Genomic DNA, 54,973 nt, shown 5'->3' on the forward strand with positions numbered 1-54,973 from the left:
CGAGGAACGCGAACACCGACCCGGCCGGCAGCAGATGCCCCGCCCACGACTCGACATCCAGAAGTTGGCGATTCCCAGCATCACGACCCTGCATGCACCAAGTCTTAACCCGCGACCAGACTTCTGCAGCAGGCGCGCCTTAACCCGCTGGATTGTTCAGCGGTCTCCTAGGCGTCGTTGATCGCGAGGAGCAGATGGCCGCTCGAGACGGTGGAGCCGGTCTCGGCGTTCACCAGTCCGATGACGCCGTCTTTGTGGGCGAGGATGGGCTGCTCCATCTTCATGGCCTCGAGCACGAGCACGAGGTCGCCCTTGACGACCTTGTCGCCCTCTGCGACGGCGACCTTCACGATCGTGGCCTGCATCGGCGCCTTCACGGCGTCGCCGGTGGCCGTGTCGACGGAGTGACCGGCGGTGCGACGGCGCGGTGCGGGCCCGGCGTTGGCGGCGCCGGCGGATGCCCCGCCCGCGAGCCGCTTCGGAAGGCTCACCTCGATGCGCCGGCCTGCGACCTCGACCACGACGTCGGTACGTGCGGCCGGACCGGTGGTCTCGGCGATCTCACCCGACCACGGCTCGAGCCGGTTGTCGTACTCGGTCTCGATCCACCGCGTATAGACCGAGAACGGCTCGTCGCCATCGGGCGCGAACGCCGGGTTGTTCACGATGTCGCGGTGGAAGGGCAGCACGGTGGGGAGCCCTGCGATCTCGAACTCGTCGAGCGCGCGGCGGGCGCGCTCGAGGGCGTCGCGTCGGCTCGAACCGGTGACGATGAGCTTCGCGAGCAGCGAGTCGAAGGCCCCCGAGATCTCGTCGCCGCTGGTGACGCCCGAGTCGATGCGCACGCCGGGGCCTCCGGGGAACCGCAGCTGGTGCACCGGCCCGGGAGCGGGCAGGAAGCCCCGGCCAGGGTCCTCGCCGTTGATGCGGAACTCGATGGAGTGCCCGGTGGTGACGGGATCGGGATAGTCGAGCGCGCCGCCCTCGGCGAGGCGGAACTGCTCGCGCACCAGGTCGATGCCGGTGACCTCCTCGGAGACCGGGTGCTCGACCTGGAGGCGGGTGTTCACCTCGAGGAACGAGACGGTGCCGTCCTGGCCGATGAGGAACTCGCACGTGCCGGCGCCGACGTAGCCGACCTCGCGCAGGATCGCCTTCGACGACTCGTAGAGCGCCTCGAGCTGCTGCTCGGTGAGGAAGGGCGCGGGCGCCTCCTCGACGAGCTTCTGGTGGCGGCGCTGCAGCGAGCAGTCGCGGGTCGAGATGACGACGACGTTGCCGTGCGCGTCGGCGAGGCACTGCGTCTCGACGTGGCGGGGCTTGTCGAGGTACTTCTCGACGAAGCACTCGCCGCGCCCGAAGGCGGCGACGGCCTCGCGGGTGGCCGAGTCGAAGAGCTCGGGCACCTCCTCGCGGGTGCGGGCGACCTTGAGGCCGCGTCCGCCGCCGCCGAACGCGGCCTTGATGGCCACGGGCAGGCCGTGCACGTCGACGAATTCGAGCACCTCCGAGGCATCCGCCACCGGGTTGAGGGTGCCGGGCGCGAGCGGGGCGCCGACCTTCTCGGCGACGTGCCTGGCCGAGACCTTGTCGCCGAGGCGCTCGATGGCCTCGGGGGAGGGGCCGATCCAGATGAGCCCGGCATCGATGACGGCGCGCGCGAAGTCGGGGTTCTCGGCGAGGAAGCCGTAGCCGGGGTGCACGGCGTCGGCGCCCGAGCGGCGGGCGACCGAGATCAGCTTGTCGATCACGAGGTAGGTCTCGGCGCTCGTGGAGCCGTCGAGCGCATAGGCCTCGTCGGCCAGCTTGGCGTGCCGGGCGTCGCGGTCCTGGTCGGCGTACACGGCGACCGAGCCGATTCCGGCGTCGCGGGCGGCGCGGATCACGCGTACGGCGATCTCTCCACGGTTGGCGATGAGGACCTTCGTGATGCGCGGCATAGTTCCCAAGCCTATTGGCGCAGCCCGCCGCGCCTTTGGGTTGCATCCACAAAATGAACGGATGTCTCTTGCGGGAGACGACAATCGCGCACGCTTCGATGGGCTCGTTCGCTTCGACGGGCGCAGCGAGCGACCGTTCCCTGAGCTCGTCGAAGGGAGCCGTCGCTTCGACGGGGCTCAGTGAGCGACGCGATTCCACAGCGACGGCCAGTCCACCCCCAGTTCCCGCACGAGATCGCGAAGCGTCGAGAGCGAGAGTCCCACCACCGTCGACGGATCGCCCTCCACGCGCCGGATGAACGGCCCGCCGAGGCTGTCGATCGTGAACGCGCCGGCGACCAGCAAGGGCTCGCCCGTGGCGATGTACGCGTCGATCTCGGGTTCGTCGAGCGCCGCGAACCGCACGGTCGCGACATCCGCTCTCCCGACCGCACCGCGCACCCTGCCGCCGCGATGGTCGATCAGCCAGTGACCCGACCACAGCTCGCCGTGGCCGCCGTTCTGGGCGAGCCAGCGCGTCTTCGCGACGTCGGGCCGATGCGGCTTGCCGTGGATCTCGCCACCGGTCAGGAACGCCGAGTCGCCCCCGAGCACGAGCCCGTCGATCGGCGCGCCGTCGGGCGCGCGGGCGACGACCGCCTCGGCCTTCGCCCGCGCGAGCAGCTGCACCATGTCGGCCGGCGCGAGTGGGCCGGATGCCGCTTCCGTCGCCGTGACGAGTCCCTCCTCGTCGACGCCGGGCGCGATCGCGACCGGTTCGATCCCGGCCGCGCGGAGCGTCTGGAGCCGGGCGGGGGACGTCGAGGCGAGGTACAGGCGCATGCACCCATCCTGCCCCCGGTCCCTGAGCACGTCGAAGGGCCGTCGCGCTGTGGAATGCTCGAAGCATGGCCGAGCCCCGCCGATCCCGCCGATCCCGTCGACCCGCAGGTGCGGACCGCGCGCGCACGCCCCGGCCGCCCGACGTCGACGGACCGGTGATCGAGCTGGAGGTCGAGCGCGTCGCCCACGGCGGCGTCTTCGTCGCCCACCACGAGGGCCGGGTCGTCTTCGTCGCCGACGCCGTCCCGGGGGAGCTGGTCGCCGCGCGCGTCACCGACCGGCACCGCGACCGGTTCTGGCGTGCCGAGACCGTCGAGGTGCTGCGCGCCTCGGCGGATCGCCGTGCGCACGTGTGGGCAGAGGCATCCGTCGACCGGGCGCCCTCGCTGCGGGCGGGCGGCGCCGAATTCGGGCACATCGCCCTCGCGCGCCAGCGCGAGCTCAAGGCCGAAGTGCTCCGCGACGCCCTTGCCCGCATGGGCGGCGTCGACCGCGACATCCGGGTGCTGCCGATCGATCCTGCGCTCGCGCCCGGCGTGTCGACGGAGGACGGCACGGGGTGGCGCACCCGGGTGCGGCTGCAGGTCGCCGGCGACGGCTCGGTCGGGCCGTACGCGGCCCGGAGCCACGCGGTCGTGCCCGTGGCATCCGTGCCGCTCGCGGTGGCCGAGCTCGCCCGGCTCGCACCGCTGGGCGAACGATTCCCCGGTGCGCGCGCAGTCGACCTGGTCGCGCCCAGCGTCGGCGACGCGGCCCTCGTGGTCGTCGGCTGGGAACGCGAGCGGATGCCGCGGGGCGCGCGCCCGACGATCGAGGAGCAGGTCGGCGATCGCAGATTCCGCCTCGACCGCGACGGGTTCTGGCAGGTGCACCGGGGCGCGGCGGCCACGCTCACCCGGGCGGTGCAGGAACTCGTCGACCCCGGGCTCTTCGACCCGCGCGCCGCGAACCTCGACCTCTACGGCGGCGTGGGGCTGCTCGCGGCGGCCGTCGGCGACCGGTTCGGCGACACGCTGCGCATCACGACGGTCGAGGCCGACGCGCGCGCGACCGAGCACGCCGGGGCCAACCTCGCCGACTGGGTCGGTGCGCGGGCGGTGACCGGCCGGGTCGATCGCTTCCTCGGCGAGCTCGCGGCGAGCGCGGGACCCGGCGAGCGCGCACGACTCCGCGATGCCACCGTCGTGCTCGACCCGCCGCGCTCGGGCGCGGGCCGTGCCGTCGTCGAGCGCCTCGTCGAGTTGCGCCCCCGGCAGCTCGTCTACGTGGCCTGCGACCCCGTCGCCCTCGCGCGCGACGTCGGGCTGCTCCGCGAGCGCGGCTACGAGCTCGCCGACCTCGCCGCGTTCGACCTCTTCCCGAACACCCATCACTTCGAGGCCGTGGCCAGGCTGACCGCTATCGTGTGACTGTGGGGGAAGGGGGGCGCGTGGCGCGTTCGAGCCGAGCGGGTGCCGCGGCGACGGTGGCGATCGTCGACGACCACGAGGCGGTGCGGCTCGGGCTGCGCGCCGCGTGCCGTGACGCCGGGTACGACGTGGTCGCCGAGACGGCGAACGTGCCCGAGCTGCTCGCCGCGCTCGGCGGCTCGTCGTGCGACGTCGTCGTGCTCGACCTGTCGCTCGGCGACGGCTCCTCGGTGACCGAGAACGTACGCACCGTGCTCGCGACGGGCAGTGCGGTGCTCGTGCACAGCATCGCCGACCGCGTCGCCGCCGTGCGCGAGGCGCTCGCCGCGGGTGCGGCGGGCGTCATCCCCAAGGCCTCCCCGATGGCGGTCGTGATCGGCGCGATCGCGACGGTCGCGAACGGCGAGGTGCTGAACAACGTCGAGTGGGCGAGCGCGATCGAAGCCGATCGCGACTTCGCGAAGGCGCAACTCGGCCGCCGCGAGCGCGACGTGCTGAACCTGTACGCCTCGGGCCTGCCCCTGAAACTCGTCGCCCTCCAACTCGGCATCGCCCATTCCACGGCTCGGGAGTACCTCGACCGGATCCGCGCGAAGTACGTCGAGGTCGGGCGGCCTGCGCCGACGAAGGTCGACCTCCTCCGGCGTGCGGTCGAGGACGGCATCCTGCCGGGACTCGACGGCGAAGGCGGGGATGCCCGCCGCTGAGTGGCGTGTCGCGCGACTCGCGACGCGCCGCCGAGCCGCCGTCACCAGGGCACAGGTCGAGACCGTCTCGGGGCGCGCGCTCGGGATCTTCGGACTCGTGTTCGGTGCGCAGACGCTTCCCATCGCGCTCATGCAGTCGCCGGCCCTCGTCGGGGGAGCCGGTGCCGCGCTCATGGCGCTGCTCTACGGAGGGCTGGTCGCCCTCGCCGTCGCGAGCCTCGCGAAGGTCGCCGTCCGCGGCGCCGCACTCGCGTTCGCGGTGCTCTACGCGGCGGCGCTCGTCGCCTGGCCCCTCCTCGTCGACGACCCCGCCGCACTCGACGGCGAGGCGCCATGGCTCTACTACCTCTGCACCGTCGCCACGACGGCCGCCGTCGTCGCCGTCCCTGCTCCCGTCGCGACGGGATACACGACCGTCGTGCCCGCGGTGTACGGCGTCATCCGGCTGCTGCCCGCGGGCGGCGCCGCGGTCCCCCTTCTGGCGGTGCTCGACGCGATGTACGCCGTCATCCTCGGAGTCGTCGTGCTCATCATCGTCACGATGCTGCGGCAGGCCGCCGAGTCGGTCGACTCCGCGCAGGAGGCGGCGCTGCAACGCTACGACGTCGCCGCCCGCCAGCACGCGACGGAGAGCGAGCGGGTCAAGGTGGACGCACTCGTGCACGACAGCGTGCTCACGACGCTGCTCTCGGCGGCCGCCGCGGAATCCGCCGATGAGCAGTCCCTCGCCGCGCGCATGGCGCGAGATGCCGTGAAGCGGCTCGACGAGGCGGGGGCGTCCGGACCGAGGGCGCTCGACCGCGTGGGACTCCCAGTGCTCGTGCGGCGACTCCGCGCGGCACTCACGACCTTCTCGGCCCCGGTCACCGTGCGCGTCGTGAACGCCAGCGGCGTGGAGTTGCCCGTCGACGCGATCGACTCCCTCTACTCGGCCGCGGTGCAGGCGATGGTGAACAGCATGCAGCACGCCGACGAGCCGGGCCGCAGCACGCGGCGGGAGCTTCGCATCCGCGGTGTTCGCTCGGGCGGATGCGTCATCGAGGTCGCCGACAACGGGTGCGGGTTCGAGCGCAGCGAGGTGCCGGTCGAGCGACTCGGGCTCAGGGTGTCGATCGAGGAGCGGATGGACAATGCAGGCGGGAGCGCCGAGATCGTCTCGAGCCCGGGGCACGGCACCACCGTCACGGTCGCCTGGCCGGCCGGGGCTGAAGGGGGCGACGCATGATCACCGTGCCCCGCTGGCTCCTCCTCGCGCTGGGCGCCATGTTCTCGGCGTACCACGTCGTGCTCGGCGTGTATTCGCTCGACGTGCCGCGGTCGCCGTGGCCGACGGTCGTCGCGCTGGCGCTCTACTCGATCGCCACGGTCGCGAGTCTCTGGCCGGTTCCACGGTTGCGGATGCCCGGCTGGCTCGCCGCCTTCGACCTCGCGGTGTGCGTCGTGCTTCCACTGCTCGTCACGAGCCAGCTCGATGCGGCGGCCGACAACGGCTACGCCACGTGGTACGTCGCCGCCGTCGGAACCCTCATGACGATCGCCGCCGCGAGGCGCCAGCTCGCCGTGGCCTGGATCGGCGTCGTGGCCCTCGCGGTGCAGACGCTGGTGTGGGCGGGGCCGCTCTCGCTGGGCACGCTCGGCGTCGTCGGCAGCATCGTGTGGGTCGCGATCGCGCACATGCTGACGATCGCGCTCGCGACGGCCGCGCGGGAGACCCGGCGCTACGCGCAGGCGGAGCGCGAGGCGGCGGCGTGGCAGGCCGCTCAGGACGCGCACCTCTTCGAGGGACGCGTTCGCCTCGCACACACGAACCACATCGCCGCCCCGATGCTCCGCCGCATCGCCGATCGCGGCGGCGAGCTCACCATCGCGCAGCGCCAGGAGTGCCGTCAGCTCGAGGCGGCGATCCGCGACGAGATCCGGGGTCGGATGCTCCTGACCGATGTCGTGCGCACCGAGGTGCAGCGCGCCCGCGAGCGGGGCACGATCGTCACGCTGCTCGACGAGGGCGGCATCGACGACCTCGACGAGGCGACGCGCGATCGTGTGCTGTCGCGGCTCGCGGAGGCGGTGGCCGTGTCGAGGGCCGACCGCATCATCGCGCGCACGGCCGCGGAGGGCTCCCCGGTGGCGGTCACCGTGGTGGGCCTGCGCGAGCCCGAGGGCGGGGCCGAGACCGACAGCACCGACGATCTCGAGGTGGAGTTCTGGATGGAGATCCCCCGGACATGAAGGTGGGGGCCGATCCGAGATCGGCCCCCAACCAAGCCCGAGCCACGGCGACAACCCGAATATCGCCCTGACTCGCCCCCAACGGTCACCGGTTACCCGACCGGTGACGATGGCGGCTCCCGATGGAGCCTGCAGGAACAATACTGATGCACGGGCCGGGAGTCGCATAGTCAGCATTTCGGGGGACACGGCGCGTCCCCCACGCGGGAATCAGCGCACCGAGCGCGTCCAGGCCCCCGGCCCCACGGCGATCGATGAGCGCAGCGCGTGACCGCTCTGCACCCAGGGGTCGCGCGCGGGTTCGGAGACGGATGCCGCGCCGGCGTCGTCCTCGAGCGCGGCGAGCACCACGGCGGTGACCGCGGCGGCCTCCTCGTGGGTGACCGAGCGGGTGAGGAAGCGGAGGTCGGCGGCGCGCGCGTCGGAGACGGCGTCCGCGTCGGCGTGGATCGGCGTGTCGCCGGATCGGGTGTCGGTCATGCTGCCCCCTTAGAGCGGGATGTTCCCGTGCTTCTTCGGCGGCAGGCTCGCACGCTTCGTGCGGAGCGTGCGCAGCGCCTTCACGACCGCGACGCGGGTCGCCGCGGGCTCGATGACGCCGTCGAGCTCACCGCGCTCGGCGGCGAGGAACGGCGAGGCCACGTTGTAGGTGTACTCGTTCGCGAGCTTCGTGCGCACGGCCGCGACATCCTCACCCGCCTCCTCGGCACGCTTGATCTCGCCGCGGTAGAGGATGTTCACCGCACCCTGGCCGCCCATCACCGCGATCTCGGCCGTCGGCCACGCGAGGTTGATGTCGGCGCCCAGCTGCTTCGAGCCCATGACGATGTACGCGCCGCCGTACGCCTTCCGGGTGATGACCGTGACGAGCGGCACGGTCGCCTCGGCATATGCGTAGAGGAGCTTGGCGCCGCGTCGGATGACGCCGGTCCACTCCTGGTCGGTGCCGGGGAGGTAGCCGGGCACGTCGACGAGGGTGAGGATCGGGATCCCGAACGCGTCGCAGAACCGCACGAAGCGCGAGGCCTTCTCGCCCGCTGCGATGTTGAGCGTGCCCGCCATCTGGCTGGGCTGGTTGGCGATGATGCCCACCGAGCGCCCCTCGATGCGCGCGAAGCCCACGACGATGTTCGGCGCGAACAGCGGCTGCACCTCGAGGAAGTCGCCGTGGTCGACGACGCCCTCGATGACCGAGTGCATGTCGTACGGCTGGTTCGGCGAGTCGGGGACGACGGTGTTCAGCCGGCGGTCGTCGTCGGTGATCTCGAGCTCGGCGTCGGCGTCGTAGACGGGGGCATCCGTCATGTTGTTGTCGGGCAGGAACGAGACGAGTGTGCGTGCGTAGTCGAGCGCATCGGACTCGTCGCTCGCGAGGTAGTGCGCGACGCCCGAGATCGTGTTGTGCGTGAGCGCGCCGCCGAGCTCTTCCATCCCCACGTCTTCGCCGGTGACGGTCTTGATCACGTCGGGGCCGGTGACGAACATCTGGCTGGTCTTGTCGACCATGATCACGAAGTCGGTGAGCGCGGGCGAGTAGACGGCGCCGCCGGCCGCCGGGCCGCAGACGATCGAGATCTGCGGGATGACCCCGGATGCCGCGGTGTTGCGGCGGAAGATCTCGCCGTACTTGCCGAGCGCGACCACGCCCTCCTGGATGCGTGCGCCGCCCGAGTCGAGGATGCCGATGATCGGCACGCCGATCTTCAGCGCGAGCTCCATGACCTTGATGATCTTCTCGCCGGCGACCTCGCCGAGTGAGCCGCCGAAGATCGTGAAGTCCTGCGAGTACACCGCAACCTGGCGGCCGTGGATCGTGCCGGTGCCGGTGACGACCGCGTCGCCGTAGGGGCGCTTCGCGTCCATGCCGAACGCGTTCGTGCGATGCCGCACGAACTCGTCGAGCTCGACGAACGAGCCCGGGTCGAGCAGCTCGGTGATGCGCTCGCGCGCCGTCATCTTGCCCTTGGCGTGCTGCTTCTCGACGGCCGCCTCACCCGATGCGGTCACCGCCTCGTGATAGCGCAGCTTGAGGTCGGCGAGCTTGCCGGCGGTCGTGGAGAGGTCGGGGCCGCCAGTCGAATCGGTCGCAGTCGCTTCGGTCACGCCGTTCACTCTACCGGCGGGTATTCGGCCGTCTTCGTTGAGGGATTCCCACAAATCCGCCCGTCGACGTGGTGCCTTCCGTGACTGCAACTGGGAAACTGGCTGCATGGATCTTCCGAAGAGCCGCGCGGTCGTGCCGCGCCTCGAGTTCCTCGCCTCGACCGGTTCGACCAACGACGACCTGCGCGCGGCTGCCGGCGGGGCGGATGCCGCGGCCTGGCCGCACGGCTCGGTCATCGTGACCGACGACCAGACGCATGGCCGCGGGCGCATGGGTCGCACCTGGCTCGCGCCCACAGGCAAGACGCTCGCGATCTCGGTGCTGCTGCGCCCCGAGCTCCCGGGCGGTCGTGCGTTCCCGCCCGAGGCGTACGGGTGGCTTCCGCTGATCGCCGGCGCGGCCATGACGGAGGCGGTGCGTCGCGCGGTCGACGCCGCGGCATCCGTTCCCGATGGCGAGGCCGAGGACGACGGCACCGGCGGCGTCGAGGTCGTGCTGAAGTGGCCGAACGACGTGCTCGTCTCCGGCTACAAGATCTGCGGCATCCTCTCGGAACTGCTGCCCCCTTCGACAGGCTCAGGGACCGCGACAGGCTCAGGGACCGCGACAGGCTCAGGGACCGCGACAGGCTCAGGGACCGCGACAGGCTCAGGGACCGCGACAGGCTCAGGGACCGCGGCAGGCTCAGGGACCGCAGCGGGTTCAGGGACGACGGGCGGCGTCGTGATCGGCGCCGGCCTCAATCTCACCCTCGACGAGCACGACCTGCCGACCCTCGCGTCGACCTCCCTCCTGCTCGCCACGGGCGTGCAGCCCGACGCCGACGCCGTGCTCGCCGACTACCTCTCTGGACTCCTGGCGCTCATACGGGCCTTCACGGAACACGGCGCGGATGCCACGGCCAGCGGGATCGCGGGCCGGGTGAGCGACCTGTGCGGCACCCTCGGGTCCGACGTGCAGGTGCAGCTCCCCGGCGATCGGGAGCTCCTCGGCGTCGCCGAGCGCCTCGACGGCGACGGTCGCCTCATCGTGCGCGACGGGAATGGCGAGGCGCAGGCCGTCGCCGCCGGGGACGTCACCCACGTGCGGTGATAATGGGCGTATGAGCCCAGCCGCGAGCCAGGCCGCCGCGCAGCCCGCGACACCCGCCGAGCGGGTCGTCGCCCGAGTGCGGCGCCACGCCCGGATGCTCATCCTTCCGGCCCTGCTCCTCATCGCCGTCGCGGGCGGTGTCGCCTACGGCCTGGCGGTGCTGCCCGAGCCCTGGCAGAGCCTCGCCGTCGCGGGCGTCGCCCTGCTCGTCGTGTTCCTCGGCTCGTTCCTGCCTTTCCTCGCGTGGCTCACGCGCCGGGCGACGATCACGACCCGACGCATCATCCTGCGCAGCGGCGTCTTCACGCGCGTCAGGCAGGAGCTGTTGCACAGCCGCGGCTACGACGTCACCGTGCGCCGCACGTGGTGGCAGGGCGCGTTCGGCTCCGGCGACGTGCGCATCACCACGGGTCACGACCGCCCCGTGGTGCTCCGGGACGTGCCGAGGCCGAGGCTCGTCCAGGCTGCGCTGGAGGAGCTCATGGAGGACACGCGAACCCACGGCGGCGACCCGAGGCGGGTCGAACCGTCGGTGGCCGACGGCGACACCGTCGCCTGGGGCGGGCGCTGACCCGACGAGATCCCGGCGGGTGGCGCGGCATCCGCTCGGAGCGCGTAACGTAGACAGGTGGTCTCGCGCGCCCCCGAGCGCGAGCCGCGCGATGAAGGGTTCCCGTTGGCCGACGAATGCATCCACGGTTTCGACGACGGCCTCTGCGCCATCTGCTTCCCGCCGAAGGAGCCCGAGCCGAGGCCCGCCGCCGCCGCGTCGCGAGCAGCCCGCGCGGGCGGGAGCCGCAGGCCGGCACCTTCACCCAGGGTGGCGGGCGCTGCCGGCGCGCGAACGCTCGTCGACGCCCCGATCGACACGAAGACGCTCCGCATCTACCACGTGACGCATGTCGACAACGTCGGGTCCATCCTCGGTGAGGGTGCGATCCTCGCCGACGCGGCAGGCGCGAAGCCCGCGGTCGACGTGTCCGCGTCCGACGCCCGCGAGTTCCGGCGGTCGGCGAGCGTCGAGGGCACCGATGCCGTCGTCGCCGACTACGTGCCGTTCCTCCTCTCGACCGACGCGCACGTGTGGAACGCCGTGCGCACGGGCACGCCCGACCCGCGCCTCGCCGTGGGGGCGGTGGAGCGCCAGCCCGCCGACCACGTCATCCTCGTGAGCAGCGTCGCCGGCGCCGTCGGCGCGCGCACCGACACCGTCGGCTCGGTCGTCGTCACCGACGCGGATGCCGCGGCCGGCGGTGTCGACGCGGCATCCGCGTGGCCCGACGTGCTCCGCATGCTGCAGCGGCTGCACCGCGAGGACGAGGGGTCGCGACTGCTCTCGGCCGAGTTCCTCGTGCGCGAGTGCCTGCCGCTCGAGCGGGTGCTGCTCATCGCCGTCGGCAACGACCGCGTGCGCGACCGCGTGCGCGCCGCGCTCGACGCCGTGGGCCTCCGCACGCGCGTCGCGGTGTACCCGCCGTGGTTCCAGCCCACGCCCGAGCCGGACGCCGAGTAGGCCGCTACTCGACCGGCTGAGGCGGAGGCTCCTCGAAGAGCGCGCGTTGCGCCTCCTCGACCCGTTCGAGGTTCGACAGGCCGTCGGCGCGGTGGTGCCCGAAGACCCAGTACCGGTACAGCAGGAACCGGAACGCAGTGCCGAGCGCGAGCCCGACGACGTTCGTCGAGATGTTGTCGGCCACCAGGCTGGTGTACCCGAGCAGGTGGTGGCTCACCCAGAGGCAGAGCAGGGCGATCGCCATGCCGCCGAGCGAGACGACAACGTACTCGGCGAACTCGCGCAGGTAGTTGCGCCTGCGGTGCCGGCGGAACGTCCAGTACCGGTTGCCGAGCCAGTTGAAGATGATGGCGACCGACGTGGAGATCGTCTTCGCGCCGATCGCCGACTGCGCCCAGTGGCCGTCGCCGAAGACGCCGAGCCGCAGGAGGTTGAAGAGCGTCACGTCGATGACGAGCCCGATGAGGCCGACGATCCCGAACTTCACCGCGTAGGCGAGGAAGCCGTGCCAGAGCCGGGCGAGGGCGCTGCCGGCTCCGGTGGTCACCGGCACATCCTATGCCGCGAGGCGCGGCCTAGACTGTACGGGGCGTTGCCGCAGGCGGCGCCGACGGATGTCGCGGATGGGAGCACGGGTGCGGGTCGGAGTGATCGGCGGCGGGCAGCTGGCACGGATGATGATCCCCGCGGCGGTCGAGCTCGGGGTCGACCTCCGCGTGCTCGCCGAGGCCGAGGGCATGTCGGCGGCCCTCGCCGCCGACCGCGTCGGCGACTACACCGACGCCGACACGGTGCTCGCCTTCGCGCGCGAGGTCGACGTGATCACGTTCGACCACGAGCACGTGCCCCAGGACGTGCTGCACGCGCTCGTCGACGCGGGCGTGCCGGTGCATCCGGGGCCCGACGCCCTGCGGTTCGCGCAGGACAAGCTGCTCATGCGCGAGCGCCTCTCGCAGCTCGGCCTGCCGGTGCCCGACTGGGCCCGCGTCGAATCGACCGACGACCTCGACGACTTCATCGCCGACCACGGCGGCGCCGCGGTCGTGAAGACGCCGCGCGGCGGGTACGACGGCAAGGGCGTGCGCGTGGTGCGGTCTGCCGCCGAGGTCGCCGAGTGGTTCGCGACGATCGCCGAGGACGGCCGGGGCGGAGGCCTGCTCGTCGAGGAGCTCGTCGACTTCCGCCGTGAGCTCGCGCAGCTCGTCGCGCGCCGGCCCTCGGGCGAGGTGGCGGCGTGGCCGGTCGTCGAGACGGTGCAGGTCGGCGGCGTCTGCAGCGAGGTCATCGCGCCGGCACCGCGCTCGGCCGGCCGGATCGCGGATGTCGCGGCCGATGTCGCGATCACGATCGCCGAGGGGCTCGGCGTCACGGGTGTGCTCGCCGTCGAGCTGTTCGAGACGACCGACGACCGCGTCCTCGTGAACGAGCTCGCCATGCGACCGCACAACAGCGGCCACTGGTCGATGGACGGCTCGACCACCGGCCAGTTCGAGCAGCACCTCCGCGCCGTGCTCGACCTCCCGCTCGGCGGCACCGGATGCCACGAGAACTGGTCGGTCATGGTGAACGTGCTCGGCGGGCCGGTCGAGGGTGCGCTCACCGACCGCTACGTGGAGGCCCTCGCGGGGCATCCGACCGTGAAGCTGCACAACTACGGCAAGGAGCCGCGGCCGGGGCGCAAGGTGGGCCATGTCACCGCGATCGGCGGCAACCTCGACGACGTCGTGTACGAGGCGCGCGCGGCCGCCGCGGTGTTCCAGGACTGACGCCGGTTCGCTCGCTGAGCTGGTCGAAGCGAGCCCCGTCCGGCGGGGCCTGCGGGCATCTCCCAGCACCCGGCTCTAGGATCGTCGGGTGACTGAGACGAACACCGCTCCGCTCGTCGGCGTCGTGATGGGTTCCGACTCCGACTGGAACGTGATGCGCGAGGCATCCGCTCTGCTCGACGAGTTCGGCGTCCCGCACGAAGTGGAGGTCGTCTCGGCCCACCGCACGCCCGAGAAGATGATCGCCTACGGCAAGGCGGCGGCTGCGCGCGGCCTGAAGGTCATCATCGCCGGGGCCGGGGGCGCGGCGCACCTGCCCGGAATGCTCGCCTCGGTCACGACGCTTCCCGTCGTCGGCGTGCCCGTGCCGCTCTCGCGGCTCGACGGGCTCGACTCGCTGCTCTCGATCGTGCAGATGCCCGCCGGCGTGCCGGTCGCCACCGTCTCGATCGGCGGCGCGAAGAACGCGGGGCTCATCGCGGTGAAGATCCTCGCGACGTCGGATGCCGCGTTGAGCTCCGCGCTCGCCGACTACGCCACATCCCTCGCCGACCTGGTCGAGGAGAAGAACGAACGGCTCAAGTCCAGCCGATGAGTCTCGCCGCAAGCCCCATCCGTTTTCCCGACCTGGCCTCGCGCACGGTCATGACCCGTCGCGCGTGGTGGCTCGTCGCGCTGAACTTCCTCATCCCGGGCTCCGCGCAGGTGCTCGCGGGCGACCGCAAGCTGGGCCGGTTCGGACTCGGTGCGACGCTCGCGCTCTGGCTGCTGGCCGTCTCCGCCCTTGTCATGTGGATCTTCTGGCCGGCGGTGCTCTACACCGTGTTCTCCACCACGATCACGCTCTGGATCGTGGCGGCCGTGCTCGCGTTCTACGCAGTGCTCTGGGTGGTGCTGACCCTCGACACGCTGCGCCTCGTGCGCCTCGTGAAGACGGCGCCCTCGGCGCGCGCCGGGGTGGCGCTGCTCACCGTCGTCGTGATGGCCGTGGTGTCGGGCACCGCCGCCTACGGGGCGTACGTGGCGACCACTGCGAGCGGGTTCCTCTCGTCGGTGTTCATCGCAGGGCCCAGTGAGCCGCCCATCGACGGCAAGTACAACTTCCTCCTCCTCGGCGGCGACGCAGGCCCCGACCGCGACGGGCTCCGGCCAGACAGCATCACGGTCGTGAGCGTCGACGCCGAGACCGGGCAGGCCGTCACGATCGGCCTGCCGCGCAACATGGCCGACGTGCCGTTCGACGAGGGCTCGCCGCTTCAGGAGCTCTACCCCGAGGGCTACGGGTCCATCGACGGCTGCGAGGTCGACGTGTGCATGCTGAACTCGATCTACACCGAGGTCGAGCTCGTGAGCCCCGAGATGTACCCCGCCGCCGTCTCGGAGGGCAGCGAGCCCGGCATCGAGGCCATGCGGGATGCCGCGGAGGCGATCACCGGGCTGCCCATCCAGTACTACGTGCTCATCGACATGCAGGGCTTCCTCGAACTCATCGACGCGCTCGGCGGCGTGACGGTGACGGTGCCCGAAGACGTCCCGATCCACGCAGACGAGACGTTCACCACGGTCGCCGAATGGATCCCCGCCGGCGAGCAGCACCTCGACGGCTATCATGCGCTCTGGTACGCACGCTCCCGCTACGGCACGAGCGACTACGACCGGATGGAACGCCAGCGTCAGATCCAGCAGGCCGTGCTCGCGCAGTTCAATCCCGCGAACGTGCTCTCGAAGTTCCAGGAGATCGCGGCGGCGGGCTCGCAGGTCGTGAAGACCGACATCCCGCAGGGCTCGCTCGGGTACTTCGTCGACCTCGCCTCGAAGACCAAGGCCCTGCCGATCACCGACATCGAGCTCACCCCCGTGAACGACATCGACCCCGAAGAGCCCGACTACGAGTACATCCGGCAGCTCGTGTCGTCGGCCGTGTTCCCGCCCGAGGAGGAGTGACACCGTTCCCTGAGCCTGTCGAAGGGAACGAGCCTGTCGAAGGGAACGAGCCTGTCGAAGGGAACGAGCCTGTCGAAGGGAACGAGCCTGTCGAAGGGAACGAGCCTGTCGAAGGCAACTCGTCCTCGCTTCGACGAGCTCAGCGAACTTCGGCGCACTACAGGTCGGCGTGCAGCTGCCAGACGCGCTCGCCGGCGTCGCGCCAGCTGAACGCCCGGCTGCGATCGCTGCCGACGAGGGAGAGCCGTTCGGCGAGCGAGCGGTCGCTCACGACCGAGGTGATGGCCGCCGCGAGCCGATCCGCGTAGCCGTCGTCGCCCATCACCGGCACGGCGATGCCCGATCCGGCCGAGACCTCGAGGAAGGCCGGGGCATCCGAGTGGATGACGGGCGTTCCGAGGCTGAAGGCCTCGATCAGCGCGGTGCCCGCCCCCTCGTCATGGCTCGGCGCCACGAAGGCGAGCGCGCGCGAGATCACGATGGCCAGGTCGGGTGCGTCGAGGTCGTCGAGGTGGCGGATGCGCGAGGCATCCACCCCGCTCTCATCGGCGACCGTGGCCACGTGCTGGTCGCCCCACTTCTCGGGCCCGAGGATCACGACGGGCAACTCGGGCACCCCGCGCCGACCGAGCGCGGTGAAGACGTCGACGAGACCCTTGCGCGGCTCGAGCGTGCCGGGGACGACGATGTACTCGCGGGGAAGGCCGAGCCGGGCGGCCCGCTCGTCGGCGTCCGCGCCGACGACCAGACCCGACCGAGGTGCGGTGCCGATGACGCGGACGCGATCGCCGAGGTCGGCGACCTGCGCGAGCCGCTCGGCGAGGGCGTGAGTGGGCACCACCACGGCGTCGGCGTGCCGGCGTGCGCGCTTCATCATGCCCTTCTGCCAGGCGACGGAGGCCGCGGTGAGCGCCTCGGGGTGCGTCCACGCGAGCAGGTCGTGCACCGTCACGACCACCTGGTCGCCACCGCCGCGCGGGTGCTTTCGCAGTGGGGCGAACAGGCTCGTGCCGTGGATCATGCCCCCGCCGGGCGATGTGGTGACGCCGAGCTGCCACGCGGCGGCGAGTTCACGGCGGGCGAGCGAGGTCTTGTAGAGACCCGACAAGCCGGGAACCTCCGAGAGCACCCGGTCGTAGTCGTCGGGAAGCGACGACGAGACGATCGCCTCGACATCGCAGTTCGCCGGCGAGGCGGCGACGATGGCGCGTCCGAGGTCGCGGGTGTACTGGCCGAGGGCGCCCGGCACCGGTGCGACGATCTGATCGAGGATGACGCGAAGGGTCGTCGTCACACTGCTTCCTTTCGCGCTCGGACCTGTGTGTGGGATGCCCCGCCCACCCTAGCCGGGTTCATCCGCGTGAGACCGGCGAGCGGGACGGCTGGGGACAACTCACAGGCGTGCGCGAAGCGGACGTGCGACTCCGCTAGAATCCGACGAGAAGACCTGCCGCCGGCCGGTGACATCGTTGGGGGAATCGTGGACCAGCCGGCACAGACGATCCCCTTCTCGCGCCCGTTCCTCGCACCCGAGTCGCTGGAACGGCTCGCGGCGGTGCTCGGCTCCGATCACGCGCACGGCGACGGCCCCTTCACGCGCGCGGCGAGCGAACGACTGCGGGGCATCCTCGGCGGCGGCTCGGTGCTCCTCACGACGTCGGGCACCCACGCGCTCGAGATGGCGAGTCGGCTGCTCGACCTCGAGCCGGGCGACGAGGTCGTGCTTCCGAGCTTCACGTTCTCGTCGGCGGCGACGGCCGTCGCCATGACCGGGGCGCGCATCGTGTTCGTCGACATCGACCCGGCAACCGGCAACATCGACCCCGAGCAGGTGGCCGAAGCCGTCACCGAGCGCACGCGGGCGATCTCGGTGATGCACTACGGGGGGACCCCCGTCGACCTGGCCGCCATCGCGGCCATCACCGCCGATCACGACCTCGCCGTGATCGAGGACAACGCGCACGGGCTCGGCGTGCGAACCGACCTCGGGGTGCTCGGCCGCATCGGCGACCTCGGCGTGCAGAGCTTCCACGACACGAAGAACGTGCACGCCGGTGAGGGCGGCGCGCTGGTCATCAACGACGAACGTCATCTCCATCGTGCCGAGATCATGCGGGAGAAGGGCACCAACCGGTCGCAGTTCCTGCGGGGCGCGGTCGACAAGTACAGCTGGGTCGACTGGGGCTCGAGCTACCTGCCGAGCGAGCTGAACGCGGCCGTGCTCGACGCCCAGCTCGCGGTGTTCGACGACATCCAGGCGTCACGGCACCACGTCTGGGACCGGTACGCGACCGAGCTCGCCGAGTGGGCGCACGCGGCCGGCGTGACGCTGATGGATCCACCCCGGGGCATCCACGCCGCCCATCTCTTCTTTCTGCTGCTGCCGGCCTGGCGCGACCAGGCCGACCTCATCGACTTCCTGCGCTCGCGCGGCATCGTCGCCGCGTTCCACTACGTGCCGCTCGATTCGAGCGCTGCCGGCCGACGGTACGGGCGGGTTCTGCGCCCGCTGGTGCGCAGTGAGGACTTCTCACGGCGACTTGTGCGGCTGCCGCTCTGGAGCGGCATGACCGACGCGCAGATCGATCGCGTGATCGAAACGGTGCGCGAGTGGCGACCGACGACGGAGGATGCGTGACCGGAAGACTCTCGACTGCGGTGCAGAGCCTGCGCCACGGCGGCATCCGCTCGACCGCATGGCGGGGGGCGAAATGGCTCGCCGGCCGCGTGAACCCGTTCCGGGTCGCGCCGCTCGCGAGCGTGTATGCCGACGATCTCGTCGCGGTCGACTGGTCGCAGCCGCACGCGTTCAACGCGCACGAGGTCCCGCGCCCGGCATCCGGCTACCGGGTGGCGTGGCTGATCTCTCCGCCGGGGCGCACGAGCGGCGGGCATCAGAATGCGTTCCGGTTCATGAGTTTTCTCGAACGGGCCGGCAACCCCACGACCGTGTTCCTCTACTCGCCGGCGAAGAACCCGGTCGTCAGCATCGACGGCGTCAAGGCCATGATGGCCGAGTCGAGCGCGTACCCCGAGATCCGGGGCGACTTCCGGATCTATGACCCGGAGGCGGGACTGCCGGGAGAGTTCGACGCGATCGTCGCGTGCGATTGGGAGACCACGTACGCCTCGCACCGCCATGGCGGCAGCGCGAAGCGGTTCTACTTCACGCAGGACTTCGAGCCCGCGTTCTTCGCGTGGGGCAGCGACTACGCGGCCGCGGAGAACAGCTACCGGCTCGGCTTCCACGGATTCTCGGCGGGGCGCTGGCTGGCCGAGAAGCTCACCGCCGACTACGGCATGTCGGCCGATCACTACGACTACGCGGTCGACACCTCGCGTTACCACCATCTGAACACGTCGCCGCGAAACGAAGTGCTCTTCTATGCGCGTCCGCCGACGCCGCGCCGTGCCACCGAGTTCGGGCTCCTCGCGCTGCGTGAGCTGCATCGCCGGCGACCGGATGTCACGATCAACCTCGTGGGCTGGGACATGTCGGGCTACGACGTGCCGTTCCCGTACGTCAACCACTCGGCCGTCGACATCGCCGAGCTCAACGCGATCTACAACCGCTGCGCGGCCGGACTCATCCTCTCGCTCACGAACATGTCGCTGCTTCCGATCGAGGTGATGGGCGCCGGCGTCGTGCCGATCGTGAACGACGCGCCGAACACGAGAGGCGTGCTCGACAGCCCGCACATCGAGTTCGCCCCGATGGCCCCGCGGGCGCTCGCCGACCGTATGATCGCGGTGCTCGACCGCCCCGACCAGGCCGGCCACGCGGCGATGATCGCGAGGTCGGTCGCCGAGACCGACTGGTCGGACCCGGGAGCGGAGTTCGTGGCGTCCTTCGATCGGGCGATGCAGTCGGCGCTGTGAGCGGGCGCGTGGTCGAGCCCGAACCGGATGGCGCGGCATCCGTCGCCGTCACCGTCGTGATCCCCACGTTCAACGGCGAGCGCTACCTCGCCGAGGTGCTCGACGCGATCGCCGACCAGGCCTACCCGGGCACGGTCGAGACGCTCGTGATCGATTCGGGATCGACGGATGCCACGCTCGAGATCGTGCGGTCACGGCCCGGGGTGCGCCTCCACGAGATCCCGAACGCGGAGTTCGGTCACGGCCGCACCCGCAACCTCGGGGCGCGGCTCGCACGCGGACGCATCGTCGCCTTCCTCACCCAGGACGCGACGCCCGCGACATCCGACTGGCTCGCGAGGCTCACCGAGCCGCTCGACGAACCCGGCGTCGAGGCGGTGTTCGGGCGGCAGCTCCCGCGGCCGCACGCGTTCCCGCTGCAGAAGTACGACATCGCCGACGTGTTCGCCGCGCAGGGGCCCGCCGATCGCCCCACCATCGTCGCCGCCGCCGACGGCCGCTCGGGAGCCGAGCTCGACGCGGCGGCGTTCTACTCCGATGTGAACTCCGCGGCGCGGCGCTCCTTCCTCGTCGACGTGATCCCGCTTCGGGATCTCACGTACTCGGAGGACCTCGCGTTCGCGCGCGACGTGCTCGAGGCCGGCTACCGCAAGGCGTACGCGCCCGGCGGCGCCGTGTGGCACTCGAACGACATGGGCGTGCGCGAGTACGCCGCGCGGATGTTCGACGAGACGCTCGGCCTGCGCCGCGTCGGGCACGCGCCTCCGCGGTACTCGTTCGCCGGGGCGATGCTCCGCGCCGTGAAGGGGGCGCTCGCCGACTCCGCACGGATCCTCCGCGACCCCGACTTCGGCGTGGGCGAGCGGCTGCGGTGGCTCGGCGTCAACCCGGCGTACCACGTGGCGCGGTGGCGCGGACTCTTCCACGGCGGGCGTGTCGACCTCGACGATGAGACGGCCATCGCGCGCCGTTCGTGGGAGCGGCGCAAGCAGCACGCCGTCAGGTGATGGCGCGCCTGAGCCAATCGGGGATCATGCCCCGCCGGCGGACGAGCCCGTGCACCGTTCCCGTCGTGATGGCGAGCACCTGCGCGACACGCTGCGGCCCGCTCACCATCGAGACGATCATGCCGCTCATCTCGCGCTTGAGCACCGTGAGCACCCAGCGGGGTCGCTTGCGCACGTTTCGCAGCATCAGGTCGATGTTGTTGCGCGCGATGTAGTAGCGGCGGAACGGCGAATGGTACTGGTACGTGGCGACGCGCCCGCTCGGGTGTCGCAGCGGCACCCCGACCGGGCGCAGTTCGGCGCGCCGGCCGATCGAATGGCGGATGTCGGTGCCCTTCGCCACGGCGATCCGGAACCCGTGGTCGCGCACGCGCAGGCAGTACTCGGTGTCGACGCAGTCGATGACGAGCCGCTCGTCGAAGAGCCCCGCGGTCTCGAGGCATTCGCGGCTGATGACGAAGCCCGTCTGGATGGCCTCGGGCACGAGGCCGAAGCCCTCGGGCGACGTCCACGTGGGCAGGGACGGAGCGCCGTTGACGGCGTCGACGCAGACCACCCCGACGCGGGTCACCGGATTCGCGCCGGCGAACACGTCGAGGGCGGTCTGCACGTAGTCGGGCGGGAGATCGGTGTCCTGGTCGACGTTGAGCACGAAGTCGGCGCCATCGGCGAGCGCCGCCCGCACACCGGTGTTCAGGGCCGTGGCGATGCCGGAGTTGCGTTCGAGGCGCAGCACGGCGATGCCCTCGGCGGCGAGCTCCTCGAAGAGCGCGTCCGCGGCGGGGCCGGTGCCGTCATCGACGGCGATCAGGGCATCGACCTGCCGGCCCAGGGTCAGGAGCCGCGGCACGACCTCGCTGCTCGGCCGATACATCGGCACCACGGCGATCACATGGGCCACGAGGTCGCTCCTTCCACTGCGGGGTCCGAACGATGACGGATGCCGCGGACATTAGAGTAGTTCACGGTCGTGAGACGAGAGGAACCGATCAGGTGAGGCACGCGGTCGCTGCGGTCGGTTGGAGTTCGAGCACAGAGCACGTGCTGTCCGATGTCGAGCGAGACCGTGAGCGGCACCTGCACGACATCGACGCCGAGGTCGGCGAGATCGTCTCCCGTGACAGCGGCGGCGAGGTCCCGTCGCCCCGAACGAGGCCGTTCTTCGTTCGGTATCCGCTCGGCGCGATGCGCCGGGTGGCCGCGTCACCCCTCGGTCCGTTCGCGCGCAAGGTGATGCGACGAATCGAACGGGAGCGCTGGCGTGTCGGCCATCGGCTCGCGCGACCCCGCTCGACCGATCGAGAGCTCCTCGGGATCGAGGTGGCGGCGCTGCCCGCCGACGCCGTCGCGGGCAACGCACTGCTGGAGTCCGCGCGAACCTCGCACATTGCGCTCCTGCGCCCCGGATCCGAACTGACAGGCTCGGGGCTTCGGGCCATCCGGCGGGCGCTCGACCAGGAGCCCGGCATCGAGCTCCTGTTCGGCGACAGCCGGCTGCCACATGGCGTGCGATACCGCGCTCCCGCGTTCTCGCCGATCCGCCTGCGCGAGGAGGACACCCTCGGGCCGGTCGTGGTGGTGGCCGTCGATGCGCTGCGCGCGCGCGGCGGATTCCGGCCGCACGCCGACGACGCCCACGCCCTCGACATCGCCCTCCGAGCGACGCCCTCGGCCGTGCGCCGGCTGCGTGAGGTGATCGGCGTCGGCCGGCCGATCGAACGGCCGATCGGCGCGGAGGCCGAGGCGGCCGCCGCGGTGGTGCGGGCGCATCTCGAGGAGCTCGGCATCGCGGCGACGGTCACGACCGACGCCGGCTACCGGTGGGTCGAATACCCCGTCGTCGGCGAGCCGCTCGTCTCGATCCTCATCCCGACGCGGGGGAGTTCCGGCGAGGTCGCCGGCACGAATCGCACGTTCGTGGTCGAGGCGGTCCGGGACATCCGGGACCGAACCACCTGGCGCAACGTCGAGATCGTCGTGGTCGCCGACGACGCGACGCCTCAGAGCGTGATCGACGAGCTCGTCGAGGTCGCTGGTGATCGCCTGGTGCTCGTGCGCTGGAGCGAGTCGTTCAACTTCAGCGCGAAGATGAACCGGGGTGCCGCGGTGGCGCGAGGCGACTACCTGCTCATGCTGAACGACGACGTGGACGTGGTCACTCCCGACTGGATCGAGCGGATGCTCGGGCTCGCGCAGCAGCACGGCATCGGCATGGTCGGGGCAATGCTGTACTTCGAGGACGGCGCCGTGCAGCACCTCGGTCACCTCTACCAGGGCGGCGGCGCGGGCCACGTCGCCTTCGGCGTCACGCCGGGCGCTCTGGCCCCGATCGCCGCGCTTGCGGTCACCCGGGAGGTGTCGGGCGTCACCGCGGCGTGCGCGCTGCTTCCGGCCGATGTGGTGGAGGAGGTGGGCGGGTTCTCGCCGCTCTTCCCGGGCAACTACAACGACGTCGACCTCAGCCTGAAGGTGCGGTCTTCGGGGCGCACGATCGTCTGCACCGGCGCCGCCCGGCTCTACCACTTCGAGTCGCGCACGAGGGAGGCGACGGTGCTGCCGTCGGAGTTCGCTGCGCTCGCACGCCGCTGGAAGTCGATGATCCAGCACGACGAGTACTCGCGCGAGCTCGAACGCTGAGGCTGAGGATCTCGTCGCACCGCAACCGCCACTGACGAACGCGCTCCCATAAGCACGCGGGTCTGGGAGTTGGGCGCAGCCGGAGCAAGTTCCCCCGGATCACGATGCACCGGCGTTGCGGATGCCATAGGATTCCACGTGGGTCGCGCTCACGCGATCGACTCGCCCAACGAGAAAGTGGTGACGTGACCCGACGTTCGCCTTGGCAAGCTCTCGCCATCGTGCTTGTCAGCCTTGCCATGCTCCCTGTCGTCGGCGCCGCTCCGGCGTATGCCGAATCGACAGCCCATGACCCCATCGAATCACCCCTGCCCATGACGGCCGGTAGCAGCGAGCTCCCAGCGCCGAGCGAGCTTGAAGAACCGAACACAAGTCCAGAAGACACCGGCTCCAACGTGCAATCGGCGCCGACGCTGCCGCCGGTGTTCTGGCCGACGCATGGAGCGGAGAACGGGCTCATCCACCTGACCGGTGCGCTGTTCGTAGAGGCACCAGATGGGACCGTACGAACCGGATCGAGTGAGGTTCGGCTCATGGCGGCGGACACACCGGGCGTGCGTATCGCGACCGCTCATGGCAGCACGTTCGCGTTCTACGATCTTCCGCTCGGGCGCGAGTACTACCTTGAGATCGGATACGGAGAACAGCCGGTCTATGCGGCAGACCCGCCGACGCCCTACCGGATCGGTGCCCGGCTTTTCGCGGCGACCAGTTATGAGGTTCCGATCATCCTGCCCAGCCTGGCGACTGTGTCCGGCACGATCGGCCCTGCCGCCCCGAGTCAGCAGCGATACCTCACGGTTTCGGCGCTGCGGTACAACGAGGATCGGGGACGTTTCGAATACCTCCAATCAAAGGGCACGTATGCAGGTGGCTACGCATTCGAGGGACTCTTTCCAGGGCGGTACGTCTTCCGAGGCTCGCACGGCTCGTCGCCGAGAACGCTGAGCGATGAGTACTATCCCGATGGGGATCACTTCGAGGATGCGTCGCCCATCGACATCTTCGCTGGAGATGAATTGACCGACGTCGACTTCATGCTCCCCGAGGCGGAATGGACGATCACCCGGATCGCCGGCGATGATCGGTATGAGACGTCCGTCGAAATCTCCCGGACCACGTTCGCGCCGGGCGTCCCTGTCCTCTACCTCGCGAGCGGTGCGAATTGGCCGGACGCGCTGAGCGCCGGTCCGGCGGCTTCGGTGCAGGGAGGCGCGCTTCTCCTTACGGCTCCAGGTGCGCTTCCTGATGTGACCCGCGAAGAGATCGATCGGCTGTCCCCCGCGCGAGTCGTGATCGTCGGCTCACCGGCCTCGGTGAGTGAAGCAGTCTTCGATGACGTACGGGCGTTGGTGCCTGACGTCGTCAGGATCGGCGGCGTCGATCGCTTCGAGACCTCGCGGATGCTCGCCGAGCATGCGTTCGGCGACGGGCCATACGAGACGGTGTTCCTGGCGACCGGAGCAAACTTCCCCGACGCGTTGTCGGCCGGTCCGATCGCCGGTCGCCTTGGTGTGCCAGTACTCCTGGTGAACGGATCCGCCGATGCGATCGATGCGGCGACCCGTGCCACCTTGACGTCCCTCGCTGCTCAGGAGGCGGCAGTTCTCGGGTCCACGGCGTCGATCTCCTCCGGAATCGAGCAGGACCTGGCAGTCGACCTCGCCGAATCGGTTCGTCGCTTCGCCGGCACCGATCGCTACCACACCAACTCCTGGCTGAACAATGTGTATGAGCCTTCGCCGCACCGGGCGCTCTCATACTTCGCAAACGGAACCGGCTTTGCGGATGCCCTCGCGGGGGCGACCGCTGCGGCGGCCAACGCCGCCCCGATCTACCTCACTCCGCAGAACTGCGTCACCCGTGGGACGCTCTGGACACTCGACGTCAAGGAGTGGGACCGCGTGGTGCTTCTCGGTGGCGAACCTTCGCTCAGCCCGGCCGTAGCGCGGCTGGAGGCCTGCGAATGGTGAGCCTGTCTCGCTTCATCAACGGCGGACGTCGCAGGAACCGGGGAGCGCGTTCGGTGGGTCGGAGCGTGGCAGCCATATGCATTGGCATCATCCTGTCGATGCTCGGCGGCGGCAACGCGCTTGCTGCCACCGCTGGGGATGCCGCGACTGAAGATGCTGCGACCATGACGTTGACCGGCTCGGTCGTCGGTCTCGCTGTCGACGGATCCGAGTTGCCATCCTCCTCTGCGACCTCGACCGAAGTCGAACTTCACGGCATCGACGACGATCTGTACGAGACGGTGAGATCGTCGCCGTTCACCTTCAACGGTCTCACACCCGGCAACCGGTATACCGTCCATGCAGCGCCCATCGGGCCTTATCCAGGCACCTATGCCGGTGATACGCCGCACCGGAGCAACGCGCAGGTGTTCACCGCGACGACGAACGACATTCGTATTCGGATGCCGATCGGCGCGGTTGCATCCGGCACCACTGCGTACGCCCCAGGATGGACCGAGCCGCCGCAGATCTCCGTCTATGCGTACCGGCTCAACGAACGCACCCAGCGCTACGAGTGGCTGCGTGCCGCTCGCGATTCATCCGGACACTTCTCCCTCACCCTCTACCCGGGCACGTACATGTTCCGAGCCCGGGGAGGCTGGTCCCTCGCGAGCGGCGTATTCCATGGCGATCAGTTCTGGAATGGCTCTGACGGGCTCGCGGGTGCCGACGTCGCGACGCTTGATTCGGGCGAAGCGCTCAGCGCGATGAAGTTCAACGTGCCGCGCTTCAGTTTCACGACGGACCGACTTGCCGGCGGCGATCGCTACGAGACATCGGTCCTGACGACGCGCACAACGTTCGTTCCCGGCCTACCCGTGGTCTATGTCGCGAGTGGAACGAACTGGCCAGATGCACTCAGCGCGGGGCCGGCCGCAGCGAAGCGCGGCGGCGCGCTGCTTCTCACCCACCCTGCCTCGCTCCCCGAGCTCGTTCGCGACGAGATCGTGCGGCTGCAGCCAGAGGAGATTGTCGTCGTCGGCAGTCCCGCGTCCGTCAGCGACAACGTGGTGTCACAGCTCGAGTCGATCGCGCCGTCCGTGCGTCGCATCGGCGGAGCTGACCGCTATGAGACCTCACGAATGCTTGTGGCCGACGCCTTCGGCACCGGCCCGCACGAGAAGGTCATGCTCGCAACCGGCACGTCGTTCCCTGATGCGCTCACGGCCTCGCCGGCCGCCGGTGCTCGTGGATTTCCGCTTCTTCTGGTCTATGGTGCCGCCGAGGTGCTTGACGCCCCGACCCGTGCCGCAGTGGCAGCACTCGAGCCTCGCTACGCACACATCGTCGGGGGGCCTCCCTCAGTGTCCAGCGGAATCGAGTCGGAGCTGGCAGCATCGGGACTCGTCGAGCAAACGGCCCGCACTGCGGGCGCGGACCGGTACGAGACGAGCATCATGATGTCTTCGCTTGGGAATTCAGGGACGGACCTCCGCACCAGGGCGTACCTCGCGACCGGGGTCGGTTTCGCGGACGCACTCGGGGGAGCCACCGCGGCCGCAGCGAAGTCGGCGCCCATCATCCTCACTCCGCCGACCTGCGTGCGTGATGGAGCGCTGCGCGAGCTCCGAGATCGCGGCATGGACGAGATCGTGCTGCTCGGTGGAGAATCGACGTTGAGTCGAGACGTCCAGAACCTGACTGCCTGCTAGCTTTGCCGGTCTTGATGTCGCAGTAGCCCATCAGCCGCGACGGACCTGAGCCCGGTCACGGCCATCACGCGCCGCTCATGGCAGCGCGAACACGCCGTCTCGTGCCGCCTGCGCCAGCGCCTCGCGCCAGTCGCGCATGGGGGCGAGGCCGGCGGCGGTCCACGCGTCGTGCCCGAGCACCGAGTACGACGGGCGGGGCGCCGGCCGCACGAAGGCCGAACTGTCGGTGGGCGTGATGCGGTTCGGGTCGAGTCCCGCCTCCTCGAGCACCGCGCGCGCGAACTCGAACCAGCTCGCCTCGCCTGAGTTGGTGCCGTGGTACACGCCGGCCGGGGCATCCGCATCGAGCATCGTCACGATCTGCGCGGCGAGGTCGGCGGTCCAGGTCGGCTGGCCCACCTGGTCGTCGACGACCGACCACGTGTCCTTCGTCTCGGCGAGCTTCAGCATGGTCTTGGCGAAGTTCGGGCCGTGGGCTCCGTACAGCCACGCGGTGCGCACGATGAACGTCGCGTCGGGGTTCTGCTCGACGGCGAGGCGCTCGCCCGCGGCCTTCGTGCGGCCGTAGGCGTTGATCGGATCGAGTGGGCGGCCTTCCTCGTACGGCGTCGTGGCGTTCCCGTCGAACACGTAGTCGGTCGAGATCGTCACGAGTCGCGCACCGTGCCGGGCACTCGCCGCAGCGAGGTTCGCGGGCCCGGTGGCATTGACCCCGTAGGCCTCATCTTCATGCGTTTCGGCGTCGTCGACCTTCGTGTAGGCCGCGCAGTTGATCACGACATCGTGGCCGTCGACCGCCGCGGCGACGGCTGCGGCATCCGTCACATCGAGGTCGGCACGGCGGAGCGACGTGACCTCGCGGCCCTCGAGCGCGGTCTGCAGGTCGCGCCCGAGCATTCCGGATGCCCCGGTGACGAGGTAGCGCACGGTCACTGTCCCTGCGCCTTGTAACGGGCCTCGGTGGCGTCCTTCTGCGGCGCCCACCAGGCCTCGTTGTCGCGGTACCACTCGATCGTGTCGGCGAGGCCGGCCTCGAAGTCGGAGAACTCCGGCTCCCAGCCGAGCTCGGTGCGCAGGCGCGTGGAGTCGATCGCATAACGCAGGTCGTGGCCGGGCCGGTCGACGACGTGGTCGTAGGCGTCGGCGGACTGCCCGAGCGTCGTGAGGATCAGCTCGACGACGTCCTTGTTGTTCTTCTCACCGTCGGCGCCGATGAGGTACGTCTCGCCGATCTCGCCCTTCTCGAGGATCGTGAGCACGGCGGAGGAGTGGTCGTTCGCGTGGATCCAGTCGCGCACGTTCTCGCCCTTGCCGTAGAGCTTCGGACGCTCGCCGCGGAGGACGTTCGTGATCTGCCGCGGGATGAACTTCTCGACGTGCTGGTACGGGCCGTAGTTGTTCGAGCAGTTCGAGATCGTCGCCTTCACGCCGAACGAACGCACCCACGCGCGCACGAGCAGGTCGCTGCCCGCCTTCGTCGACGAGTACGGGCTCGAGGGGTTGTACGGCGTCTGCTCGGTGAACCTCGCCGGGTCGTCGAGCTCGAGGTCGCCGTACACCTCGTCGGTGGAGATGTGGTGGAAGCGCAGGTCGTGCCTGCGCGCCGCCTCGAGCAGCGTGTACGTGCCGATGATGTTCGTCTCGAGGAAGGGGCGCGGGTCGTCGAGCGAGTTGTCGTTGTGGCTCTCGGCCGCGTAGTGCACGACCGCGTCGTGCTCGCCGAAGAGCTCGTCGACGAGCGCGGCATCCGCGATATCGCCCTTCACGAACCGGAACCGGTCGGCGGGGAGCCCCTCGAGCGAAGCGAGGTTGCCCGCGTAGGTGAGCTTGTCGAGCACGGTGACCGTGTGGTCGGTGTTCGCGAGCACGTAGTGGACGAAGTTCGAGCCGATGAAGCCGGCGCCGCCGGTCACGAGGAGGTTTGACACCCCGACATCCTACCCAGCGGTGTCTGGGAGGACTCCGGCCCTCGAAGTCGCCGGAGCGGCCCTTGGTAGGCTGGGTGGATTCCAACGGGCTGGATCGCGGCCCGCGACCCCCCAAACGGAGCCCACGTGCCCACAGGCCTGCGCACTCTCATCGACACGATGCGGGGGATCGTTCTCGGCGACGGCGCGAGTGCGCGCTCCCGCCGGATGGCCCTCCTGAACCGCGTCACCCGCACGCCCGTCACGGGCGACGGCCCGGTCGTGAGCCTCACGACCCACGGTGATCGCGTGCGGCGCGTGCACATGACGATCGAGACGATCGCCCGGGGCGCGGTCAGGCCGGCCGAGCTCGTGCTCTGGCTGGACGACCCGGCCGTGGTCGCGCGGCCGCCTCGCACGCTCCGGCGCCTGCAGCGACGCGGACTGCAGGTGCGGCTCTCGCAGAACTACGGCCCGCACACGAAGTACTACCCGTACCTGCTCGCACGCGAAGCCTTCGATCGACCGCTCGTCACCGCCGACGACGACATGCTGTATCCGGTCGCCTGGCTGGCCGATCTCGCGGACGCGCATCGCACCCACCCCGACGAGGTCCTCTGCCACCGCGCGCGCCGAGTGCAGCTGCGCGACGGTCGCATCGAGCCGTACCTCACCTGGCCGCTGGTGGGCTCGACCGAGCCGTCGCCGCTGAACTTCGCGACGGGGGTGTCGGGGGCACTGTACCCGCCCCGATTCCTGATCGAGCTCAAGTCGCTCGGCAGCGGGTTCCTCGACGCATGCCCGCGTGCCGACGACGTCTGGCTCCACTGGGCGGCCGTGCGGGCGGGGTACTCGATCCGCCAGATCGACCCCGAAGCGAAGAACTACCCCACGGTTCCGCAGACGCAGGACGACGCCCTGCAGGACGACAACGTCCTCGGCGGTGGAAACGACGCGCAGATCGCGGCCACGTACACCGGATCGGTGATCCGCGATCTCCTCGGCGCCTGAGCGGGCGGACAGCACACCGGCCTCGGAGTCTGGCCGGAGCGAGTCCTTGCTAGAATCGGCCGGTGCAGATCCGCGAACTGAAGATCCCCGACAGCTACGAGATCACCCCGAAGCAGTTCGGAGACGACCGCGGGGTGTTCCTCGAGTGGTATCGCTTCGACCGCCTCGAGGAGGCGGTCGGCCATTCGCTGCGGCTCGCGCAGGGCAACACCTCGGTCTCGAGGCGAGGGGTCGTCCGCGGCATCCACTTCGCCGACATCCCGCCGAGCCAGGCGAAGTACGTGACGGCGACGCACGGCGCCGTACTCGACTTCGTGATCGACATCAGGGTGGGCTCTCCGACGTTCGGCCAGTGGGACTCGGTGCTGCTCGACGACACCGACCGGCGCGCGATCTACATCGCCGAGGGACTCGGGCACTGCTTCGTGGCCCTCACGGATGACGCGACCGTGAGCTATCTCGTGACCTCGACGTTCGACGCCGAACGAGAGCACGGCATCGACCCGCGCGATCCCGAGGTCGGACTCGCATTCCCCGACAGCGCCGGCGATCTGCTGCTCTCGCCGAAGGACACGGCGGCTCCGACGCTTGCCGAGGCCGCGGCATCCGGCCTTCTTCCGACCTGGGAGGCCGCGCGCGCCTTCTACGACTCACTGAACAGGGGAGCGTGACGATGCGCGGCATCATCCTCGCCGGCGGTTCCGGCTCGCGGCTCTGGCCGATCACCAAGGGCATCTCGAAGCAGCTCATGCCCATCTACGACAAGCCGATGATCTACTACCCGCTGTCGACGCTCATGATGGCTGGCATCAACGAGATCCTCATCATCACGACGCCCGAGTACAACGCGCAGTTCAAGGCGCTGCTCGGCGACGGGTCGCAGCTCGGGGTCCGACTGGAGTACGCGGAGCAGCCGTCGCCCGATGGACTCGCCCAGGCGTTCATCATCGGCGAGGAGTTCATCGGCGACGAATCCGTGGCGCTGGTGCTCGGGGACAACATCTTCCACGGGTCGGGTCTCGGATCCGCGCTCCGGCAGCACACGCACGTCGACGGCGCGCTCATCTTCGCGTACCAGGTCTCAGACCCCACCGCCTACGGCGTCGTCGAGTTCGACGACGAGTTCCGTGCGGTCTCGATCGAGGAGAAGCCGGTGGAGCCGAAGAGCGACTTCGCGGTGCCCGGTCTCTACTTCTACGACAACCGCGTGATCGAGATCGCCAAAGCCATCGAGCCGAGTGCGCGCGGCGAGCTCGAGATCAGCTCCGTGAACGACCGGTACCTGCAGGACGGATCGCTGAAGGTGCAGGTGCTCGACCGTGGCACCGCCTGGCTCGACACGGGCACCTTCGAGTCGATGATGCAGGCCTCCGAGTACGTGCGCGTCATCGAGGACCGGCAGGGCTTCAAGATCGGCTGCATCGAGGAGATCGCCTGGCGCGCCGGATGGATCGACGACGTGCAGCTCACGGCCCTCGCCGATCCGCTCGTCAAGAGCGGGTACGGGCGCTACCTGCGTTCCCTCGCCGCGGCGCGCTCGGGCTCCTAGCGCGCGCTCCTAGCGCGCGCTCGACGACTTCGAGGTCAGCTCGTGCGCCGTGTTGGCGACCCGATCGAGCATGCGCACGACCTTCCTCGACCGGACCTGCTCGAGCTGGTGCTGCGAGTCGGCCAGCGCGTCCTCGAGTGACGTGACACGTACCTCGGCCGCTTCGGCCCGTCGGGTGAGCTCCTCGATCCGCAGCCCCTGTTGGTAGAGCATGCCCTCCGCGCGGGCGATCGGAGCGACTCGTTCGATCTCACCGACTCGGCGCTCCTCATCGTAGGGCACGTCGGGCAGGCCGTGGCGTGCGAGGGGCGCCAGCCGATCGTCGCGGACGAACGTGCCGTCGGCGAGTCCACGCTCGAGCTGCTCGCCGTCGGGATGGCGGATCAGGTAGAAGCCCTCGAGAAGGCCCGCCTGCTGCCGAACGAAGTCGCGCATCCCGTGATGGTTCGGGCTCGGGCGTGCGGCGCCCGCCGACGTATAGGCGCGACCGGCCGCCGAGACCTTCCGCGAGTACTGGCCCCACGAACGCCACGGCAGGTGCAGCACCTCGAGCGAATCGTCGCGGGAGGGAGTGCCCCGGCTCGGCAGCGAGACGGCGTGATTGCCCTGGGCCACCTCGATGTCGGGTGTTCCGATGTGAACGGCGTCGGGCGTCGAGTGGGCGAGGAGTCCCATGGCACGGAGCTCACCCACCGTGCGCAGGTCTCGGTACTGCAGGCGGTCGATTCCCGTGCCCTCGAGCGCTGGGGCCCCCGTCATGTCGATCACGGGCACCAGGAAGGTCTGCAACACGCGGGGAGTGTTCTCGAGGACGTCGCGGACCGTTCGTGCCGGATCATGCGCGACCCAGAACTCGTCGGCGTCGGCATTGATCACCCAGTCGGCTCCGTGCAGGGTGTGCGCGTCGCGTGCCATGGCCGTCACCACCTGGCTCTGCTGCTTCCGGTGCTCCGGATCGAAGCGGAGGTCGAGGAATCCCTCGGCGGCATACTCCTGGAGGATCTCCGTCGTTCCGTCGACTGAGCCGTTGTCGGTGACGATGATGAGATCGACGCCCTGAGCGCGGTGGTGTTCGAGAACTGCCCGGATGATGTCCGCCTCATCGCGCACCATCATCGTCATGACCAGTTTCATCGCATCACCTTCGGGTAGGTCGGGCGCGCCCTCATACGGACATCCGGTCAATCTTAGGATGTCGCGCGCGCGCCTGGAATTGGAGGATGCGCGATCGCACGGCGAGCGCCGCATAGATGGCCCATCGCACCGGCGCGAGAAGCGGTCCCCGATACCGGCGACCGATGAATCGGCGCGCACTCGCGTGATGGGCGGCGACCATGCGCGGCGCCTCGGCCGACGTCGAGTGCGCGCCTGTGTGCACGACGCGCGCAGACGGCACGTAGACGTTGCGGTGGCCGGCCTGGGTCATCCGTACCCCGAGGTCGACATCCTCGAAGTACATGAAGTACTCCTCGTCGAATCCGCCGATCGCATCGAATGCGGACCGGCGAACGAGCAGGCACGAGCCCGACAGCCAGCCGGCGGCCCGGGGCTCATCCGATGGATCGTGCGCGGCCCGGTACGTGCGCGTCCAGGGATTGCCCTTCCAGATGTTCGCGAACAACGCGTGACCGATCCCGGTTCGCAGCGACGGTACCGCGCGCGCCGACGGGTAGGTCGTCCCGTCCTCATTGAGCACCCGAGGGCCGACGGCACCGATCGACGGATCCGCCTCGAGCTGCGAGACGAGGTCGTCGAGCGAGCCGGGAAGGAGCCGCACATCGGGGTTGCTGATCAACACCCACGCGACCTCGGGCGCGAGCAACCGGGTGGCCGCGTTCACGGCCCCGCCGTAACCGGCGTTGCGCTCCATCGAGATGTACCGGGCACCGGATTCGGCAGCGATCGACCTGGCCTCGGCGCTCGGCGCATTGTCGACGATGAGCAGTTCGTATGGTCGGCTCGTCGCGTCGCTCAGCGACGAGATGAGCGTGGGAAGCACCTCGCCCGATCGATAGCTCACGGTGACGACGGCGAGGGCTGGCGTGGAACTCACTGGTCGGCTGGATCGCTCTCGAAGGTCACGTCGGTGAAGACCGGCCCCCATGATCGCGGGTTCTTGCGGACCCGGAACTGCGCCGCCTGGTTCTCGCGAGCGATCTCCTGGCGCTCGGATCCCATCACCGCGATGGTCACGCCGTACTCACCGGATCCGATCGGCACCTGCGGCAACGTGAACCGCACGCGTCGTCGGCCGTCGAGGGGGCCGATGGGGTCCTGACCGAGGCTTCCGGTCGTCGCGCCCGTGACGAGTTGTCCGAACGGGTTGTCGACGTGCAGGCCCACCCCCCACGATGACGCGGGCCGTACGCCTTCGACCTCGACCTCGACCGTGATGTCATCGCCGGTTTCGAACACGTCGCTCGGGTTGCCGTCGGCGTCGAGGGTGCGAACGGAACGGATCTCGGCTCGTTCGCCGGCTTCCACGATCTCGGCGGCCTCGGTCGGAGTCGACGCGGCGAACCCGGAACGGAGGATGCTCACCGCGTCCTCGGGGTCGCCGTCGAACACGACGCCGCCCTTCGCGAGCACGATGGCACGGTTGCACATCTCGGTGATCTGGCTGAGGGTGTGCGTGACCAGGATGATCGTGCGGCCCTCCTCCTGGAAGGCGCGGATCTTGTCGAGGCACTTCCTCTGGAACGCCTCGTCGCCGACCGCCAGCACCTCGTCGACGAGGAGGATGTCGGGATCGACGTGGATCGCCACGGCGAACGCGAGGCGCACGTACATTCCACTGGAGTAGAACTTCACCTGGGTGTCGATGAACTCGCCGATTCCCGAGAAGTCGACGATCTCGTCGAAGTGCTCGTCCGTCTCCTCGCGGGAGAGCCCGAGGATCGACGCGTTCAGGTAGACGTTCTCGCGCCCGGTGAGGTCGGGATGGAAGCCCGCGCCGAGTTCGAGCAGCGCGGCGAGCTGCCCGCGACGCTGCACTCGACCCTCGGTGGGCTGGATGATGCCGCCGATGGTCTTCAGCAGCGTGCTCTTGCCGGATCCGTTCGGGCCGATCAGCCCGATCGTGGTGCCCGCCTCGATCTCGAGGTCGATGTCGCGGAGCGCCCAGAAGTCCTCACGGTGTATGGCACCCCGGCGGAAGTTCGTGAGGCGCTCCTTGATGCTCTTGTCCTTGCGGATCACGAATCGTTTCGAGACGTTCTCGACGCGGACGACGGGCACGGGTGCGGTGGTGGTCACGGCTCACAGCTCCTGGGCGAAGTCACCCTGCAGCCGCGAGAAGACCCGCTGCGACAGGAAGAGGAGGACGAGACCCACCAGGGCGGCGATCACCATGCGGACGGCGAGGTCGGCGGCGGTGATCCCGAGGTCGGAGCCCGACCAGAACGTCATGTGGAACCCGAGGACCGCGAGGGTGATCGGGTTGTCGATGAAGATCTGCAACGCCCATTCCGGCAGGACCGACGAGACCTGCTCGATCGAGTACACGATGGGCGACGCCCACATGAGCAGGAGGAGCACGACCTCGACGAGGTACTGCACATCGCGGAGGTAGACGTTGACGGCGGAGAGCACGAGAGCGCACGCGGCCGCGTAGATGAGGATGAGCACGACCGATCCGACCGCGAACAGGAGGGATGCATCGAACCGCATCGTGCCCACGAGCAGCGCCGCGGCGAGGAGGATGGCCAACTGGATCACGAAGTTGAACAGCGACGACCCGATCGTCGCGAGCGGAAACACCTCGCGCGGCAGGTAGACCTTCTTGACGAGGCCGGCATTGGCCAGGATCGAGCCCGTGCCGCCGGCGACGATCTCCATGAAGAGCGTGTAGATCGTCAGCCCGCCGAACACGTAGATGGCGAAGTTGTCGATCGAGCGGGCTGCGCCGAGGAACTGGCCGACGACGACGTAGTAGATGAGCAGCTGCGTGAGCGGCCTGGCAAGGCTCCACAGGAATCCGAGGGCGCTGTCCTTGTAGCGGGCCTTCAGCTCGCGACGGGTCAGCATGCCGAGGAGCTCCCGGCGTTGCCAGATGTCCTTGAACGAGGATGCGATGCCCGCCAGCGTCTCGGGCGGCGAGCCGGCGTCCTGCCAGGCGAGACCGGCGAGCCGCGTTCGGCGCTCATGCATGGGTGCCCCGGTGTCAGACATGCGGGGGCTCCTCCAGGAATGTCATGGACGCGCGAACCGAGTGATCCGCCCCACGAGGATACCGCACGCACTCTGCGTGGAAGCCGCGTGCCCCGGGCCCTCGGCTACACTCGGGCGAGTGACATCCGTCAAGTCAACCCTCGGACGCATCGCCCGACGAATCTTCCCGGTCGGCTCCCCTCCCAGGCGCGTCCTCGCGGCGACGAGGCGAGGGCTCAACGTCGGGCGGCACGAGTTCACGACCGTGATCGACCTCACCGCGCCGCATCCGCGTCGCCCGGGCCTCGACACCTACGACGAGTGGCGCAAGCAGCTCGAGCGCGACGGTGAGGCGACGAGCCCCGTCACCGACTCCTCGACGACGTTCACCGTTGTGATCGAGACCCGGCCAGGCGACGAACCGGCCGGGCTCGCGGCGACCCGCCGGTCGATTCGCGAGCAGGTCGGTGTGAAACCCGTCGTGCTCGACGTGGCTGCGGGAACCCCGCTGGCCGACGTGCTGGAGGGCATCGACACGGACTTCGTGCTGTTCCTCGAGGCCGGATCCATCCTCGAGCAGGATGCGCTGGCAGAGCTCGCGCACGCGCATCGCGTCGATCCCTCGCTCGAGGTCATCGGCTTCGACACCGACACACTCGACGGCGGTCGGCGCATCGACCCGCATTTCCGCCCCGAGTGGTCGCCCGAGATGCTCCTGGGCGCGAACTACCTCGGCCGCGCGTTCGCGATCAAGGTCGGATGCGCTCGCCGGGTCGACGGCGTCCACCTCGACGATCACGGGATCTGGCGTCTGCTCCTGGCCGCGGATCTCAGCCGCCGCACGGTCGGCCGGGCGGCGAAGGTGCTCATGTCCGAACCGCGCCGCGCACGCGCACTCGCGACCACACGTGACGCCGCGATGGTCGGCGAGGTGCTCGCGGCTCGAGGTGAACGTACCGAGACGAGCGTCGAGCACGGCGTCGTGAGGGTCCGCTTCATCCCCGCGACCTGGCCGAGCGTCTCGATCGTGATCCCCACACGCCACGGCCGCGACAATCTCTCGCGGCTGCTGCCGTCCCTCGCGCGCACGGAGTACCCGGCCTTCGACGTCACCATCATCGACAACGGCGGGCAGACCGACGAACGCGACGAATGGTACGTCGCAGCCAAGGGCGACCTCGACCTGCGAGTGCTCTGGTGGACCGAACAGCCGTTCAACTACAGCCGCGTCAACAACGTGGCCGCGCGCGCGAGCGCCGGTGAGGTCGTCGTGATGCTGAACGACGACACCGAGGTCGTCGAGCCGCGGTGGCTGCAGGAGATGGTCGGCCTGCTGCTGCGCGACGGGATCGGGACGGTGGGGCTGCAACTGCGCCAGGGCGACGGCCTGATCCAGCACGGGGGCGTCATGCTGGGACCCGGCGGATTCGCCGACAACCTGTTCACCGGGATGACGCCGGGATCCGACACCATCGTGGGATCGACCGGTTGGTATCGCGACACCCTCGCCGTCACCGGAGCCTGCGTGGCGATCCGCCGGTCGGACTTCGAGGCGGTCGGCGGGCTCGATGAGCGATTCATCCTCTGCGGCAGCGACGTCGTGCTCGGTCTCGACCAGGTGCTCCGCGGGCGGCGGAACGCCGTGATCCCGTTCGACACGGTGCGCCACTACGAGTCGATCACCCGTGGCACGTCGGTTCCCGTCGAGGACTTCTACGCGAGCTACTGGCGGTACCACCCGTGGCTGGCGGCCGGTGACCCGTACCTCTCGCCGAACGTCTCGCGCCTTTCGGCCGTACCCCGGTTCCGCAACGTGCGCGACGAGAACCCCGTGAAGCTCGCACTCGATGTCATGGGTCGTGCCTTCATGCAGGTGAAGCAGGGTTCGTCGATCTCCGAGGAGGCGACTGGACTCATCCACCAGGCGTCCGTGTCCCGCGCCGACGTCGACCGGGTGCGAGCCGACCACGCTGCGGCCGAGGGCTTTCACGAGGTCGAGACGATCAACTGGTTCATCCCCGACATCGACATGCCGTTCTTCGGCGGGTTGAACACCGCGTTCCGCATCGCCGAGAAACTCGCGCTCGAGCACGGCGTGCGGAACCGCTTCGCGTTCCTGGCGGCGCCGAACGAACCCTTCTTCCGCTCCGCCCTCGTCGCGGCATTCCCGGGGCTGGCCGGTGCGGAGATCCACTTCTACGACGGCACCGAAGCGAGCATCGCAGCGCTGCCGCCGGCTGATGCCGCCGTTGCGACGCTCTGGCTCACGGCGGATCACGTGGCGAAGGCCTCCGGCGTGCGTCGCAAGTTCTACCTCATGCAGGACTACGAGCCGGGCTTCTACCCGGCGAGCACGCTGTACGCGATGGCCGAGGAGACGTACCGCCTCGGCCTGTACGCGATCTGCAACACGAAGAGCATGTACGAGATCTACACGGGGCTGCACGGCGGCAAGGCGATGTACTTCGACCCGGCCGTGGATCGCACGATCTACCACCCCGAGGGCCGGCGCGAGAAGGCTGCAGACGAGCCCGTCACGATCTTCGTGTACGCGCGCGACCACTTCCGCAACTGCTGGGAGCTGGCCTACGCGGCACTGCGCGAGATCAAGCGGATCCACGGCAACGGGGTGCGTATCGTCGCCGCGGGTGCACGGTACCTGCCCAAGACGGCCGACTTCATCGACCTCGGGCTGCTCGACTACCGCGCGACCGGGGCGATCTACCGTGAGACCGACATCGGGCTCACCCTCCAGATCTCGCGTCACCCGTCGTACCTGCCGCTGGAGCTGATGGCGTGTGGCGTGCCGATGGTCGCTCCCGACAGCTCGTGGTTCAGCTGGTTGTTCGAGAGCGGCGAGAACTCGCTGCTCGCGATGCGCACGTACGAGGACATCGTCGAACAGCTCGATCGGCTCGTGCGAGACTCGTCGTTCCGCAAGCGACTCTCGGAGGGTGCGCTCGCCACGATCGATGCGTCACACTCCAGCTGGGATGCGGCCCTCTCAGACGTTTACGAGTACCTCTGCGATCCCGAGAAGACCGCCTGACGAACCCCGGATGATGCCGCCGACACGCGTCGTCGAACCCTCGTCGGCGCGCTTGCGGCCCTTACCGTGGGGTCATGCGCGCGCCGATCGACGGTGCATGAGTCAAACGGGGGCGGCGGGGCGCGGCTGATCGGGGGTCTGCACATGGAACGGCGTCGTTCTTCTCGCCACCTTGCAATGATGGCGATCTGGGCTCTGCTCGCCGGACTGCTGGGCATCGTCGCACCTCTCGCGGCGTCGCATGGGAACCGAGCCGAGGCGGTGACCGGAGCCGACTTCGACCCTGGCGACATCATCGCCGACGGCATCTTCTTCAACAGTTCGGCGATGAACGAAGCGCAGGTGCAGGCATTCCTCAACGCGCAGGTTCCGAACTGCGCCGCCGGCAATGGTTGGCCCTGCCTCAAGGACCTCCGCACGGCGACGAGCTCCCGATCGTCCTCGGGAACGGGGCACTGCGCCGCATATCAGGGCGAGCCGACGGAGACCGCAGCTCGAGTCATCGTCAAGGTCGCGCAAGCGTGCGGCATCAACCCCCAGGTGCTCATCGTGATGCTCCAGAAGGAGCAGGGGCTCGTGACGGCGACCTCGCCGACGGAACGGCAGTACCGCGTCGCTATGGGCTACGCATGTCCGGACACCGCGCCGTGCGACACCCAGTACTACGGATTCGCGAACCAGGTGTACATGGCGGCGTGGCAGCTGCGGCAGTACACCAACTTCCCCGACCGGCGATACAAGGTCGGCGCTGTGAGCATCCAGTTCCATCCGAACACGGCGTGCGGGAGTACGGTCGTGAACATCGTGAATCAGGCGACCGCCAACCTCTACAACTACACGCCGTATCAGCCCAACGCCGCCGCCCTCGCGAACCTCGGCGGGACCGGAGATGCCTGCAGCTCCTACGGCAACCGCAACTTCTGGGTGCACTTCAACAACTGGTTCGGCCCGACGACGACCGCCGACAACCCGTTCGGGAACGTCGAGCAGGTCAGCACGAGTCACGGAAAGCTGCGGATCTCCGGCTGGGCGATCGATCCCAACACCGCGAGCCCGATCGACCTCCACGTGTACATCAACGGCGTCGGCCATCGAGTCACGGCCGACCTGGCGCGCTCCGATGTGGCGGCCGCATTCCCCGGTTTCGGACAGGCGCACGGGTTCGATCGCACCTTCGATCTCCTCGGCGGGGCATATGAGGTCTGCATCTACGGCTACAACGTCGGCGCCGGCGGGCACACGCTGTTCGGCTGCCCGAAGGCCGCGGTTCCCTCCGGGGCCCCGTTCGGCACGGTCGAGGCAGTCACCGTCGGCGAATCGTCGATCACCGTCAGTGGATGGGCCATCGACCCCGACACGGCGGAATCGATCGCGGTGCACGTGTACGTCGACAGCGCCGGCGCCGCGTTCCAGGCAGCGCTCGACCGCTCCGATGTCGCGCGGGCCTATCCGGTCTACGGTCCGAAGCACGGTTACTCGCAACAGCTCGCCGTGCAGCCCGGTGCGCACGATGTCTGCGTGTACGCCATCAACACCGGTGCCGGCGGGCACACGCTCCTCGGCTGCAACCGAGTCGACGTGCCCGGTCCACCCGGGACGATCCCCGAGCTGGGTCGGGCACCGCTTGGCAACTTCGAGGCGGCGACGCCGAGCGGTGGTCAGTTGACCGTCTCCGGGTGGGCGATCGATCCCGACACGAGCGCATCGATCCCGGTGCACATCTACATCGACGGCGTGGGCACTGCGTATGCTGCGGATCGGGAACGCGATGACGTCGGATCGGCCTACCCGGGGTACGGCTCGCGGCACGGCTTCTCCGAGCAGATCGCCGTGGCTCCCGGCCCCCATGACGTGTGCGTGTTCGCCATCAACACGGGCCCGGGTCCGCACACGCTGCTCGATTGCCGCACCGTGGTCGTTCCCGCCCTCGACGGCGGACGCGTGCCGTTCGGGAACTTCGAGGCCGCCGTCGCGACGACGACGGGGATCGAGGTCATCGGCTGGGCGCTCGACCTCGATACGACAGGGCCCATCCCGGTGCACGTCTACGTCGATGGCGTGGGTGCCGCGTATACGGCGGACGAGCCGCGTGCAGACGTCGGTCGTGCCTACCCCGGGTACGGGGAGGGGCACGGATTCCGTGAGACGATCGCGACCGCTCCGGGTAATCACCGGGTGTGCGTCTACGCCATCAATCTCGGCGGCGAGCCGCACGCACTGCTCGGATGCCGGACCCTGACGTCCTGAGCGAGGGCGGCGCCCAGATCCTGTGAGCGCCGTCGGCTACACTCGGTGAGGTTCGTCTGTGCCGCCGCGGCAGCGGCAGGCATCGGCTTCAGACTTCGAACGGGTGTTTCTTCGTGCAGCAATCTCCTCGTGCCATCCCGGCTTGGCGAGCCTTCCTCATCGCCTGGGCATCGATCGCGGCCCTTTCGATCGCGTGGGCGATCGCGACGCCGCTCGGCGCGAGTCCCGATGAGCCGGCCCACCTGATCAAGGCGGCCTCGGTCGTGCGCGGCGAGTTCATCGGCGAGGTGACCGACCAGCCCGCGGTCACCCGGGTCGACGTGCCCGAGGGGATCGCGGAGTCGAAGGGCTGGACCTGCTACGCGTTCCAGCCCGGAGTGCCGGCCGCCTGCATGGACTTCACGGAGGAGAGCACGGGGCTCGAGCCGTCGACGACCAGTGCGGGGCTCTACCAACCGTTCTACTACGCCATGGTCGGCTGGCCGTCGTTGTTCATCCAGAACACCGAGGCCGCCGTGCTCGCGATGCGGGCCGTCAGCGCGCTCATCTGCTCGGCGTTCCTCGCAGTGGCGTTCACGATGCTCATGCGATGGTCCGGACGTCTCATCGTCGGCATCGGCGTCATCGCCGCGATCACGCCGATGTGGTTCTTCCTCGCCGGGGCGGTGAATCCGAATGCCCTCGAGGTGGCGTCAGGACTCGCCCTGCTCACGGCGTTCCTGGCCGTGTTGAAAGACGGCTCCGCCCGCGTGCCGAGGGCATTCGACCTCGGGGTCATCGCCGTGAGCGCGATCGTGCTCGCGAGCAGCCGGTCGATGTCACCACTCTGGGTCGCCATGATCGGCATCATGGCACTCATCTACGCACCGCCAGGCCGGCTCAAAGAGCTGATCCGGATGCCGCGGGTCATGGTGACCCTCGGACTCGTGTTCGCGGGTGTTGCGGCCGCTGCCGGATGGATCCTGTTGACGGGAACGCTCGGATCCATGGGCAACTTCCCGGGTGCCGAGACCTCGCCGCGGGTCGCCTTCGTCACGATGCTGACCGATCGGTCGTTCGATCCGGGCATGATCGGCGTGTTCGGGTGGCTCGACACCTTCATGCCGCCGTACGTCTACGCCCTGTGGTGGGCGCTGTTGTTCGGCACGACCATCCTCGGACTCGGCCTGGCTCGCGGACGCAAGGTCGCGGGCGTCGTGGTGGGAATCGCCGGCGTCTACCTCATCCCCGCCATCGTGCAGGCGGTGTCGATCGGGTCGTCGGGATTCATCTGGCAGGGCAGGTACGCACTGGTCCCGCTCGTCTGCGTCGTGGTGTTCGCCTCGGTGGCGATCGCCGACCGCTTCGGCGATCGTGGCTCCGTCCTGCGCCTCTACGTCATCGTCGCCGGGTTCGTCGCGCTCGGTCAGTATCTCGCGTTCACCGTCGCGCTCTCGCGGTACGCCGTGGGCGCCGGGGCGCCCGGCCTGTTCGCGATGTACCGGGACGCCGTGTGGGCGCCGCCGGGCGGCATCGTGCTGTGGGTCGTGATCGCGGTCGCAGCCATTCTCGCGATGCTCGGCACCGTCGGATGGGTGGCATGGCGCGGTACGACGGAGCCCGCGCGTGAGGCTCTCTCCGATTCGCAGGAGGCGCCGACACTCGCGACGACCCTGCGGTAGATCAGCGCCGCGACGTCTCGAACGGCTCGAGATTCGGCGTCGACGGGCTCGCCTGGATGTCGAGCTGAAGAGAGCTGATCAGCATCTGGGTGCCGATCATGAGCGGCAGCGCGGCGAGCATCACCGTGCCCGCGGTGGCGATGACCGAACCCACGATCACGAACCCGATCCACACGGCGACGCCGAGCCCGAAGACGAACGACGCGAGGCCGAGGAACAGCAGCAGCGCGATGGGGGAGAACGACCACAGCACGTACCGGTACCAGATTCGCCGCCAGAACCCGCGGAAGAGCAGGTCGAGCAGCTCGGGCACCACCTTGCGGAGGCTGATGCTCGACACCTCGTCGCCGTAGACGGCCGGCACCGGGACATCCACGGCCGAGACCTGCTGGATGTTCAGGTGGATCAGGAAGTCGTTCTCGAATGAATAGCGCTTGGCGACGTGTTGCAGCGGGATGTTCCGCAGCACCTCGGTGCGCACCGCGGTGTAGCCGTTCTGCGGGTCGAACAGGTGCCAGTAGCCCGACGCGAGCTTCGTCATGAACGAGAGCACGATGTTGCCGAACACGCGGTGGCGCGGCATCCCCTCGAAGGATTCGGGTGCGAAGAAGCGGTTCGCCTTCGCGAACCCGAATCCGCCGTCGGTCACCTTCTCGAGCAGCGCCGGAAGGTGCTGCGGATCCATCTGGGCGTCGCCGGCCATCACGACGTTCACGTCGGCGCCGAGCTCCATCGCCGCGCGATGCCCGGTGATGATCGCACCGCCGACGCCCTGGTTCACCTCGTGGCGGATCAGCGTCACCCGGGGGGAGTCCATCGATCGCACGACGTCGCTCGTCGCATCGGGACTGCAATCGTCGACGATCACGATGTGATCGACGAAGTCGGGCATCGTCTCGATGACGATGCCGATCATCGCCTCTTCCTTGTAGGCGGGGACGACCGCCGCGATCACTGCGCCCTTGTACATCTACGCTCGGCTCTCTCTCGGGTCTGCCGCGAACACCCAGTAGCGGTACGCGAAGTAGTTCCAGATCGTCATCGCCACGGTGGCGACGACCTTTCCCACGACCCAGCCGGCGCCGGTCAGGTCGACGGATGCCACGATCAGCACGCTGGCCGCGGTGTTGAACGCCACGAGCGCGGCGTACTTGAGCATCGCGATGCCGTGCGGCGATCTCGATGTGAAGGCGAACAGGCGCTGCACCGTGTAGGTGAAGAAGAAGCTGATGAGGAACGCGAGACCGGTCGCGAGCCACAGCGGCCACCCGAACACCCTGTGGAACAGCGCGAGCAGGCCGAGGTCGACGAGGAATGCTGCGCCACCCGCGATCAGGTACCGCACCGCGCTGTGGCCGAGCAGACGCCGCACCACGTCAGCCGCGGCCCGTCTTCGCGATCGCGGCATCGATGACCTCGTGCGGGGGCAGGATCGTGGCGCGCTCGGCGGCGGCGTCGGAGGTGCCCTCGACCAGGTCGAGGAAGTGCGAGAACTGCGTGGTGAGCGGCTCCTGCGAGGTCACGAGCTCGGGGATCTCGATGACCGTCTGCTGACGGTAACCCCTGCCCTCGTCGACGAGGTTCTCGGACACATGATGGTAGACCGTGACATCCCGGCGCAGCAGGTCGACCTCGATCAGGCGTTCCGCCTCGTTGATCGAGAGCTGCCGGATCTTGCGCTGCCCGATGCGGCTCGCCGAGACCTGCGCGATCGCTCCGTCGCCGAAGCCGAGCAGGGTCTCCGCGACATCCTCCGCACTCTCGGCGGAGTCGGGGTGGAAGTAACCCAGTCGGGACTCCACCGACGTCGGCGCCGAGCCGATGAGGTTGATCGCGAGATCGACGTCGTGCACGAGGAGATCCCAGGCGACACCCGTGCGGATGCGCGGCGCATAGGGCGAGTGACGGGCAGCGGTGATGTGCAGCGGGTGCTCGATGAGCGCGCGGGCGGTCATCACGGCCGGGTTGTAGCGTTCGAGCAGCCCGCAGACCAGCGGAAGGTCTCGCGTCTCGGCGAGCGCGACGATCTCGCGCGTCTTCGCCAGGCTGTCGGCGACGGGCTTCTCGATGAGCAGCGCCGTGTCGTCGTTCAGCACCCGCACGGCGAGTTCGTAGTGGGCTTCGGTCGCCGCGGCGACGACAACGGCGTCGATCTCGGCGAGGTCGGGAAGTTCGGGCGCCCATTCGGCGCCGAACCGTTCGGCGACCTCGGTGCCGACGGCCTGCCGCGGGTCGACGAGCAGGGCGAGCTCGGCACGCGGCGATTGCGCGATGACCCGGGCGTGGTGCGATCCCATGGTTCCCGCGCCGATCAAGGCGACGCGCACCGGCGCGGTCATCGTGCGGCCCCCGTGACCTGGCGCACGGCCGTCACGATCGCCTCGAGCTCGTCGTCGGCGAGGTGGTGGTGCACCGGCAGCGAGACCACTTCGCGAGCGATCCGTGCTGCCACCGGGGTGTCGGCGGCCGCGACCCTGGGGTGGGTGCGGTAGGCGTCGTAGTCGGTGACCAGGCGCGGGTAGTAGGCCCCGCTTCCGACGCCGAGCTCGAGCAGGCGCTCGGCGAACTCGTCTCTCGTGATGCGCGCGTCGTCGGTGACGCGGATCGTGTACTGGTGCCAGACGTGCTCGCGACCCGGGAGCTCGCGGGGCAGCACGATGCCCGGGGCATCCGCGAGGCCTTCGGTGAGGCGGGCCGCATTGCGGCGCCGGGTCTCGACGATCGCCTGATACCGGGCCAGTTGGGGGATGCCGACCGCCGCCTGGAGGTCGGTGAGCCGGTAGTTGTGCCCGGCCATCACGTATTCGTACCGGGCGCGCATGCCCTGGTTGCGGAGCACCCGGAGCCGGTCGGCGAGCGCCTGGTCGTCGGTGGCGATGAGCCCGCCCTCGCCGGTGGTGAGGTTCTTCGTGGCGTACAGCGAGAAGGTGCCGAGACCGTAGCTGCCGGCCGGGCGCCCCCGGTAGGTGGCGCCGTGGGACTGCGCCGAGTCCTCGAGGATGCGCAGCCCGCGTGAGCCGGCCAGCTCCTCGATCGGCGCCATGTCGGCCATCTGGCCGTAGAGGTGCACCGGTGCCAGCACCTTCGTACGGTCGGTGATGCGTTCGCGAGCGGAGTCGGGGTCGAGGTTGAAGTCGTCTTCGCGGATGTCTGCGAACGTCGCCGTCGCGCCGGCCTCGAGGATCGCATTCAGCGTGGCGACGAACGTGAACGGCGTCGTGAGCACCTCGTCGCCGGGCTGGAGGTCGAGCACCTCGATCGCTGCCACCAACGCAGTGGTGCCGTTGTTCACGGCGATCACGTGGTCGAGGCCGAAGGTCGCGGCGAACTCGTCCTCGAGCTGTTTCACCTTGGGGCCCTGCGCGATGGAACCCGACCGGAGCACCTCGAGAACCAGTTGCTCTTCCTCGGGTCCGAACTGCACGCGTGTGATGGGGATCATGCTTCCTCGTGGGCTAGATTGCAAGGTGCGGGTCGCGACGATCTGCGATTCCCGCCCCCGATACCCTACCTTCTCGCGCGAAAGGCGCCGTTCGGTTCAGGAAGGTCGCCGTGAACGCGATTCACCCCACCGCTGTGATCAGTGGAGACGTCACGCTCGGCTCGGGCAACACCATCGGGCCGTTCGCGGTGATCACCGGCCCCGTCGTCATCGGCGACGGCAACTGGATCGGCGCCGGCGTCGTCATCGGGGCGCCGCCCGAGGTGCGGTCGTTCGAGCATCCCCGCGGCGATGCGACGGCGGCGGTTGCGGCGTCGGCCGGCGGCGGCGTGCGGATCGGCGATCGGAACGTGATCCGCGAGTACGCCCAGCTGCACTCGGGGTGGAAGGCCGAGACGGTCGTCGGCGACGACGCGTTCATCATGAACCAGGTCTACGTGGCGCACGACTGCGCCGTCGACGACGGCGCGACGCTCGCGTCGAGCGTGCTCCTCGCCGGGCATGTGCACGTGGCGGCGGGCGCGAACATCGGTCTCGGCACCACCGTGCACCAGTTCCGCTCGATCGGGCGGGGAGCGATGATCGGCATGTCGTCGGTCGTCACCCGGGACGTACCCGCGTTCGCGAAGGCCTTCGGGAATCCCGCCGCCGTTCGCGGCGCGAACGTCATCGGCATGGAGCGCTCCGGCGTCGCCGCCGAACTGGTCGAGGCGCTCCGGCGGATCTACGGCGGCGAGCACGTCGACCTCGACGCCGTCGCCGGCACGATCGCCGACGCCGAGATGCGGGCGGGCGTCGAGGAGTGGATGGCGCGGCGTTCGCAACCGGGTGAGCGCGCGTGAGCGACCCGAAGCCCGCGCGACGCGCCCGCGCGGCGCTCTTCTGGGCGCCGTTCGCCGTCTTCGCCCTGCTGGGTACCCTCTGGTCGCTCGCCTCGCCCGTGTTCAGCGTGCCCGACGAGAACGCGCACGCCACGAAGGCGATCGCCCAGGTGCGGGGCCAGGTGATCGGCTACACCCTTCCCGACGTCAAGCACATCGTCGTCGACCTGCCCGACGGGTACCAGTACCCCCCGAACATGCTGTGCTTCGCCAGGCAGCCCGACGTGCCCGCATCGTGCGGGGCCGAGCTCGGCGACATCGAGGGCGACGACCGGTTCAACACCTGGGTCGGCGCATACAATCCGGTCTACTACTACCTCGTCGGGTGGCCGAGCCTGATCTTCGACGGCAACGCGAGCGTCTATGCGATGCGGATCGCGAGCTCTCTCCTCGGTGCGGCCCTGCTCGCATGGGCGTTCCTCGCCGCGGCATCCGGCGCCCGTTCACGGTGGATGCCGCTCGGCGTCGCCTTCGCCGCCGCGCCGATGAGCATGTACCTCATCGGCGCGGTCAACCCGCAGGGCGCCGAGATCGCCGCGGCGGTCGCGGTGTGGGCGGGCGTGCTCCGGCTGCTCGAGACATTCCGAGACCCGGTCGACCGCCTCGCCCTCACGCGCACCTGGCTGTGGGCCGGCGTGACCGTGGCGTCGATCGTGCTCGTCACCTCCCGCGCACTGGGACCGCTCTGGCTCGTGGCGATCGTCGGGCTCTGCTTCGTCGCGAGCGGCTGGCAGCCCGTCAGGCGGCTGTTCACCACGGCGTCGAGCTGGTGGTGGCTCGCCGCCATCGCCGCCGGGGGACTGTTCTCCATCGGCTGGACGCTCGCGGGCGGGAGCCTCTCGAACCAGGCCGAGGCATCCGACGCTCCGCTCGTGAACGCCACGTTCCTCCACGGCTTCGCGTACGTGCTCCGCACGACGCCCGTCTACGTGCACCAGGCGGTCGGGCACTTCGGCTGGTTCGACGCCACGTTGCCGGTCTGGGCGTACTGGCTCTTCATCGCCGCGTTCGCCCTGGTGGTCGTGCTCGCGTTCATCGCGACGCGTCGGCGCAGCGTCATCGCGCTGGCTGCCGTCGTGCTCGCCGCGCTCCTCGTGCCCGCCCTCGTGCAGGGCTACAGCGTGCACCAGACCGGCATCATCTGGCAGGGGCGCTACGGGTTGTTCCTGTACCTCGGCATCACCATCGTCGCGGCCTGGCTGCTCAGCCGCGACGCGCCGGCGCTCGGCTACCTGGCACCTCGTGCCGCATGGGTGGGCGCCTCGCTCCTCGCGGGTTTCGGGGTCCTCGCCTTCGCGCTGGTCATGGTGCGCTACGTCATCGGCGGGCAGGCGCCGCTCGGCCAGATGCTCTCGGACCCTCAGTGGCAGCCCCCGCTCGGGTGGCCCGTGCTCGTCGCCGCGTACGCGCTGGCCTCGCTGGCCCTCGTCGCGCTCGTCGGCGGCACCGCGCGGGCTGTCGCGAGACGAGAACGCGACCTTGATGCGGTGTCGGATGCCGCAGCCGACACCGCGGCGGAAGCGGAAGCGCCGGCACGTGGCTGAACCCCGCGTCGCGATCGCGTACGACTGCCTGTACCCGGTGCACACCGGCGGCGGCGAGCGCGTCTACCGGCGCATGGCCGAACTGCTCGTCGATCGCGGCTCGAAGGTGACCTACGTCACGCGGGCGGACTGGGCAACGGATGCCGCGCCGCGGGCGCGCTTCGACATCGCCGGCGTCTGGCGCGGCGAGATCGCCGACGAGACCGGCACGCGCACCGCGTGGAGCGCGGTCGCCTTCGCCGGAGCCCTGTTCCGGCACTTCGTGCGCCACCGCGGCGCCTACGACCTCGTGATCGTGGCCGCCCTCCCGGTGCTCAACGTCTTCGCGGTCCGCCTCGCGCTCCTCGGGTCGCGCACGGTGGTGGCCACCGACTGGCTCGAGATCTGGCCCTGGCGCAAGTGGCGCGGCTACTCGGGCGCCCTCGTCGGAACGATCGCCTTCGTGCTGCAGTCGCTCGGCGTGCACGTCGGTCGCATCCAGACCGTGAACAGCGGGTTCACACGGGCGCGGCTGCTGCGGCACCGCCGGCGCGCCGATCCCGTCGTGCTCGGCCTGGTCGACCTCGTCGGCACGGCAGCGGATGCCTCGGGCCCTGCGTCCTCGCCCCCGTACGCGCTCTTCGTGGGCCGGCACATCCCCGACAAGCGGCTCGACGCCCTCCCCGCGGCGCTCGCGGCGGCGCGCACGACCATCCCCGACCTCGAGGTGGTCGTCGCCGGGTCGGGTCCCGAGACCGAGGCCGCACGTCGCGCCGCGGATGCCGCGGGCGTCGCCGAGGTCGTGCGGTTCGCCGGGCGCGTGCCCGACGCCGAGCTCGAGCGGCTCCTCGCCGCCGCCGCCGTGCTCGTGAACCCGTCCGCGCGCGAGGGGTTCGGCCTGGTCGTCGCCGAGGCGGCCGCTCACGGCACGCCGTCGGTCGTCGTCGCCGGAGACGACAACGCGGCGGCCGAGCTCGTGGTCGACGGCGAGAACGGGTTCGTCGCGGCATCCGTCGCTCCCGCGGTGCTCGGCGAGGCGATCGTGCGGGCCGTGGCAGGGGGTGCGGAGCTGCGCAGGTCGACGTCGTCGTGGTTCGAGAGGGAACGCACCGTGCGGTCGCTCGACCGGTCGGTCGTTGAGATCGTCGACCGCTGGCGTGCGGTCAGCGCCCGCTGACGGACCCCGCGTCGGGCGTGAGCGCGTCGAGCAGCGCGGCGCGCGTCGCGGCCGCCGTGGTGTGCCACGAGAACTCGGCCGCACGGGCGAGGCCGGCTCGCGACATCCGCTCGCGTTCCGCCGGCGAGTCGAGCACGGAACGCATCGCGCGCGCGATCGCGGCGGGGTCGTCGGGGTCGACGTAGACGGCGGCGTCGCCGGCGACCTCGTGCATGACGGGGATGTCGGACACGATCACCGGGCAGCCGCGCGACATCGCCTCGAGCGGCGGAAGGCCGAAGCCCTCGAATCGCGTCGGGAAGACGAGCGCGGTCGACTCGGCGTACAGCCGGTCGAGGTCGTCGCGACCCAGCCAGCCGCGCAGGTCGACGTGGGCGCCGAGTCCGAGGCGCTCGACCACGGGCGCGAGCGGGTCGTCGCCGTGGCTGCCGGTGATGACCAGGGTCGGCCGGTGCGACGGGTCGATGCGGGCCAGGGCGTCGAGCAGGGTCTCGAAGCCCTTGTGCGGCATCCGGTTGCCGACGGCGAGCAGCTGGGCGTCGCGACGCGGCGTCGGTGCGGCCTCGACGCCCGATGCGGCCTCGACGCCCGACGCGGCGCGGGCGGGCGTCGACCCCGCGAGCGGGGTCACGACGACCCGATGGGCCGGCACGCCGAGGAACTCGACGATGTCGTCGCGCGAGGCCCGGCTCACCGTGAGGATGCGGCGAGCGGCCCGCGCCGCGATGCGGATCATCGTACGGAGGACGCGCGAGTACGCTCCCGGCACGTACTCGGGGTGACGGAACGCGAGCAGGTCGTGGATGGTGAGCACCACCGGCACCCGCGACCGCAGCGGCCCGAAGTTCGCCGGGCAGTGCACGAGGTCGGCGCCGTGCCGGCGAGCGGCGCGGGCGATCGTGAACAGCTCGCCGCGCGCCCAGGCGATGCGGTCCTCGCCGCTCAGGCCCGAGTCGATCACCCGGCCCGGGAACCAGGGAGCGCCCCGCGCGGCCAGCTCGCGCGATGCGAACGCCACGTACTCGAGCTCGGGGTCGGCGGGCTCGAGCCGCGAGTACACCTCGCGGACGTACGACTCCATGCCGCCCTTCGTGCCCGTGAAGAAGAGCAGGTCGACGAGCACGCGCCTCACGTGTCGCCCCCGGTCTCCACTGCGTCGGTCCCCGGTCCCTGAGCCTGTCGAAGGGCGCGGATGCCTCGTGCGAGCCGTCGCCGGCGGGCGAGCTCGTAGACGACCGCCGACGCCAGCTCGGCGATGAGCAGTCCCAGGAACACCGCGGCGAGGCTGCCGAGGGCGAGCCCGGCCGCGGCGAGCGCGAACGCGATGACGGATACGAGCGCGCGCAGCCCGGTGAGCAGCCGAACCTCGCCGGCGCGCCGCAGCGCCGCGAACGGGATCGTGGTCGCGAGCGATGCGGCGCGCCATGCGCAGGCGAGCAGCAACGGCACAAGGGTCGCCGATTGCGTCCACGCCGCGCCGAAGACGAATCCGAACGCGCCGGTGAACTCCAGCACGAGCAGCGCGACGACGGCCGCGAGCACGGATGCCGCGGCGACGACGATGTCGAGCCCCGAGTGCTCCTTGAGCAGCCGCAGCCGCATGAAGTTCAGGGGGATGGCGAGCAGCCCCGAGACGGTCGCGATCGACGTGAACAGCACGGCGTCCGCCGGTCCGAGGAACGCCAGGATCATCGTGTTGAGCAGCGGGTAGATGACGCCCGTGATCGCGGTGTCGGCGATGACCCAGCCCATCACCGCGGGCTCGGGCCGGCTCGCCTTGTGGTCGACCGGCAGGCACCGCACGCACGTCGCGAACGCGATGCCGGCGACGAGCGGGACGAGCGCCCAGCCCTGCTCGGCGAAGCCGGCCAGCACGCCGGCGAGCGCGCCGAGGCCGACGACCACGGAGGCGACGATCTCGCGCCGATCGAGCCGCTCGGCGACCGAAACGCCCCGGCCGACCTCGAGCGCCGCGATGAGGATCGGAAGCCCGATCGCGAGCACCACGGCGTTCGGCGGGACGACCGCGATGACGACGGCCGTCACGACCGAGATCGCCGCGAGCCACAGCGGGAAGACCACCCGGCGCTCGGTGGCGGCCGAGCTCAGCCGGGATTCGACGACCACGGCGAAGGTCAGCTGGCCCGCGAAGGTGGCGACGAGCACCGCGACGGCGAGGAAGCCCTGCTCCTCGTCCGAGAACAGGCGCGACGAGATCGACACCGTCGCCGCCGGGATCACCGCGAGCGAGATGCCGCCGAGCAGCGTGATGAGGCTGAGCGCCGCCCGCCGCATGCGCAGCGGTGCCGGCATCTGCTCCGTCACCGCGTCACCGCCGTGGCCCGGCCGCCGACGGTGCGCCCCAGCGCACCCTCCCCTCGGCCGAGGAAGACCCACCAGCCGTCGGCCACGGTGTTGGTCGAGCGGTGGCGCAGCCCGAACGCGAGCCCGCCGAAGACGAACGCGAACCGCCACCACCACGGGTACGGATGCCGCATGACGAGCCGGCCCAGACCTCGGCCGTAGGCGCGCAGCTTGCGCCGCCGCTCCGCCGGCGAGAGGCCGCTCGGGTCGGCGATGCCGCCGACCGACACGGCGGGGGGAAGCCAATCGAACGCGCGCGCGAGATCGGGTCGCCGTTCGACCAGCCGCAGCAGGAGGTCGGTCGCCTCACCCGCCTGCCACGGCGTCGGCGCGCCGGTGCCGAGACCTGGATCGAACCCGCCGAGCTCGTCGAAGACCGACCGCCGGATCAGGAGCCCCATCTCGATCACGTTCCAGACATTCCAGCGGTCGAGCGGTGCGCCGTGGCCGGGCAGGGAGAACTTCGGCCCGTGCTCGTCGACGACGGTGAGCGCGCCGGCCTCGAGCCCGGATGCCGCCGAACGGATCGCGTCGAGGCATCCGTCGGGAAACCACGTCGTGTCGTTCGGAAAATGCAGGAGCCGCTCGCCGGGAGGCAGCGCCGCGACACCGGCGTTCCGGCCCCGTGACGCACCGCGCGGCGACGTCGTGACGTCGATGGCGAAGCCGTCGCCACGGAAGCGCCCGGCGAGCGCCTCGACCTCGGCGAGGTGATCCTGCGCGACGAGCACGAGCCGGTCGTCGGGGTGGACCTGCCTGGACAGCGATCGCAGCAGACGCTCGAGCGGTTCCGCACGCCCGAGCGTCGAGACCACGAGACCGAGATTCACAATGCACCCATTCTGTACGATGGGGAGGTTGCCGCCGCGTATCGACAGGATTCCGCCCCCATGGCCACCTCCACCGAGACGGTCGAGCTCTCGATCGTCATGCCGTGCCTGAACGAGGCCGAGACGCTCGCCGTCTGCATCGACAAGGCGCAGGGTTACCTCGAGCGCAGCGGCGTGGTGGGCGAGGTCGTCATCGCCGACAACGGCTCGACCGACGGCTCGCAGGACATCGCGCGGGCGCACGGCGCACGCGTCGTCGACGTGCCGGCGAAGGGCTACGGCAGCGCTCTCATGGGCGGCATCGAGGCCGCGCGCGGCGAGTACGTCATCATGGGCGACGCCGATGACAGTTACGACTTCTCGAGGCTCGACGCGTTCGTCGAGCGGCTGCGAGCGGGCGACGAGCTCGTGATGGGCAATCGTTTCAAGGGCGGCATCGCCGAAGGCGCCATGCCGCCGCTGCACAAGTACCTCGGCAACCCCGTGCTGTCGTGGATCGGGCGTGCGCTGTTCCGGTCGCCGATCGGCGACTTCCACTGCGGTCTGCGCGGGTTCAACCGAAGGGCGATCGAGAACCTCCACCTGCAGACCACCGGCATGGAGTTCGCGAGCGAGGTCGTGGTGAAATCGACCCTCGGCGGGCTGAGGGTCTCCGAGGTGCCCACGACCCTCGACAAGGACGGCCGCAGCCGTCCGCCCCATCTGCGCAGTTGGCGCGACGGCTGGCGCCACCTGCGGTTCCTCCTCATCTTCAGCCCGCGCTGGCTGTTCCTCATCCCCGGCGCCGCCGGGTTCTTCCTCGGACTCCTCGGCACCCTGTTCATCAGCTTCGGGCCGATCATCCTCGGCAACGTGGGGTTCGACGTCGCCACCCAGGTGTACCTCGCGGCGTTGACCGTGGTCGGGTACCAGTCCGTGCTCTTCGCGATCCTCACGAAGATCTACGCGCAGCACGAGGGATTCCGCATCCCGAGGTCGCGCAACTTCGATCGCCTCGAACGGCGCATCAGCCTCGAGAGCGGAGCGCTCGTCGGGCTGCTGCTGTTCCTCGTCGGCCTCGGCATCGCGATCTGGCAGATCTCCGTGTGGGCGGCGGCCGGCTTCGGCGCCCTCGATCCGCTCGACACCCTCCGCACTGCGGTCCTCTCCGCGCTCCTCATGATGCTCGGTGCGCAGACGATCATGGCGGGCATGTTCCTCGGCGTCCTCAACGTGGGCCTCAAGCGGGACCGGTGATGGCCGAACCCGCACGTCCGCGCGTCTCCGTCGCCCTCGGCACGCACAACGGCGCGACCTACCTGCGCGAGCAGCTCGAGAGCATCCTCGCCCAGACGCATCCGGTCGGCGAGATCGTGCTCTCCGACGACGCGTCTCGCGATGGCACCGTCGAGCTCGCCGAGCGCGTGATCGAGGAGCATCGGGCGACGGATGCCGCGACACCCTCGCTCGTCGCGCTGCGCAACCCTGTGGCGCTCGGCGTCACCGCGAACTTCGAGCAGGCGCTGGTCGCGGCATCCGGCGACGTCGTCGCACTGAGCGACCAGGACGACGTCTGGCACCCCGACCGCGTGGAACGGGGGCTCGCCGCCCTCGCCCGGCGCCCGGGTGCCGAGGTCGCCGCCGCCGAGGCCAGGCTCGTCGACGACGGCGGCGCCCCCCTCGGGCGCACGCTCTTCGAGACCCTCGGCATCGACGAGGCCCTGCGCCGCCGCCTCGAATCGGATGCCGCGTTCGACGAGCTCCTGAAGCGGAACGTCGTCACCGGCGCGACGATGATGGTCGCGCGGTCGCTCGTGCAGCGTGCCTCCCCGTTCCCGGCGAGCTGGGTGCACGACGAGTGGCTGGCGGTCGTGGCATCCGTGGGCGGCGGTCTCGCGATCGTCGCCGACCCGGTGATCGACTACCGGCAGCACGGCGGCAACCAGATCGGCGTGACCCGCCTCGGCCCGGGCGGCAAGGTCGCGCGGCTGCGCGAGCCGCGCACCGATCGCAACGCCCGGCTGTTGGCGCGCGCGCAGGATCTCGCCGACCGCCTCCCCGGGATCGCCGGCGACGATGCGCGCGTCGCGGCATCCGTGCGCTCGAAGCTCGCGCACGAGCTCGTGCGCCGGCAGCTCCCCGCCCGCCGACTCCGCCGCATCGGCCCGGTGTGGCGCGAATGGCGCACCGGCGCCTATGGCCGGTACGGCCTCGGCGCGCAGGACGTGCTGCGCGACCTCGTGCAGCCGGTCTGACCGTCGCTCCCCGAGCTCCCGGAGCGATTCGCCGTCGGAGCGGCGCCCGCGGTTCCCGGTGGGAGCGGCGCCCGCGGTTCCCGGCTGGGAGCGGCGCCCGCGATTCCCGGCTTTCCGCGAGACGCGCCGCACAAATCCGGAACTCGCAGGGAATCTCCACGGTGGCATAGGACGGCACGTGGCCCACGCTTCTCGCGAGTCCCGTGTTTCTGCGGATGGAGCCGCGGAAATAC

Annotated in this window: 47 protein-coding genes; 27 read left to right on the forward strand and 20 right to left on the reverse strand. The window is 70.0% G+C overall.

Features of this window, described 5'->3' with window-relative positions; genetic code table 11:
* Window positions 1-167 precede the first annotated feature (167 nt).
* Together ACFWN7_RS16135 and ACFWN7_RS16140 are read right to left on the reverse strand one after the other, a co-directional pair.
* Complete coding sequence (locus ACFWN7_RS16135) at window positions 168-1,940, reverse strand: acetyl/propionyl/methylcrotonyl-CoA carboxylase subunit alpha (protein WP_376939875.1); 1,773 nt, start codon at window positions 1,938-1,940, stop codon at window positions 168-170.
* 177 nt (window positions 1,941-2,117) lie between these two features.
* Window positions 2,118-2,762, reverse strand: coding sequence for a Maf family protein (locus ACFWN7_RS16140; RefSeq protein WP_376939876.1), 645 nt, complete (start codon window positions 2,760-2,762; stop codon window positions 2,118-2,120).
* A gap of 65 nt (window positions 2,763-2,827) precedes the next feature.
* Between ACFWN7_RS16140 and ACFWN7_RS16145 the strand changes: the two genes are divergently transcribed.
* From ACFWN7_RS16145 to ACFWN7_RS16160, 4 genes are read left to right on the forward strand one after another with little or no spacing between them, the layout of a single operon-like run.
* Window positions 2,828-4,171, forward strand: a complete 1,344-nt coding sequence (locus ACFWN7_RS16145; RefSeq protein WP_376939877.1) for a class I SAM-dependent RNA methyltransferase — start codon at window positions 2,828-2,830, stop codon at window positions 4,169-4,171.
* 20 nt (window positions 4,172-4,191) lie between these two features.
* Entirely contained in the window at window positions 4,192-4,878 is a 687-nt protein-coding gene (locus ACFWN7_RS16150) for a response regulator (protein ID WP_376939878.1), read from the forward strand.
* Window positions 4,865-6,103, forward strand: a complete 1,239-nt coding sequence (locus ACFWN7_RS16155; protein WP_376939879.1) for a sensor histidine kinase — start codon at window positions 4,865-4,867, stop codon at window positions 6,101-6,103. The genes ACFWN7_RS16150 and ACFWN7_RS16155 overlap by 14 nt, the downstream gene beginning before the upstream one ends.
* Entirely contained in the window at window positions 6,100-7,107 is a 1,008-nt protein-coding gene (locus ACFWN7_RS16160) for a hypothetical protein (RefSeq protein ID WP_376939880.1), read from the forward strand. Before ACFWN7_RS16155 ends, ACFWN7_RS16160 begins: the two co-directional genes overlap by 4 nt.
* A 210-nt stretch (window positions 7,108-7,317) precedes the next feature.
* Here the strand turns inward: ACFWN7_RS16160 and ACFWN7_RS16165 are convergent, their stop codons facing one another.
* Both ACFWN7_RS16165 and ACFWN7_RS16170 read right to left on the reverse strand, forming a co-directional pair.
* The gene (locus tag ACFWN7_RS16165) at window positions 7,318-7,587 is read right to left on the reverse strand and encodes an acyl-CoA carboxylase epsilon subunit (protein WP_376939881.1); all 270 of its coding nucleotides are present in this window, start codon (window positions 7,585-7,587) and stop codon (window positions 7,318-7,320) included.
* A gap of 9 nt (window positions 7,588-7,596) precedes the next feature.
* Complete coding sequence (locus ACFWN7_RS16170; protein WP_376939882.1) at window positions 7,597-9,210, reverse strand: acyl-CoA carboxylase subunit beta; 1,614 nt, start codon at window positions 9,208-9,210, stop codon at window positions 7,597-7,599.
* Window positions 9,211-9,316: 106 nt separating this feature from the next.
* On the opposite strand from ACFWN7_RS16170, the gene ACFWN7_RS16175 reads away from it, so the two are divergent.
* The 3 genes from ACFWN7_RS16175 to ACFWN7_RS16185 are packed head-to-tail and all read left to right on the forward strand — an operon-like array spanning window position 9,317 to window position 11,816.
* Window positions 9,317-10,303 carry a biotin--[acetyl-CoA-carboxylase] ligase gene (locus ACFWN7_RS16175; protein WP_376939883.1) on the forward strand — a complete coding sequence of 329 codons (987 nt, stop codon included), beginning with the start codon at window positions 9,317-9,319 and terminating at the stop codon, window positions 10,301-10,303.
* Window positions 10,304-10,313: 10 nt separating this feature from the next.
* Window positions 10,314-10,874 (forward strand): PH domain-containing protein, encoded by a 561-nt coding sequence (locus ACFWN7_RS16180; protein WP_376939884.1) that lies wholly within the window; start codon window positions 10,314-10,316, stop codon window positions 10,872-10,874.
* A gap of 57 nt (window positions 10,875-10,931) precedes the next feature.
* Window positions 10,932-11,816, forward strand: a complete 885-nt coding sequence (locus ACFWN7_RS16185) for a DarT ssDNA thymidine ADP-ribosyltransferase family protein (protein ID WP_376939885.1) — start codon at window positions 10,932-10,934, stop codon at window positions 11,814-11,816.
* Between the two features lie 4 nt (window positions 11,817-11,820).
* On the opposite strand, the gene ACFWN7_RS16190 is transcribed toward ACFWN7_RS16185, so the two are convergent.
* Window positions 11,821-12,363 (reverse strand): GtrA family protein, encoded by a 543-nt coding sequence (locus ACFWN7_RS16190; protein ID WP_376939886.1) that lies wholly within the window; start codon window positions 12,361-12,363, stop codon window positions 11,821-11,823.
* Between the two features lie 76 nt (window positions 12,364-12,439).
* Between ACFWN7_RS16190 and ACFWN7_RS16195 the strand changes: the two genes are divergently transcribed.
* The 3 genes from ACFWN7_RS16195 (at window position 12,440) to ACFWN7_RS16205 (ending at window position 15,526) form a co-directional block, all read left to right on the forward strand.
* Window positions 12,440-13,582 carry a 5-(carboxyamino)imidazole ribonucleotide synthase gene (locus ACFWN7_RS16195; RefSeq protein WP_376939887.1) on the forward strand — a complete coding sequence of 381 codons (1,143 nt, stop codon included), beginning with the start codon at window positions 12,440-12,442 and terminating at the stop codon, window positions 13,580-13,582.
* A gap of 127 nt (window positions 13,583-13,709) precedes the next feature.
* A complete protein-coding gene (gene purE / locus ACFWN7_RS16200) occupies window positions 13,710-14,177 on the forward strand; it encodes a 5-(carboxyamino)imidazole ribonucleotide mutase (RefSeq protein ID WP_376939920.1) in 468 nt (155 codons plus the stop codon).
* Window positions 14,174-15,526, forward strand: coding sequence for an LCP family protein (locus ACFWN7_RS16205; protein WP_376939888.1), 1,353 nt, complete (start codon window positions 14,174-14,176; stop codon window positions 15,524-15,526). Before purE ends, ACFWN7_RS16205 begins: the two co-directional genes overlap by 4 nt.
* 157 nt (window positions 15,527-15,683) lie before the next feature.
* On the opposite strand, the gene ACFWN7_RS16210 is transcribed toward ACFWN7_RS16205, so the two are convergent.
* A complete protein-coding gene (locus ACFWN7_RS16210; protein WP_376939889.1) occupies window positions 15,684-16,820 on the reverse strand; it encodes a glycosyltransferase family 4 protein in 1,137 nt (378 codons plus the stop codon).
* Window positions 16,821-17,006: 186 nt separating this feature from the next.
* Between ACFWN7_RS16210 and rffA the strand changes: the two genes are divergently transcribed.
* Genes rffA through ACFWN7_RS16225 form a run of 3 tightly spaced genes read left to right on the forward strand, consistent with a single transcriptional unit; the run spans window position 17,007 to window position 20,412 of the window.
* Entirely contained in the window at window positions 17,007-18,164 is a 1,158-nt protein-coding gene (gene rffA / locus ACFWN7_RS16215) for a dTDP-4-amino-4,6-dideoxygalactose transaminase (RefSeq protein WP_376939890.1), read from the forward strand.
* Complete coding sequence (locus ACFWN7_RS16220; RefSeq protein ID WP_376939891.1) at window positions 18,161-19,405, forward strand: glycosyltransferase family 1 protein; 1,245 nt, start codon at window positions 18,161-18,163, stop codon at window positions 19,403-19,405. The genes rffA and ACFWN7_RS16220 overlap by 4 nt, the downstream gene beginning before the upstream one ends.
* On the forward strand, window positions 19,402-20,412 hold the full coding sequence (locus ACFWN7_RS16225; protein ID WP_376939892.1) for a glycosyltransferase family 2 protein: 1,011 nt from the start codon (window positions 19,402-19,404) through the stop codon (window positions 20,410-20,412). The genes ACFWN7_RS16220 and ACFWN7_RS16225 overlap by 4 nt, the downstream gene beginning before the upstream one ends.
* On the opposite strand, the gene ACFWN7_RS16230 is transcribed toward ACFWN7_RS16225, so the two are convergent.
* Complete coding sequence (locus tag ACFWN7_RS16230) at window positions 20,405-21,313, reverse strand: glycosyltransferase (protein WP_376939893.1); 909 nt, start codon at window positions 21,311-21,313, stop codon at window positions 20,405-20,407. The two genes, ACFWN7_RS16225 and ACFWN7_RS16230, sit on opposite strands and share 8 nt — an antisense overlap.
* Window positions 21,314-21,405: 92 nt before the next feature.
* On the opposite strand from ACFWN7_RS16230, the gene ACFWN7_RS16235 reads away from it, so the two are divergent.
* From ACFWN7_RS16235 to ACFWN7_RS16245, 3 genes are all read left to right on the forward strand, one after another.
* The gene (locus ACFWN7_RS16235; protein WP_376939894.1) at window positions 21,406-23,049 is read left to right on the forward strand and encodes a glycosyltransferase; all 1,644 of its coding nucleotides are present in this window, start codon (window positions 21,406-21,408) and stop codon (window positions 23,047-23,049) included.
* Between the two features lie 185 nt (window positions 23,050-23,234).
* Window positions 23,235-25,022 carry a cell wall-binding repeat-containing protein gene (locus tag ACFWN7_RS16240; protein WP_376939895.1) on the forward strand — a complete coding sequence of 596 codons (1,788 nt, stop codon included), beginning with the start codon at window positions 23,235-23,237 and terminating at the stop codon, window positions 25,020-25,022.
* 65 nt (window positions 25,023-25,087) lie between these two features.
* Window positions 25,088-26,716, forward strand: a complete 1,629-nt coding sequence (locus ACFWN7_RS16245; RefSeq protein WP_376939896.1) for a cell wall-binding repeat-containing protein — start codon at window positions 25,088-25,090, stop codon at window positions 26,714-26,716.
* 75 nt (window positions 26,717-26,791) lie between these two features.
* Here the strand turns inward: ACFWN7_RS16245 and rfbD are convergent, their stop codons facing one another.
* Both rfbD and rfbB read right to left on the reverse strand, forming a co-directional pair.
* Complete coding sequence (gene rfbD, locus ACFWN7_RS16250) at window positions 26,792-27,643, reverse strand: dTDP-4-dehydrorhamnose reductase (RefSeq protein ID WP_376939921.1); 852 nt, start codon at window positions 27,641-27,643, stop codon at window positions 26,792-26,794.
* A 2-nt stretch (window positions 27,644-27,645) separates the two neighbouring features.
* Window positions 27,646-28,644: a dTDP-glucose 4,6-dehydratase gene (gene rfbB / locus ACFWN7_RS16255; RefSeq protein WP_376939897.1), complete on the reverse strand. Its 999-nt coding sequence runs from the start codon at window positions 28,642-28,644 to the stop codon at window positions 27,646-27,648.
* Between the two features lie 126 nt (window positions 28,645-28,770).
* Between rfbB and ACFWN7_RS16260 the strand changes: the two genes are divergently transcribed.
* From ACFWN7_RS16260 to rfbA, 3 genes are all read left to right on the forward strand, one after another.
* A complete protein-coding gene (locus ACFWN7_RS16260; RefSeq protein WP_376939898.1) occupies window positions 28,771-29,634 on the forward strand; it encodes a hypothetical protein in 864 nt (287 codons plus the stop codon).
* A 62-nt stretch (window positions 29,635-29,696) separates the two neighbouring features.
* Window positions 29,697-30,305, forward strand: coding sequence for a dTDP-4-dehydrorhamnose 3,5-epimerase family protein (locus ACFWN7_RS16265; RefSeq protein WP_376939899.1), 609 nt, complete (start codon window positions 29,697-29,699; stop codon window positions 30,303-30,305).
* Window positions 30,306-30,307: 2 nt separating this feature from the next.
* Window positions 30,308-31,183 (forward strand): glucose-1-phosphate thymidylyltransferase RfbA, encoded by an 876-nt coding sequence (rfbA, locus tag ACFWN7_RS16270; protein ID WP_376939900.1) that lies wholly within the window; start codon window positions 30,308-30,310, stop codon window positions 31,181-31,183.
* A 9-nt stretch (window positions 31,184-31,192) separates the two neighbouring features.
* On the opposite strand, the gene ACFWN7_RS16275 is transcribed toward rfbA, so the two are convergent.
* The 4 genes from ACFWN7_RS16275 to ACFWN7_RS16290 are packed head-to-tail and all read right to left on the reverse strand — an operon-like array spanning window position 31,193 to window position 35,353.
* Entirely contained in the window at window positions 31,193-32,317 is a 1,125-nt protein-coding gene (locus ACFWN7_RS16275) for a glycosyltransferase family 2 protein (RefSeq protein WP_376939901.1), read from the reverse strand.
* A 31-nt stretch (window positions 32,318-32,348) separates the two neighbouring features.
* Window positions 32,349-33,236, reverse strand: a complete 888-nt coding sequence (locus ACFWN7_RS16280) for a glycosyltransferase family 2 protein (protein ID WP_376939902.1) — start codon at window positions 33,234-33,236, stop codon at window positions 32,349-32,351.
* Complete coding sequence (locus ACFWN7_RS16285) at window positions 33,233-34,438, reverse strand: ABC transporter ATP-binding protein (RefSeq protein ID WP_376939903.1); 1,206 nt, start codon at window positions 34,436-34,438, stop codon at window positions 33,233-33,235. The genes ACFWN7_RS16280 and ACFWN7_RS16285 overlap by 4 nt, the downstream gene beginning before the upstream one ends.
* Before the next feature lie 3 nt (window positions 34,439-34,441).
* Window positions 34,442-35,353 (reverse strand): ABC transporter permease, encoded by a 912-nt coding sequence (locus ACFWN7_RS16290; RefSeq protein ID WP_376939904.1) that lies wholly within the window; start codon window positions 35,351-35,353, stop codon window positions 34,442-34,444.
* 118 nt (window positions 35,354-35,471) lie between these two features.
* Between ACFWN7_RS16290 and ACFWN7_RS16295 the strand changes: the two genes are divergently transcribed.
* From ACFWN7_RS16295 to ACFWN7_RS16305, 3 genes are all read left to right on the forward strand, one after another.
* Window positions 35,472-38,381 carry a glycosyltransferase gene (locus ACFWN7_RS16295; RefSeq protein WP_376939905.1) on the forward strand — a complete coding sequence of 970 codons (2,910 nt, stop codon included), beginning with the start codon at window positions 35,472-35,474 and terminating at the stop codon, window positions 38,379-38,381.
* Window positions 38,382-38,561: 180 nt separating this feature from the next.
* Complete coding sequence (locus tag ACFWN7_RS16300; protein ID WP_376939906.1) at window positions 38,562-40,628, forward strand: hypothetical protein; 2,067 nt, start codon at window positions 38,562-38,564, stop codon at window positions 40,626-40,628.
* A gap of 113 nt (window positions 40,629-40,741) precedes the next feature.
* Complete coding sequence (locus tag ACFWN7_RS16305) at window positions 40,742-42,289, forward strand: DUF2142 domain-containing protein (protein ID WP_376939907.1); 1,548 nt, start codon at window positions 40,742-40,744, stop codon at window positions 42,287-42,289.
* 1 nt (window position 42,290) lies between these two features.
* Here the strand turns inward: ACFWN7_RS16305 and ACFWN7_RS16310 are convergent, their stop codons facing one another.
* From ACFWN7_RS16310 to ACFWN7_RS16325, 4 genes are read right to left on the reverse strand one after another with little or no spacing between them, the layout of a single operon-like run.
* On the reverse strand, window positions 42,291-43,259 hold the full coding sequence (locus tag ACFWN7_RS16310) for a glycosyltransferase family 2 protein (protein WP_376939908.1): 969 nt from the start codon (window positions 43,257-43,259) through the stop codon (window positions 42,291-42,293).
* Window positions 43,260-43,661: a GtrA family protein gene (locus tag ACFWN7_RS16315; protein WP_376939909.1), complete on the reverse strand. Its 402-nt coding sequence runs from the start codon at window positions 43,659-43,661 to the stop codon at window positions 43,260-43,262.
* A gap of 4 nt (window positions 43,662-43,665) precedes the next feature.
* Window positions 43,666-44,628, reverse strand: coding sequence for a Gfo/Idh/MocA family protein (locus ACFWN7_RS16320; protein WP_376939910.1), 963 nt, complete (start codon window positions 44,626-44,628; stop codon window positions 43,666-43,668).
* Window positions 44,625-45,731, reverse strand: coding sequence for a DegT/DnrJ/EryC1/StrS family aminotransferase (locus tag ACFWN7_RS16325; RefSeq protein ID WP_376939911.1), 1,107 nt, complete (start codon window positions 45,729-45,731; stop codon window positions 44,625-44,627). Before ACFWN7_RS16325 ends, ACFWN7_RS16320 begins: the two co-directional genes overlap by 4 nt.
* A 110-nt stretch (window positions 45,732-45,841) precedes the next feature.
* On the opposite strand from ACFWN7_RS16325, the gene ACFWN7_RS16330 reads away from it, so the two are divergent.
* From ACFWN7_RS16330 to ACFWN7_RS16340, 3 genes are read left to right on the forward strand one after another with little or no spacing between them, the layout of a single operon-like run.
* The gene (locus ACFWN7_RS16330; protein ID WP_376939912.1) at window positions 45,842-46,573 is read left to right on the forward strand and encodes a UDP-N-acetylglucosamine acyltransferase; all 732 of its coding nucleotides are present in this window, start codon (window positions 45,842-45,844) and stop codon (window positions 46,571-46,573) included.
* Window positions 46,570-48,156 carry a DUF2142 domain-containing protein gene (locus ACFWN7_RS16335; RefSeq protein ID WP_376939913.1) on the forward strand — a complete coding sequence of 529 codons (1,587 nt, stop codon included), beginning with the start codon at window positions 46,570-46,572 and terminating at the stop codon, window positions 48,154-48,156. Before ACFWN7_RS16330 ends, ACFWN7_RS16335 begins: the two co-directional genes overlap by 4 nt.
* Entirely contained in the window at window positions 48,149-49,312 is a 1,164-nt protein-coding gene (locus ACFWN7_RS16340) for a glycosyltransferase family 4 protein (RefSeq protein ID WP_376939914.1), read from the forward strand. Before ACFWN7_RS16335 ends, ACFWN7_RS16340 begins: the two co-directional genes overlap by 8 nt.
* Here ACFWN7_RS16340 and ACFWN7_RS16345 read toward each other — a convergent pair.
* Genes ACFWN7_RS16345 through ACFWN7_RS16355 form a run of 3 tightly spaced genes read right to left on the reverse strand, consistent with a single transcriptional unit; the run spans window position 49,299 to window position 52,506 of the window.
* Entirely contained in the window at window positions 49,299-50,444 is a 1,146-nt protein-coding gene (locus tag ACFWN7_RS16345; RefSeq protein ID WP_376939915.1) for a glycosyltransferase family 4 protein, read from the reverse strand. The two genes, ACFWN7_RS16340 and ACFWN7_RS16345, sit on opposite strands and share 14 nt — an antisense overlap.
* Window positions 50,441-51,637 carry a hypothetical protein gene (locus ACFWN7_RS16350; protein ID WP_376939916.1) on the reverse strand — a complete coding sequence of 399 codons (1,197 nt, stop codon included), beginning with the start codon at window positions 51,635-51,637 and terminating at the stop codon, window positions 50,441-50,443. Before ACFWN7_RS16350 ends, ACFWN7_RS16345 begins: the two co-directional genes overlap by 4 nt.
* Window positions 51,634-52,506: a glycosyltransferase family 2 protein gene (locus ACFWN7_RS16355; RefSeq protein ID WP_376939917.1), complete on the reverse strand. Its 873-nt coding sequence runs from the start codon at window positions 52,504-52,506 to the stop codon at window positions 51,634-51,636. The genes ACFWN7_RS16350 and ACFWN7_RS16355 overlap by 4 nt, the downstream gene beginning before the upstream one ends.
* A gap of 60 nt (window positions 52,507-52,566) precedes the next feature.
* Here ACFWN7_RS16355 and ACFWN7_RS16360 point away from each other — a divergent pair, with 60 nt between their 5' ends.
* Entirely contained in the window at window positions 52,567-53,742 is a 1,176-nt protein-coding gene (locus ACFWN7_RS16360) for a glycosyltransferase family 2 protein (RefSeq protein WP_376939918.1), read from the forward strand.
* A complete protein-coding gene (locus ACFWN7_RS16365) occupies window positions 53,742-54,740 on the forward strand; it encodes a glycosyltransferase family 2 protein (RefSeq protein WP_376939919.1) in 999 nt (332 codons plus the stop codon). The genes ACFWN7_RS16360 and ACFWN7_RS16365 overlap by 1 nt, the downstream gene beginning before the upstream one ends.
* Window positions 54,741-54,973 lie beyond the last annotated feature (233 nt).

It is taken from the genome of Agromyces sp. NPDC058484 (assembly GCF_042720415.1).
GTDB lineage: Bacteria > Actinomycetota > Actinomycetes > Actinomycetales > Microbacteriaceae > Agromyces.

What these genes read in the sequence shown, in the direction of transcription:
- ACFWN7_RS16135 (WP_376939875.1), bottom strand. Translation starts at nt 1,940, where the DNA reads ATGCCGCGCATCACGAAGGTCCTCATCGCCAACCGTGGAGAGATCGCC.
- ACFWN7_RS16140 (WP_376939876.1), bottom strand. Translation starts at nt 2,762, where the DNA reads ATGCGCCTGTACCTCGCCTCGACGTCCCCCGCCCGGCTCCAGACGCTC.
- ACFWN7_RS16145 (WP_376939877.1), top strand. Translation starts at nt 2,828, where the DNA reads ATGGCCGAGCCCCGCCGATCCCGCCGATCCCGTCGACCCGCAGGTGCG.
- ACFWN7_RS16155 (WP_376939879.1), top strand. Translation starts at nt 4,865, where the DNA reads ATGCCCGCCGCTGAGTGGCGTGTCGCGCGACTCGCGACGCGCCGCCGA.
- ACFWN7_RS16160 (WP_376939880.1), top strand. Translation starts at nt 6,100, where the DNA reads ATGATCACCGTGCCCCGCTGGCTCCTCCTCGCGCTGGGCGCCATGTTC.
- ACFWN7_RS16165 (WP_376939881.1), bottom strand. Translation starts at nt 7,587, where the DNA reads ATGACCGACACCCGATCCGGCGACACGCCGATCCACGCCGACGCGGAC.
- ACFWN7_RS16175 (WP_376939883.1), top strand. Translation starts at nt 9,317, where the DNA reads ATGGATCTTCCGAAGAGCCGCGCGGTCGTGCCGCGCCTCGAGTTCCTC.
- ACFWN7_RS16180 (WP_376939884.1), top strand. Translation starts at nt 10,314, where the DNA reads ATGAGCCCAGCCGCGAGCCAGGCCGCCGCGCAGCCCGCGACACCCGCC.
- ACFWN7_RS16195 (WP_376939887.1), top strand. Translation starts at nt 12,440, where the DNA reads ATGGGAGCACGGGTGCGGGTCGGAGTGATCGGCGGCGGGCAGCTGGCA.
- purE (WP_376939920.1), top strand. Translation starts at nt 13,710, where the DNA reads ATGGGTTCCGACTCCGACTGGAACGTGATGCGCGAGGCATCCGCTCTG.
- ACFWN7_RS16205 (WP_376939888.1), top strand. Translation starts at nt 14,174, where the DNA reads ATGAGTCTCGCCGCAAGCCCCATCCGTTTTCCCGACCTGGCCTCGCGC.
- rfbA (WP_376939900.1), top strand. Translation starts at nt 30,308, where the DNA reads ATGCGCGGCATCATCCTCGCCGGCGGTTCCGGCTCGCGGCTCTGGCCG.
- ACFWN7_RS16275 (WP_376939901.1), bottom strand. Translation starts at nt 32,317, where the DNA reads ATGAAACTGGTCATGACGATGATGGTGCGCGATGAGGCGGACATCATC.
- ACFWN7_RS16290 (WP_376939904.1), bottom strand. Translation starts at nt 35,353, where the DNA reads ATGTCTGACACCGGGGCACCCATGCATGAGCGCCGAACGCGGCTCGCC.
- ACFWN7_RS16300 (WP_376939906.1), top strand. Translation starts at nt 38,562, where the DNA reads ATGGCGATCTGGGCTCTGCTCGCCGGACTGCTGGGCATCGTCGCACCT.
- ACFWN7_RS16310 (WP_376939908.1), bottom strand. Translation starts at nt 43,259, where the DNA reads ATGTACAAGGGCGCAGTGATCGCGGCGGTCGTCCCCGCCTACAAGGAA.
- ACFWN7_RS16320 (WP_376939910.1), bottom strand. Translation starts at nt 44,628, where the DNA reads ATGACCGCGCCGGTGCGCGTCGCCTTGATCGGCGCGGGAACCATGGGA.
- ACFWN7_RS16325 (WP_376939911.1), bottom strand. Translation starts at nt 45,731, where the DNA reads ATGATCCCCATCACACGCGTGCAGTTCGGACCCGAGGAAGAGCAACTG.
- ACFWN7_RS16360 (WP_376939918.1), top strand. Translation starts at nt 52,567, where the DNA reads ATGGCCACCTCCACCGAGACGGTCGAGCTCTCGATCGTCATGCCGTGC.
- ACFWN7_RS16365 (WP_376939919.1), top strand. Translation starts at nt 53,742, where the DNA reads ATGGCCGAACCCGCACGTCCGCGCGTCTCCGTCGCCCTCGGCACGCAC.